The 57,671-nt window shown below is 46.3% G+C and carries 57 protein-coding genes, 1 tRNA gene and 2 pseudogenes (1 of these 60 only partly in view); 29 read left to right on the top strand and 31 right to left on the bottom strand.

Annotated elements, in window-relative coordinates; all coding sequences use genetic code 11:
* Positions 1–539: 539 nt before the first annotated feature.
* Positions 540–1,670 carry a response regulator aspartate phosphatase gene (locus tag AUL54_RS15610; RefSeq protein WP_060964461.1) on the bottom strand — a complete coding sequence of 377 codons (1,131 nt, stop codon included), beginning with the start codon at positions 1,668–1,670 and terminating at the stop codon, positions 540–542.
* A gap of 378 nt (positions 1,671–2,048) precedes the next feature.
* On the opposite strand from AUL54_RS15610, the gene AUL54_RS21750 reads away from it, so the two are divergent.
* A complete protein-coding gene (locus AUL54_RS21750; RefSeq protein ID WP_060964460.1) occupies positions 2,049–2,252 on the top strand; it encodes a hypothetical protein in 204 nt (67 codons plus the stop codon).
* A gap of 125 nt (positions 2,253–2,377) precedes the next feature.
* Positions 2,378–2,893 (top strand): hypothetical protein, encoded by a 516-nt coding sequence (locus tag AUL54_RS15600; protein WP_060964459.1) that lies wholly within the window; start codon positions 2,378–2,380, stop codon positions 2,891–2,893.
* A 176-nt stretch (positions 2,894–3,069) separates the two neighbouring features.
* Here AUL54_RS15600 and AUL54_RS15595 read toward each other — a convergent pair.
* The 3 genes from AUL54_RS15595 to AUL54_RS15585 all read right to left on the bottom strand — a co-directional run bounded on the left by AUL54_RS15595 (position 3,070) and on the right by AUL54_RS15585 (position 5,350).
* Positions 3,070–3,142, bottom strand: a tRNA-Ala gene (locus AUL54_RS15595).
* A gap of 125 nt (positions 3,143–3,267) precedes the next feature.
* Positions 3,268–4,098: an undecaprenyl-diphosphate phosphatase gene (locus AUL54_RS15590; RefSeq protein ID WP_045925819.1), complete on the bottom strand. Its 831-nt coding sequence runs from the start codon at positions 4,096–4,098 to the stop codon at positions 3,268–3,270.
* Between the two features lie 91 nt (positions 4,099–4,189).
* Complete coding sequence (locus AUL54_RS15585; protein ID WP_060964458.1) at positions 4,190–5,350, bottom strand: AI-2E family transporter; 1,161 nt, start codon at positions 5,348–5,350, stop codon at positions 4,190–4,192.
* 179 nt (positions 5,351–5,529) lie between these two features.
* On the opposite strand from AUL54_RS15585, the gene AUL54_RS15580 reads away from it, so the two are divergent.
* Positions 5,530–6,516: a Gfo/Idh/MocA family protein gene (locus AUL54_RS15580; protein WP_060964457.1), complete on the top strand. Its 987-nt coding sequence runs from the start codon at positions 5,530–5,532 to the stop codon at positions 6,514–6,516.
* Between the two features lie 32 nt (positions 6,517–6,548).
* On the opposite strand, the gene AUL54_RS15575 is transcribed toward AUL54_RS15580, so the two are convergent.
* From AUL54_RS15575 to tlpB (AUL54_RS15555), 5 genes are all read right to left on the bottom strand, one after another.
* Positions 6,549–7,073: a type 1 glutamine amidotransferase domain-containing protein gene (locus AUL54_RS15575; protein ID WP_060964456.1), complete on the bottom strand. Its 525-nt coding sequence runs from the start codon at positions 7,071–7,073 to the stop codon at positions 6,549–6,551.
* A gap of 65 nt (positions 7,074–7,138) precedes the next feature.
* Positions 7,139–9,145, bottom strand: coding sequence for a methyl-accepting chemotaxis protein (gene tlpB / locus AUL54_RS15570; protein ID WP_060964455.1), 2,007 nt, complete (start codon positions 9,143–9,145; stop codon positions 7,139–7,141).
* A 115-nt stretch (positions 9,146–9,260) separates the two neighbouring features.
* Positions 9,261–11,234 (bottom strand): methyl-accepting chemotaxis protein, encoded by a 1,974-nt coding sequence (tlpB, locus tag AUL54_RS15565; RefSeq protein ID WP_442854505.1) that lies wholly within the window; start codon positions 11,232–11,234, stop codon positions 9,261–9,263.
* A gap of 139 nt (positions 11,235–11,373) precedes the next feature.
* Positions 11,374–13,362 carry a methyl-accepting chemotaxis protein gene (gene tlpB, locus AUL54_RS15560; protein ID WP_060964453.1) on the bottom strand — a complete coding sequence of 663 codons (1,989 nt, stop codon included), beginning with the start codon at positions 13,360–13,362 and terminating at the stop codon, positions 11,374–11,376.
* A gap of 184 nt (positions 13,363–13,546) precedes the next feature.
* Positions 13,547–15,532: a methyl-accepting chemotaxis protein gene (tlpB, locus tag AUL54_RS15555; RefSeq protein ID WP_060965115.1), complete on the bottom strand. Its 1,986-nt coding sequence runs from the start codon at positions 15,530–15,532 to the stop codon at positions 13,547–13,549.
* 142 nt (positions 15,533–15,674) lie between these two features.
* Between tlpB (AUL54_RS15555) and AUL54_RS15550 the strand changes: the two genes are divergently transcribed.
* Positions 15,675–16,412 carry a protein-glutamine gamma-glutamyltransferase gene (locus AUL54_RS15550; RefSeq protein WP_060964452.1) on the top strand — a complete coding sequence of 246 codons (738 nt, stop codon included), beginning with the start codon at positions 15,675–15,677 and terminating at the stop codon, positions 16,410–16,412.
* 17 nt (positions 16,413–16,429) lie between these two features.
* Here AUL54_RS15550 and AUL54_RS15545 read toward each other — a convergent pair whose 3' ends face one another.
* The 7 genes from AUL54_RS15545 to AUL54_RS15515 all read right to left on the bottom strand — a co-directional run bounded on the left by AUL54_RS15545 (position 16,430) and on the right by AUL54_RS15515 (position 22,343).
* A complete protein-coding gene (locus AUL54_RS15545; RefSeq protein WP_060964451.1) occupies positions 16,430–16,681 on the bottom strand; it encodes a hypothetical protein in 252 nt (83 codons plus the stop codon).
* A 25-nt stretch (positions 16,682–16,706) separates the two neighbouring features.
* Complete coding sequence (locus tag AUL54_RS15540; protein WP_060964450.1) at positions 16,707–17,738, bottom strand: NAD(P)H-dependent flavin oxidoreductase; 1,032 nt, start codon at positions 17,736–17,738, stop codon at positions 16,707–16,709.
* On the bottom strand, positions 17,731–18,153 hold the full coding sequence (locus tag AUL54_RS15535) for a secondary thiamine-phosphate synthase enzyme YjbQ (protein WP_060964449.1): 423 nt from the start codon (positions 18,151–18,153) through the stop codon (positions 17,731–17,733). The genes AUL54_RS15540 and AUL54_RS15535 overlap by 8 nt, the downstream gene beginning before the upstream one ends.
* A 121-nt stretch (positions 18,154–18,274) precedes the next feature.
* A complete protein-coding gene (locus tag AUL54_RS15530; protein ID WP_060964448.1) occupies positions 18,275–19,933 on the bottom strand; it encodes a glycoside hydrolase family 13 protein in 1,659 nt (552 codons plus the stop codon).
* 90 nt (positions 19,934–20,023) lie between these two features.
* The gene (locus AUL54_RS15525; RefSeq protein ID WP_060964447.1) at positions 20,024–21,313 is read right to left on the bottom strand and encodes a hemolysin family protein; all 1,290 of its coding nucleotides are present in this window, start codon (positions 21,311–21,313) and stop codon (positions 20,024–20,026) included.
* Positions 21,314–21,355: 42 nt separating this feature from the next.
* Complete coding sequence (locus AUL54_RS15520; RefSeq protein WP_007408641.1) at positions 21,356–22,033, bottom strand: zinc metallopeptidase; 678 nt, start codon at positions 22,031–22,033, stop codon at positions 21,356–21,358.
* Between the two features lie 46 nt (positions 22,034–22,079).
* Positions 22,080–22,343 (bottom strand): YuzI family membrane protein, encoded by a 264-nt coding sequence (locus AUL54_RS15515; RefSeq protein ID WP_060964446.1) that lies wholly within the window; start codon positions 22,341–22,343, stop codon positions 22,080–22,082.
* Between the two features lie 132 nt (positions 22,344–22,475).
* Here AUL54_RS15515 and AUL54_RS15510 point away from each other — a divergent pair, with 132 nt between their 5' ends.
* Together AUL54_RS15510 and AUL54_RS15505 are read left to right on the top strand one after the other, a co-directional pair.
* Positions 22,476–22,730, top strand: a complete 255-nt coding sequence (locus AUL54_RS15510; protein ID WP_060964445.1) for a protein mistic — start codon at positions 22,476–22,478, stop codon at positions 22,728–22,730.
* Positions 22,727–23,713 (top strand): potassium channel family protein, encoded by a 987-nt coding sequence (locus tag AUL54_RS15505; RefSeq protein ID WP_060964444.1) that lies wholly within the window; start codon positions 22,727–22,729, stop codon positions 23,711–23,713. The genes AUL54_RS15510 and AUL54_RS15505 overlap by 4 nt, the downstream gene beginning before the upstream one ends.
* Here the strand turns inward: AUL54_RS15505 and AUL54_RS15500 are convergent.
* The 3 genes and pseudogenes from AUL54_RS15500 to AUL54_RS15490 all read right to left on the bottom strand — a co-directional run bounded on the left by AUL54_RS15500 (position 23,710) and on the right by AUL54_RS15490 (position 25,907).
* On the bottom strand, positions 23,710–24,114 hold the full coding sequence (locus AUL54_RS15500) for a YugN-like family protein (protein ID WP_016938149.1): 405 nt from the start codon (positions 24,112–24,114) through the stop codon (positions 23,710–23,712). The two genes, AUL54_RS15505 and AUL54_RS15500, sit on opposite strands and share 4 nt — an antisense overlap.
* 22 nt (positions 24,115–24,136) lie before the next feature.
* Positions 24,137–24,536: pseudogene (locus AUL54_RS15495) on the bottom strand (transporter).
* An 18-nt stretch (positions 24,537–24,554) separates the two neighbouring features.
* Positions 24,555–25,907, bottom strand: coding sequence for a glucose-6-phosphate isomerase (locus AUL54_RS15490; protein ID WP_060964443.1), 1,353 nt, complete (start codon positions 25,905–25,907; stop codon positions 24,555–24,557).
* A gap of 329 nt (positions 25,908–26,236) precedes the next feature.
* On the opposite strand from AUL54_RS15490, the pseudogene AUL54_RS15485 reads away from it, so the two are divergent.
* Together AUL54_RS15485 and ycaC are read left to right on the top strand one after the other, a co-directional pair.
* Positions 26,237–26,807: pseudogene (locus AUL54_RS15485) on the top strand (NADPH-dependent FMN reductase).
* Positions 26,808–26,944: 137 nt separating this feature from the next.
* A complete protein-coding gene (gene ycaC / locus AUL54_RS15480) occupies positions 26,945–27,589 on the top strand; it encodes an isochorismate family cysteine hydrolase YcaC (protein ID WP_016938145.1) in 645 nt (214 codons plus the stop codon).
* A gap of 206 nt (positions 27,590–27,795) precedes the next feature.
* On the opposite strand, the gene AUL54_RS15475 is transcribed toward ycaC, so the two are convergent.
* Positions 27,796–28,968: an iron-containing alcohol dehydrogenase gene (locus AUL54_RS15475; protein ID WP_060964442.1), complete on the bottom strand. Its 1,173-nt coding sequence runs from the start codon at positions 28,966–28,968 to the stop codon at positions 27,796–27,798.
* 87 nt (positions 28,969–29,055) lie between these two features.
* On the bottom strand, positions 29,056–30,219 hold the full coding sequence (locus tag AUL54_RS15470; RefSeq protein WP_060964441.1) for an iron-containing alcohol dehydrogenase: 1,164 nt from the start codon (positions 30,217–30,219) through the stop codon (positions 29,056–29,058).
* A 230-nt stretch (positions 30,220–30,449) separates the two neighbouring features.
* Between AUL54_RS15470 and AUL54_RS15465 the strand changes: the two genes are divergently transcribed.
* Entirely contained in the window at positions 30,450–30,686 is a 237-nt protein-coding gene (locus AUL54_RS15465; protein ID WP_003152104.1) for a DUF378 domain-containing protein, read from the top strand.
* A gap of 47 nt (positions 30,687–30,733) precedes the next feature.
* Here AUL54_RS15465 and yugI read toward each other — a convergent pair whose 3' ends face one another.
* From yugI to AUL54_RS15450, 3 genes are all read right to left on the bottom strand, one after another.
* Entirely contained in the window at positions 30,734–31,126 is a 393-nt protein-coding gene (gene yugI / locus AUL54_RS15460; protein ID WP_013353366.1) for a S1 domain-containing post-transcriptional regulator GSP13, read from the bottom strand.
* Positions 31,127–31,323: 197 nt separating this feature from the next.
* Positions 31,324–32,493 (bottom strand): aminotransferase, encoded by a 1,170-nt coding sequence (locus AUL54_RS15455; protein ID WP_060964440.1) that lies wholly within the window; start codon positions 32,491–32,493, stop codon positions 31,324–31,326.
* The gene (locus AUL54_RS15450) at positions 32,494–32,994 is read right to left on the bottom strand and encodes an Lrp/AsnC family transcriptional regulator (protein WP_016938141.1); all 501 of its coding nucleotides are present in this window, start codon (positions 32,992–32,994) and stop codon (positions 32,494–32,496) included.
* A 152-nt stretch (positions 32,995–33,146) separates the two neighbouring features.
* Between AUL54_RS15450 and AUL54_RS15445 the strand changes: the two genes are divergently transcribed.
* Positions 33,147–33,968: an alpha/beta fold hydrolase gene (locus AUL54_RS15445; protein ID WP_060964439.1), complete on the top strand. Its 822-nt coding sequence runs from the start codon at positions 33,147–33,149 to the stop codon at positions 33,966–33,968.
* 23 nt (positions 33,969–33,991) lie between these two features.
* Here the strand turns inward: AUL54_RS15445 and AUL54_RS15440 are convergent, their stop codons facing one another.
* Positions 33,992–34,252: a DUF1871 family protein gene (locus AUL54_RS15440; RefSeq protein ID WP_045925833.1), complete on the bottom strand. Its 261-nt coding sequence runs from the start codon at positions 34,250–34,252 to the stop codon at positions 33,992–33,994.
* Positions 34,253–34,338: 86 nt separating this feature from the next.
* On the opposite strand from AUL54_RS15440, the gene AUL54_RS15435 reads away from it, so the two are divergent.
* The 3 genes from AUL54_RS15435 to AUL54_RS15425 all read left to right on the top strand — a co-directional run bounded on the left by AUL54_RS15435 (position 34,339) and on the right by AUL54_RS15425 (position 37,340).
* The gene (locus tag AUL54_RS15435) at positions 34,339–35,505 is read left to right on the top strand and encodes a MalY/PatB family protein (RefSeq protein WP_060964438.1); all 1,167 of its coding nucleotides are present in this window, start codon (positions 34,339–34,341) and stop codon (positions 35,503–35,505) included.
* A gap of 119 nt (positions 35,506–35,624) precedes the next feature.
* On the top strand, positions 35,625–36,908 hold the full coding sequence (locus tag AUL54_RS15430; RefSeq protein ID WP_060964437.1) for a sensor histidine kinase: 1,284 nt from the start codon (positions 35,625–35,627) through the stop codon (positions 36,906–36,908).
* A gap of 45 nt (positions 36,909–36,953) precedes the next feature.
* Positions 36,954–37,340, top strand: coding sequence for a kinase-associated lipoprotein KapB (locus AUL54_RS15425; RefSeq protein WP_060964436.1), 387 nt, complete (start codon positions 36,954–36,956; stop codon positions 37,338–37,340).
* A gap of 24 nt (positions 37,341–37,364) precedes the next feature.
* On the opposite strand, the gene kapD is transcribed toward AUL54_RS15425, so the two are convergent.
* Positions 37,365–37,982, bottom strand: coding sequence for a 3'-5' exonuclease KapD (gene kapD / locus AUL54_RS15420; RefSeq protein WP_029575323.1), 618 nt, complete (start codon positions 37,980–37,982; stop codon positions 37,365–37,367).
* A 151-nt stretch (positions 37,983–38,133) separates the two neighbouring features.
* Between kapD and AUL54_RS15415 the strand changes: the two genes are divergently transcribed.
* The 3 genes from AUL54_RS15415 to AUL54_RS15405 all read left to right on the top strand — a co-directional run bounded on the left by AUL54_RS15415 (position 38,134) and on the right by AUL54_RS15405 (position 41,778).
* Positions 38,134–39,378, top strand: coding sequence for a multidrug efflux MFS transporter (locus AUL54_RS15415; RefSeq protein WP_082761646.1), 1,245 nt, complete (start codon positions 38,134–38,136; stop codon positions 39,376–39,378).
* A 90-nt stretch (positions 39,379–39,468) separates the two neighbouring features.
* Complete coding sequence (locus tag AUL54_RS15410) at positions 39,469–41,343, top strand: transglycosylase domain-containing protein (protein ID WP_101605400.1); 1,875 nt, start codon at positions 39,469–39,471, stop codon at positions 41,341–41,343.
* 21 nt (positions 41,344–41,364) lie between these two features.
* Entirely contained in the window at positions 41,365–41,778 is a 414-nt protein-coding gene (locus tag AUL54_RS15405) for a thiol-disulfide oxidoreductase DCC family protein (RefSeq protein WP_060964435.1), read from the top strand.
* A 14-nt stretch (positions 41,779–41,792) separates the two neighbouring features.
* Here AUL54_RS15405 and AUL54_RS15400 read toward each other — a convergent pair whose 3' ends face one another.
* Positions 41,793–42,350, bottom strand: coding sequence for a YufK family protein (locus AUL54_RS15400; RefSeq protein ID WP_045925838.1), 558 nt, complete (start codon positions 42,348–42,350; stop codon positions 41,793–41,795).
* A 174-nt stretch (positions 42,351–42,524) separates the two neighbouring features.
* On the opposite strand from AUL54_RS15400, the gene malK reads away from it, so the two are divergent.
* From malK to nupQ, 6 genes are all read left to right on the top strand, one after another.
* On the top strand, positions 42,525–44,126 hold the full coding sequence (gene malK / locus AUL54_RS15395; RefSeq protein ID WP_060964434.1) for a malate sensor histidine kinase MalK: 1,602 nt from the start codon (positions 42,525–42,527) through the stop codon (positions 44,124–44,126).
* Positions 44,119–44,826 carry a response regulator gene (locus tag AUL54_RS15390; RefSeq protein ID WP_060964433.1) on the top strand — a complete coding sequence of 236 codons (708 nt, stop codon included), beginning with the start codon at positions 44,119–44,121 and terminating at the stop codon, positions 44,824–44,826. Before malK ends, AUL54_RS15390 begins: the two co-directional genes overlap by 8 nt.
* Positions 44,827–45,225: 399 nt before the next feature.
* The gene (locus AUL54_RS15385) at positions 45,226–46,299 is read left to right on the top strand and encodes a BMP family lipoprotein (protein ID WP_060964432.1); all 1,074 of its coding nucleotides are present in this window, start codon (positions 45,226–45,228) and stop codon (positions 46,297–46,299) included.
* Positions 46,300–46,438: 139 nt separating this feature from the next.
* Complete coding sequence (locus AUL54_RS15380; protein ID WP_060964431.1) at positions 46,439–47,971, top strand: ABC transporter ATP-binding protein; 1,533 nt, start codon at positions 46,439–46,441, stop codon at positions 47,969–47,971.
* Entirely contained in the window at positions 47,964–49,010 is a 1,047-nt protein-coding gene (locus AUL54_RS15375; RefSeq protein WP_060964430.1) for an ABC transporter permease, read from the top strand. Before AUL54_RS15380 ends, AUL54_RS15375 begins: the two co-directional genes overlap by 8 nt.
* Positions 49,011–49,970 (top strand): guanosine ABC transporter permease NupQ, encoded by a 960-nt coding sequence (gene nupQ / locus AUL54_RS15370; RefSeq protein WP_060964429.1) that lies wholly within the window; start codon positions 49,011–49,013, stop codon positions 49,968–49,970.
* A gap of 44 nt (positions 49,971–50,014) precedes the next feature.
* Here nupQ and AUL54_RS15365 read toward each other — a convergent pair whose 3' ends face one another.
* Positions 50,015–50,233, bottom strand: coding sequence for a hypothetical protein (locus tag AUL54_RS15365; RefSeq protein WP_060964428.1), 219 nt, complete (start codon positions 50,231–50,233; stop codon positions 50,015–50,017).
* 240 nt (positions 50,234–50,473) lie between these two features.
* Here AUL54_RS15365 and AUL54_RS15360 point away from each other — a divergent pair, with 240 nt between their 5' ends.
* The 7 genes from AUL54_RS15360 to mnhG are packed head-to-tail and all read left to right on the top strand — an operon-like array spanning position 50,474 to position 56,243.
* Positions 50,474–52,876: a Na+/H+ antiporter subunit A gene (locus AUL54_RS15360; RefSeq protein ID WP_060964427.1), complete on the top strand. Its 2,403-nt coding sequence runs from the start codon at positions 50,474–50,476 to the stop codon at positions 52,874–52,876.
* Positions 52,873–53,304 carry a Na(+)/H(+) antiporter subunit B gene (locus AUL54_RS15355; RefSeq protein WP_007613424.1) on the top strand — a complete coding sequence of 144 codons (432 nt, stop codon included), beginning with the start codon at positions 52,873–52,875 and terminating at the stop codon, positions 53,302–53,304. The genes AUL54_RS15360 and AUL54_RS15355 overlap by 4 nt, the downstream gene beginning before the upstream one ends.
* A complete protein-coding gene (locus AUL54_RS15350) occupies positions 53,304–53,645 on the top strand; it encodes a Na(+)/H(+) antiporter subunit C (protein ID WP_003152063.1) in 342 nt (113 codons plus the stop codon). The genes AUL54_RS15355 and AUL54_RS15350 overlap by 1 nt, the downstream gene beginning before the upstream one ends.
* Positions 53,638–55,119 (top strand): Na+/H+ antiporter subunit D, encoded by a 1,482-nt coding sequence (locus AUL54_RS15345; RefSeq protein WP_060964426.1) that lies wholly within the window; start codon positions 53,638–53,640, stop codon positions 55,117–55,119. Before AUL54_RS15350 ends, AUL54_RS15345 begins: the two co-directional genes overlap by 8 nt.
* Positions 55,120–55,124: 5 nt before the next feature.
* On the top strand, positions 55,125–55,601 hold the full coding sequence (locus AUL54_RS15340) for a Na+/H+ antiporter subunit E (RefSeq protein WP_060964425.1): 477 nt from the start codon (positions 55,125–55,127) through the stop codon (positions 55,599–55,601).
* Positions 55,601–55,885 (top strand): Na(+)/H(+) antiporter subunit F1, encoded by a 285-nt coding sequence (locus AUL54_RS15335; protein ID WP_016938120.1) that lies wholly within the window; start codon positions 55,601–55,603, stop codon positions 55,883–55,885. The genes AUL54_RS15340 and AUL54_RS15335 overlap by 1 nt, the downstream gene beginning before the upstream one ends.
* The gene (gene mnhG, locus AUL54_RS15330) at positions 55,869–56,243 is read left to right on the top strand and encodes a monovalent cation/H(+) antiporter subunit G (protein WP_060964424.1); all 375 of its coding nucleotides are present in this window, start codon (positions 55,869–55,871) and stop codon (positions 56,241–56,243) included. Before AUL54_RS15335 ends, mnhG begins: the two co-directional genes overlap by 17 nt.
* Positions 56,244–56,282: 39 nt before the next feature.
* Here mnhG and AUL54_RS15325 read toward each other — a convergent pair whose 3' ends face one another.
* The 3 genes from AUL54_RS15325 to AUL54_RS15315 all read right to left on the bottom strand — a co-directional run.
* Entirely contained in the window at positions 56,283–56,666 is a 384-nt protein-coding gene (locus AUL54_RS15325; protein WP_060964423.1) for a hotdog fold thioesterase, read from the bottom strand.
* Between the two features lie 21 nt (positions 56,667–56,687).
* Complete coding sequence (locus AUL54_RS15320; protein WP_016938117.1) at positions 56,688–57,332, bottom strand: two-component system response regulator ComA; 645 nt, start codon at positions 57,330–57,332, stop codon at positions 56,688–56,690.
* A gap of 80 nt (positions 57,333–57,412) precedes the next feature.
* Positions 57,413–57,671, bottom strand: the 3' portion of a protein-coding gene (locus tag AUL54_RS15315) for a sensor histidine kinase (protein ID WP_060964422.1). The gene runs 2,048 nt beyond the window's last position; 259 of the gene's 2,307 nt are visible here — the last part of the coding sequence; the start codon falls outside the window, past its right edge — the gene reads right to left on this strand; the stop codon is at positions 57,413–57,415.

Here is a 57,671-nt window from a genome sequence, read left to right as displayed (position 1 = left end):
CTGCGCAGTTCATTATGGAAACACCTACGGAAGGAATTTCGTGTGAAGGACTTAAAGGGGGATAGATGGCTTATTGTATTTGATTCTCTTTTTCCCTTGAGACTTATGAAGTTGGGAGATGATCAAATGACTGATTTTGAACGAAAAGTTATTATATGTCCCGCTTTGAGAAAAACCCCTCCATTGAACAATTGAAAGGAAAAAACAGGTGGATGTTTTGAAACTAATGAAGAAAACTAAAAAAGCCTTTTCCGAAGAAAAGGCTTTATACGTTCAAGTTTGAAGGCGGTCAGAAGCTACTTTGATTGTATCCTGTGCTTGTTTTTCTACCGAGTTCATACCCAACCCACATACTAAAGTCAATGTCAGACCCAGGACGATGAAGATGCTCTTTTTAAAATTCATACAGGCACTCTCCTTCTTAGGTTTGATTACGATCAGATGAAACTTGATATGATCCATCAAATGAAACAGCTGATGCCGTTAGACCGACCCCTGACATTAAAACGACAGCCGATACAATGATAAATACGCCTTTTCTAAAATTCATACAGGCATTCTCCCCTCTGAATTTGTTTTTGTGTTTGAATCATTTTTCGATGATAAAAATAAGATTTGTCATATTGTTTTGACTCTGCATAAACAGCAGCCGTATCAAGAGCAATATCTTCTACATACGAATAGTTTTTATTTTTCTCAAGGTAATCAATTGTTTTTTTGATTCCCATTTGGTCTATTGCATTAATATATAAAGCATCCAAATATTTTTGCAGAGATTCAAACAGCTTATCCCCGTGATATATCGCTGATGAAAGTCCCTTTTTGCTGATTTGAATCGCCTCGCTTGTTTTCCCTTGTTTAAATAGAAGTTTTGCGTATGTAAACAAGGAATGCGGGAGGTTACCCAATTTATACTTTTCAGATATCTCCGCTGCTTTTTTTAAGTAGATTTCAGCTTTACTATACTCTTCTAGGTCTCCGTAATTCTTTCCTATGTTGTAATAAGCAGAACTGAGCAGCCTTTCATTATTGTTTACTTGTTTCGACAACTCTAAAGCTTTTTCTAAATGCGGCAAACTTTTTTCAAAGCGTTTAAAGTCAACATAATTCCCCGATATGACGAATAGACATTGAATTTTCCGGACTTTATACAACTCATACTGATCGTAAATATCGAGCGCTTGCTTTACGTGATGCATGGAGACGTGGCTTTGTTTCATACCGTAATATGCTTCAGCCAATTTAAAATGAAACTCCGCTCTCTCAATTTCATCATGCACATGAACAAGTTGTTTTTCAGCCTCTCTATAAAAGCCGATCGCCTTTACATACTGCTTTTGATCAAATTCATACATGCCGCGGAAAAATAAAGAGTAATAGCACAGCAGGCCGGAAATTCCTTTATTTGATGCTTCGATTTTTTCCAGCAGCTCGTCAATTGTCGGTCTCACGCGGGTCGTCACCGGTTCTAAATAATCCAGCATGAGCTGATGGCGGAATTTCATGAGGGTGTAGTAAATCAGTAAATACTCGTCTTCTTCCATCTCATTTATTTCCTGCTCCACCTCCGCCTTCAAAATTTCCGCATCCGGAACACTGAACTGACGTATCATTTTGTACCATTCATTAATTTTAACGCCTACCTCCGATGATGGTAAAACAGAACTCACAAGGCCACTCCTCCTTTTATATAATATTCTAACATTTCCATAATATGTTTAGTAAAATAAATGCAGTTTTTTGCGGTCTGCCGGAAAATGATCATAGTTTTATTGAATAAAGGAAACATTATTTCTATACCATTAGACTTATTACAGATTACTTATTTTCACTTAAATGTTGGAAATGGCCATTCAATTTGCGATAATAAAACTAATGTATAGGGAATATAAATGGGAGGGATTAAGGATGTGTCATTTAAAATGAGCATTACTTTATCACTCAAATGTTTTAAGCTCTATGAAAGTGTGTACTTTGGAATAGGTTTATAAGTAGACTCTCTTCAAGTCTACTTTATTTTTTCTCATAAATAAACGAGGTGAAAATCAATGGATGGTATAAAATTTTTGGAAAATGTGTCTCGACTCGGAGTAATCATTTTGGTGTTCTCCGGATATGCTATTTATTGGAAATTAGGTAAAGCAAAAAGAGAGCGAGGGCTTACAAAATTTGAAGCTTGTCTTAGGTTCTCTGTCATGTTTGGCATAATAGCATGGGGTCTTTCGTTTCTTGCTTTGAATTTGTGGTCCTAATCTTTTTTGTCGATATTTGACTTATCCTGTCTAAACAGATTAAAACCAGATAAATATACCCTCCTTTGGTAAAAAATGTGTTACTATGTAGTTGCTTGTACAATTTTCCAAAAGGGGGAGTTATAATGTTGAAAAGATTTCTTTTTCTGGCGTCGGTTTTCTTTCTTGCTATTGCGACAATAGCACCAGCAGCTTCAGCAGCACAGTTGAATCCTAAGGACGGTTTAGATGGCTTAACTGAAGAACAAATTGAAAAATCTGTTGCAGAAGTTGAGCACATCTTTACTAAAATTCTAGTTTTTGATAAAGAGACCGGCTATACAGTCAAAGAAGATGAGCTTGAAAAGTCTCCTTATCCTCCAGCTCAAAAAGAGGGCATGATCGCTTTCGCTAATTATATGAATAAGGAATATAATTATACGGATGCCCAAATCAGTAGTGTTCAAGGATGTTTAGAGGATGCACTTAACTTAAGTAAAGGTGCTTTGAATCAAGTTCAAAGAGCAATTGAAAAGGGCGAGTGGCTGACTGTTGTAGGATTTCTAGGAACTATAGGTTTAGCAATTTCCCCACCAGCAGTATTTGCATTCTTCCTGCTATGTGGTGCTCCAGTAGCAAAGATTGCTCCGCAAGAAAATTGATAAACAACAAAGCCGCCTTTAAAGGCGGCTTCTTCAATCCTAATTGAAGGCGAAAAGCAACTAAACTTCCTCAAAATAAATTTTTCGTCCCCAAATTGTCCCCAATTGCTTTTTGGGGCTATTGGCTCTGTTCCAGACAAATAAAAAAACCCTTATAGAATAAGGGTTTAAAGGTATGGAGCCAAGGGGGCTCGAACCCCTGACCTCTACGCTGCCAGCGTAGCGCTCTCCCAGCTGAGCTATGGCCCCGTGCGGTAACGTCATGTTTTATTATAGACGAGTTTCCTTCGAATTTCAAGCCGAAAATTCAGTTTGCTTACATTTTTCTGAGACGTTTTTCAAACATAGAAAAGACCCTCCGGGGGCCTCTTCGTTTATCGCACGAGCATGATTAAAATGATGCCGAGGATGACACGGTAAATGGCGAACGGGACAAGCTTAATCCGATTAATAAGCCGAAGAAAAAATTTGACGACTAAGAGAGCGACGACAAAGGCGCAGATAAAACCGACAAGAAAAAATGGAATCATGTCAGGAGAAAGACTGCTCCAGTATTTCACCAGCTTCAGAAGGCTTGCACCCGCCATAATCGGAATGGCCATGATAAATGTAAAGTCTGCGGCTGCCCGATGATTCAAGCCGAGAATGACACCTCCGGCAATCGTTGAGCCTGATCGGGAAAAGCCGGGCCACAAGGCGAGACATTGGAATAAACCGACACAGAAAGCCTGTTTGTAGGTGATTCTGTCTACCGTATTGATCGTATCTTTTCTTTTATTGACCCAGTCCGCAATCAGCATAAGCACGGCTCCGGCAATTAGTCCGTAAGCGACCGTTCTGACGGAGAATAGATAGCGGTCAATGAAATCCTCAAATAAAAAGCCGAGCACTGCGGCCGGAACAAGACCGACAGCGATTTGCGCGATGGTCAGCCTGTATCCTTTCTGCTGGTCGCGCGTCACGTTTTTTTTGAGGCCGAGTAAATTTAATATCCGATCCTTAAACACAATGGCCACTGCCAGGATCGAACCGAGCTGGATCACCACTTTGAAGGAATTGGCGGCTTCAGGATTCATCAGGCTTCCGGATTTCAGCCAGATGTCATCCGCTATGATCATATGTCCCGTGGAAGAAACCGGCGCGTATTCCGTCAGCCCTTCCACGATCCCCAAAACGGCTGCTGTGAACATCTCCCATAGTGTCATCCTATTCTTCCCTTCATTTATCATTTACAAAAGAGAAGCTCTCCTCTGAAGGAAAGCCTGTCTTATAATAAATATCATGTCGGTTCCGATTTTATGACTTCGATACGGCATCATTTTTTTCTTCTTCATATAAATGCGAGCGCATTTTGAACCAATCAAACAGATGGGTCGTGACCACTTTGATGACCGCGTAGCCCGGGATGGCTAAAATAATGCCGACAACCCCGAACAGCTTTCCGGCGGTTAAAAGAACAAAGATGATGGTAATCGGGTGAATGTGAAGATTTTTCCCCATGATCTGCGGCGAAATTAATTTTCCTTCCACGAGCTGGACAACGGTCCATACAATCGCAAGCTTCAGCAGCATAAGAGGCGAAGTGACCAAAGCGATAATAATCGCCGGCGTGATGGCAATGGTCGGCCCTAAATACGGAACAACGCTCGTACAAGCGGCAATGACCGCAAGCAGTGACGCATAATCAAGTCCGATAATCAGATAGCCGATAAATAATAAAAACCCGATGCAGAAGCTGACGATGACCTGTCCTCTGATATAGGAGCTTAATCTGTGGTTCATTTCACTCAGCATCGTATACGTTTGTTCTTTCAGACGGGTGGGCACAAATTTCAAGATATAGATTGGCAGTTTTTTGCCGTCTTTCAGCAAATAGAACAAAATAAACGGCACGGTCACAATTGAAATAATCACTTCCGTCAGCGCACCGATAAAATTCCCGACTCCGGTAAATGTGCTGTTTGCAATTGTCGCCGCCTGCGCCGATACTTTATTGGCAAGATCGGAAATGTTGATATTCATCGTCTTTTGCGCCTGATTTACAAAATCGCTTCCGATCAGGCTTTTCGTCTGATCTTCAACGATGTCCACATATTTTGGCAGGTTGTCGATCAGGCTCATGATCTGTTCCTTTAAAAACGGAATAATAGAAACGATCGTAATCGTAATCAGCCCTATAATAATGAGGTAAAGGAGCAGGATGGAATAGACTCTTTTCACTCTTATTTTTTCCAATATATCTACGATCGGATTAAGCAGATAATAAACAATTCCTGTCAAAATAACGGGGAGTGCAATCGTTTTGAGCAGGACGATAATGGGTGTGAAAATAAATGATGTCTTCATAAAGACAAGGATATTGAGACCGATGAGCAGCAATACAAGCAAAAACAAGACAAATTTATTGTCTAAGAAAAACTGTTTAAATCTGCCGCCCCATGTTTGCAATGTTTCCACTATTGTTCCTCCATCATATGTATTTTACTTAAATTGTACACTATCGTTCCTATAATGAAAAATAATAACCGGTCTCTATGGGAATTTTTCCTATACTTTTGGCGGACAGCCTTTTTTCCATTTATGTTTCTTTGAAAAACAGCTATAATGTAAGCCAATACATAGAAGGAGCGATAGCAATGATTCGATTTGCAACAGTCGGAACGAATTGGATTACAGAACGATTTCTGGAGGCGGCTTCTGCTATTGATGATTTTCAATTAACGGCGGTTTATTCCAGAACTGAGGAACGCGCTGCGGAATTTGCCGGCAAGCACGGTGCAGCTCATTATTTCACCAGCCTGAGAGAATTGGCGGAAAGCGAAGCCTATGATGCGGTGTATCTCGCCAGCCCGAATGCATGCCATAAGGAGCAGGCAATCCTTTTTATGGAACACGGCAAGCATGTGCTGTGCGAAAAACCGTTTGCGTCTAACGCAAGGGAAACGGAAGACATGATTCACGCAGCCAAAGCAAACGGCGTTCTCTTGATGGAGGCCATGAAAACGACGTTTTTGCCGAACTTCAGCATGCTTCAAAACCACTTACATAAAATCGGGCCGATCAGGAGATTCACAGCAAGCTACTGCCAATATTCATCACGATATGATGCATATAAAAACGGAACGGTGCTTAATGCGTTTAAGCCTGAATTATCGAACGGTTCGTTAATGGACATCGGCGTATACTGCATTTATCCGGCCGTCGTCCTGTTCGGCAAACCGAAAAACGTCATTGCGACCGGTCATAAACTAGCATCCGGCGTTGACGGCGAGGGCACGGTTATTTTGTCATACGACGGGTTTGAAGCGGTACTGATGCATTCAAAAATATCAAATTCGTTTGCCCCGGCGGAAATACAGGGTGAAGACGGCACAATCGTGCTGGACAGCATTCACGGACCGGAGCGGGCGGAAATCCGCTATCGTGACGGACGGATGGAGGACATTTCCGTTCCTGATCTGAAACCGGCGATGTATTATGAAACGGCTGAATTCATCAGCCTTCTTCGGAACGGACAGCAGGAGTCTTCCGAAAATACCTTTGAACGCTCTTTCATTACGGCAAGCATTATGGAAGAAGCGAGAAAACAAATCGGAATTGTCTTTCCCGCCGATCAAAACTAAAAACATCCGCCCGGGTTTCGGGCGGATGTTTTTTATTTGGACGCTAACAGGTCAGCGAACGCTTTTGCATAGTGCGGAAGGTCGGGCGGGCGGCGGCTTGATACAATATGGCCGTCAGTTACGACAGCTTCATCCAGCCACTGTGCCCCGGCATTTGTCATGTCGTCTTTGATGCCGGGCGTGCTCGTTACTTTTTTTCCTGCGAGAATTCCGGCAGATATGAGCACCCAGCCTGCGTGGCAGATCTGGCCGATCGGCTTTTTCTGCTCGTTCATCGTACGGATGATGTCCAAAACTTCCGGATATCTTCTCAGTTTGTCAGGAGCCCAGCCGCCAGGCACGAGCACGGCATCATACTCCTGAATAATCAGGCTCTTAAAATCGTAATCCGCCGTCGCGGGCACGCCGTATTTTCCTTTGTATGAACGGCCGGCTTCTTCTCCTATTAAATGGACGATCGCGCCTTCCTCCCTCATCCGGTAGACGGGATACCAAAGCTCTAAGTCTTCAAAGTCGTCACTGACAAGCGCTATGACTTTCTTGCCTTCTAATCTCATCACTGCCACTCCCTTCTTTTTTTCAAGTGTATCGCTTTTTTCAGCTGAGGAAAAGAAACAGCTCGTTACAGCTGTTCTTCGTCTTCAGACTGAATCGTAAATTTCCGTGTGACCTGCTGCAGTTCTTCGGCCATGTTCGCAAGCGTTTCAGCAGAGGAACTGATTTCTTCCATGGAGGCCAGTTGCTCTTCGGCTGACGCGGCGATGTCTTGAATGCCGGCGGACCCTTCTTTGGCGACTGAGGTAATGTGCTCCACCGCGTTTGTCACGTTTTGCGACCCGGCCGCAAGCTGCTCAAGCGTTCCGTTCATATGCTGCAAAGCGCCTGAAATCTGAGTCGTCATTCCCGAGATTTTTTTGAAGCTTTCGGCCGTTTGGTCCGTAATATCGAGGCCTTCTTTCACGTCTTGATTCACCGCTTGGAATACAGAAAGCGATGTGGCGATTTCTTTGACGATTTCCTGAATCAGCGTTTCGATTTCCTTGGCGGAGTCGGCTGATTGTACGGCAAGCTTTCTCACTTCTTCCGCAACGACGGAGAAACCGCGCCCGTATTCGCCGGCTCTGGCCGCTTCGATAGCCGCGTTTAGAGCAAGCAGGTTTGTTTGATCGGCAATGCCGTTAATGACGTTCAGAATGCTCTTAATGTCATGCGACTTCGTTTCCAGCCCTTTTACGACCGCTTCCGCCTGCTGTACGGAACGATCAATTGTTTTCATCTGGCCGACCGTTTTCGCCACTAATTTTTCTCCGCTTCCGGCCGTATCAGAGGTTTGAATGGCCGATTCGGTAATTTCCGCCGATACATTCGCCGTCTCAGCAATGCCCGTATTCATTTGGGACAGGTGATCAGCACTTTCTTCCAATTTCTCGCTTTGTAATTCGTTTCCGTTTGAGAATTGCTCAATCGCCAGTGTGATATGCTCGGTCGCCTTGCTTGTCTGACCGGCAGATGCCGTCAGCTCTTCGGATGAAGAAGCGACATGTTCGACGGATGATTGAATGACACCGATGACAGACCTGAGTGATGCCGACATCTCATTGAAACTTTGACTGAGCTGACCGAATTCATTTTTCGACCTGATGTTAATAACTTCGGTTAAATCGCCGTCACTGATTTTAGCTGATGTCGAGACAAGTTTTTTGAGCGGTTTTGAAATCGAGCGAACGATAAAGAAGATTAAAATCCCGCCGACGATAAGAGAAACCGCAAGAATGATCAGCGCCATTTCCATGACAGGCGCGGCTGCGTCATGTATCTCACTGACAAAGAATGTGCCGGCGATTTTCCAGCCCGTCAGTTTATTTGTCGTGAAGGCCATTTTCTTTTGCTGTCCTTCAAACGTGTATTCAAACGATCCGCTTGATTTAGAAAATACTTCTTTCGTCCACTCTCCGGAGCCTTCCGTTCCCGCTTTGATGGTCGGATGGGCAATGTATTTTTTATCTCCCGTTGTAATGAAAGCAAATCCTTTATGACCGATCTGTACGCGTTCGGAAGCGTTCAAAAGGTCGCCCAGTTTAATATCCAGCGCTACAACGCCTGAGCCGTCTTTTGTCTGCTGGGCAATCGTAACGACCGTTTGTCCGGTTGCAGCGTCCTTATAAGGATCGGTAAACACCGGCTGTCCGCTTTTTTCTACCGCTTTTGTATACCACTCGCGCGTGAGCGGATTGAAATCGGACGGCACGTCAGCGGACGGATATTTCACAAACGCTTTGTCGGCGGACGCGGCATACATTGATGTGATATCGTCATTTACGGTGACATACTGCTTCATATTTTCAAGCAGGTCGGATTTATTTTTTTTGTTCATTTTTTCCTTTGTGATTGATTCACTGTAATAGTCAAGTGCTTTCAGCTTGCCTTTGAGCATGTTTTCCAGCACGCTGTTCAGTTCGCTGACATTTCCTTGAGCGCTCCGGGTCAGTTCGTTTTCTAATGTACTCCCTGCCGTTTGGTAGCTGAAGTAGGCAAGTATGCCGACCGGAAGCACCAATACGGCTAAAAATGCCGTGATAAGCGGCTTGCTGATGGATGGCTGTTTGATCCAATGTATCAGTTGTTTCATTTTTTTCGTCTCCTTCTTTGAAAAGCTAAATTTATTATCGACAGCTAGGATAAAAGATTTATTAAAAAAACTAAAAAAAACACCCAAACAGCACATTTGGGTGTTCTATGACCTATTATTCTATTTTAAATTGTTTCGTCATATCACGTAATTCTTCCGCCATCTGGGATAACGTTTCTGAAGACGAACTGATTTCTTCCATGGAAGCCAGCTGTTCTTCGGCGGAGGCCGCGATATCCTGAATGCTGGCTGAACTTTCTTTTGCGATGGACGCGATTTGCTCAGAAGCTCCTGAAATCTGCTGCGAACCGGCTGTCAGCTGTTCTACTGTCGCATTCATGTTTTGAATTTCTCCGGCGATCTGGTTCGTCATTTCCGAAATCCGCCTGAAGCTCGTTTCGGTCTGATTCGTAATATCCAGCCCGCTCTCCACCTCTTTGTTGACGGATTGGAACATGCCAAGAGATGTATTGATTTCGTTGACGATTTCTATAATTAAGCTTTCGATTTCTTTCGCTGAATCGGCAGACTGCACCGCAAGTTTTCTCACTTCTTCTGCGACGACGGAGAAGCCCCGGCCGTATTCACCGGCACGCGCGGCTTCAATTGCGGCGTTCAGCGCAAGAAGATTTGTCTGATCGGCGATTCCGTTAATGACACGGAGAATGTTTGTAATGTCTTTTGATTTTGTTTCAAGCCCGCGCACCACTTGTTCAGCTTCTTTCACTGACCGGTCAATGACGTTCATTTGACCGACCGTCTGGTGGACGAGCTTTCCGCCTGAATTGGCGACTTCCGCTGATGTGACGGAGGATTCGGTAATGACGGCAGATGCTTTCGCCATATCTTTGAGTCCGCTGTTCATTTGGTAAATATGTTCCGCGGCGCTTTCAATTTTTTCACTTTGGCTTTCATTTCCGTTAGAAAATTGTTCGATTGCCAGTGTGATATGTTCGGTTGCCTTGCTTGTCTGCTCCGCTGAAGCCGTCAGCTCCTCTGAGGAAGACGCGACGTTATTCACGGAATCCTGAATGGCATGGATTAAAGACCGAAGTGAAGCTGCCATATTGTTAAAGCTTTTGCCAAGCTCGCCTAATTCGTCTTTTGACTGAATCTCGATCGTTTCGGTTAAATCGCCTTCACTGATCTGTTTCGATGATGTCACAAGCTGCTTGAGCGGTTTTGTGATTGAACGGATAATCAGCACCATGACGACGGTTCCGATGACAATTGCTAACAACAGAACGAGCAGGGACAGATGAAGGACCGGCAGCGCCGCTTCATGAATCTCGTCCACATACATCGTTCCGCTGATTTTCCAGCCTGTCAGCTCGTTCGTATCATAAGCCATTTTCTTTTCCTGGCCGTCGTATTTGTATTGAAAATCACCTTTTTTGCTGCTGTACAGCTGTTCAGCCCAATCTCCGTCTAATGCTGTGCCTGACGTGCGGTTCGGGTGAACGACCACTTTTTTGTCTTTCGTCAGGATGAAAGCGTAGCCGGATTTTCCGATTTTCACTTTCTTTGTCGTTTTCAGAAGTTCTTCGATTTTCATATTGATGGCGACGACCCCTGAGCCGTCTTTCGTCTGCTGAACGATCGTCACGACCATCGTATTGGTGGAAGCCGTGCGGTAAGGATCTGTTACAACAACTTTCCCTTTGTTTTCCATGGCTTTTTTATACCAGTCTCTTTCAAGCGGATTATATCCTTTAGGCATCTGCAGATCGGGATACCGTGTGAAATGGCCTTCCGTGTCACTCGTATAGATGGATTCCACATCTTTATTGATCTTCATATACTCTGTGAATTTATCGATAATTTGCGATTGATTTTTCGGCTTGTACCGATCCTTGGTGAGCCAATCGCTGAAATATGCCGTTCCGTCTTCCTTCTGGCTGATGCTGGTATTGATCATATTATTAATCTGCTGCACATTATCTAATGCGCTTCCCATCACCTGCTTGTCAAGCGTGCTTACCGCCGATTGATATGCGATAAAAGCCAGCGTTGAAATCGGCAGAATAAGAATGGCCAAAAAAGAAATGAGCAGTTTTCTTGTAAGCGATCTCTGCTTGATGATTTGCATGATTTTTTTCATCTGCTATATCTCCTCTTACGTGTTTACCCTTCATATCGGCTATTATGGGTAAATATACATATCTAAAAAGAAGAAATATAACAAAACATACTTTTTACCTATTACAAAAGTAGTCTTTTAGACTTAATTAAAAACTTATTTTAAAGCGTTTTGTCAGCTCGCGTAATTCTTCAGCCATTTTTTCCAGCGTGACGGCGGATGAACTGATCTCTTCCATAGAGGCGAGCTGCTCTTCAGCAGAAGCCGCAATATCCTGAATGCCGGCCGCGCTTTGTCTGGAGACGGCCGCGATATCCTCTGAAGCGTTCGATACTTCCTGAGATCCGGCGGAAAGCTGTTCTACGGTTGCATTCATATTTTGCAGTTCACCGGCAATCTGATTTGTTTTGACAGAAATGTCCCGGAAGCTTTTTTCCGTTTCGTCCGTCAGCTGAAGTCCGCTTTTCACCTCGTGATTGACGGACTCCAGCATTCCGAGCGATGTATGAATTTCTTTAACGATTTCATGGATTAAGGTTTCGATTTCTTTTGCTGAATCGGCTGATTGGACGGCAAGCTTTCTCACTTCTTCGGCAACGACTGAAAAACCGCGTCCGTACTCTCCCGCTCTTGCCGCTTCAATGGCTGCATTTAAAGCGAGAAGATTCGTTTGATCGGCAATGCCGTTAATGACGCGCAAAATGCTGGTGATGTCCTGCGATTTGTGCTCAAGCCCCTTTACGACTTGTTCCGCTTTACTCACAGATTGGTCAATGGTATCCATCTGGCCTGCTGTTTTCTTAACAAGCCGCTCTCCGGCACCGGATATCTCTGCCGATTCAATAGAAGTTTCCGTCACAACGGCTGCCGCTTCCGCCAGATCGCTGAGCCCGTCTTTCATGTCATTCACTTGGGCTGTCGCTTTTTCAATGCTCTCACTTTGGTCTTCCGTTCCATTAGAAAACTGTTCAATCGCAAGGGTGATATGTTCCGTTGCTTTGCTCGTCTGCTCGGCGGAAGCCGTCAGCTCCTCTGAGGAGGAAGCGACATGTTCAACAGAGTCCTGAATTCCCTGAATAAGCGTCCGGAGTGAATCTGTCATATGATTAAAACTTTTACTGAGCACGCCAAGCTCATCTTGAGAGCTGACTTGAATGGTTTCCGTCAGATCTCCGCTTCTGATTTTTTCCGCTGACGCTGCGAGACGTTTTAACGGTTTTGTAATAGAGCGGATGACAAAATAAATGAAAACCATTCCTGCGGCAACCGCTATGGCCAAAATGATAATGGCTGTGATCAAAACCGGTCTTGCCGCATCCTTGATTTCATCAACAGACATGGTTCCGCTGATCTTCCAGCCTGTCGCCTCATTGGTGACATACGCCATTTTTTTCGCTTTTCCGTTCATCGTATATTCAAAATCGCCTTTTTCCCCGCTGTATAATGTATCAACCCATTTTCCAGATACCGCCGCGCCGGATTTTTCATTGCTGTAGGCAACGGCTTTTTTATTTTTGCTGAGGATAAAGGCATATCCTTCTTTTCCGATATTGACTTCTTTTGTCATCGTAATGAGATCGTCGATTTTAATATCAATGGCGACGACCCCTGATCCGTCCTGAGCCGCACGGGCCATGGTGACGACCATCTTTTTGTTTGAAATGGACTGATAAGGGTCCGTGATGATGGTCTGCCCTTTGTTCTCCATGGCTTCTTGATACCAGTTTCTCTCAAGCGGATTGAAATCAGCCGGCATATCGGCATGAGGATAACGTGTAAACGTGCCATCCTTGCTGCTTGAAAATACGGCGGCAGCTTTATCATTGCTTTCTATGAACTGCTTGAATCTTTCTTTCATTTCCGTTTGGTTTTTTTCTTTAAATTTTGCGCTTGTCGCCCATTCGCTGAAATATGCTGAGCTTTTTGTAAACGTCCCGATCCGGTCATCAATCATATTGTTTAAGATTTGCACATTCCCTTCGGCGCTTTCCATCATTTGATTTTCAACGGATGAGGCAGCCGAACGATAGGCGCTGGCAGCCAGCACTGCTACCGGAATGATTAAGATCAGTAAAAATGAAATGATGAGTTTTCTGGCTATTGATTTTTTTGCGATGTTTTTTGCTGTTTTTTTCAATTTTGTAAACCTCTTTCAATCATTTACTGTTTATATCGGCAATCTCCCTTTTTATTACATTGAAAATTTAGTCATAAATGAAAAATAGTTCTATATGCTCTTTTTGTAAGTAAGACTTTTTATTTAATTTTCTCGAAGAAACCATAAAAAAAGACGCCTTCCATCCGGAAAGCGTCCTTTTTTACTAGTTGATTTTAAATTGTTTTGTTAATTCCCGCAGTTCTTCGGCCATTTGCGCCAAAGTGTCGGCGGATGTGCTGATTTCTTCCATAGATGCAAGCTGTTCTTCTGCGGATGCGGCAATATCCTGAATGCTTGCTGCGCTTTCCCGTGAAACGTCCGCAATATCGGTTACCGCGGCTGAGACGTGCTGAGAGCTGTCTGACAGCTGTTCAACCGTGCCGTTCATGGATTGCAGCTTCTCGGCGATGTCGTTTGTCATGCCGAAGATATTCTGGAAGCTTTCTTTCGTTCGATCCGTCACCGCAAGTCCTGATTGCACTTCTTCATTAACGGATGTAAACATGTGAAGCGAAGTATTAATTTCAGCCGTGATTTCCTGAATGAGTTTTTCAATCTCTTTTGCAGAACCGGCGGATTGGACGGCAAGCTTTCTCACTTCTTCGGCTACCACTGAGAAGCCCCGCCCGTATTCACCGGCTCTTGCCGCTTCAATGGCTGCATTTAATGCAAGCAGGTTTGTCTGATCGGCAATGCCGTTGATGACTCTTAAAATATGAGCGATGTCTTTTGATTTGGCCTCAAGACCTTTTACAACAGCTTCCGCCTGCTGGACGGATTGATTGATGAGATTCATCTGCCCGACGGTTTGCTGCACATATTCTTCCCCGGTGCCGGCAGCTTCTTTCGATTGTTTAGATGCTTCCGTAATGGATGATGATGTGCGGGAAACGGCGGCGAGCCCGTCATTTATATGATTCAGCTTGGCTGAGCTTGAATCGACTTTTTCACTCTGCTCTTCGTTTCCGTTTGAAAACTGCTCAATCGCCATCGTAATATGCTCCGTCGCTTTGCTTGTCTGCGAAGCTGAAGCGGTCAGCTCTTCTGATGACGCGGCCACGTTGTCGACTGAGTTTTGGATCGCGCTGATCAGTCCGCGCAGAGATTCTCCCATTTCATTAAAGCTTGCACCCAGTTCGCCCAGTTCATCTTTCGAGCGGATCTCAATGGTTTCAGTCAGGTCTCCGCCGCTGATTTGTTTAGACGAGCGGACAAGGCGTTTCAGCGGTGTTGTAATGGATCTGACAATAAACAGAATTAAAATTCCTCCGATGATAATGGATGCTGCAAGGACGATCATTCCCATCGTCAGCACCGGTTGTGAGGCGTCTTTAATTTCGGTGAGCTCCATGCTCCCCTCTATTTTCCAGCCGGTCAGTTTATTTGTCGTAAACGCCATTTTTTTATTTTCATCACCAAGCTTGTATGAAATCATTCCGCTTTCTTTGCTGTATACCTCATTCAGCCACGGGGTTGAGACTTTATCGCCCGGTTTGTGGTCTTTATGCGCGACATAGGTTTTATTTTTAGATGTAATAAACATGAAGCCTTTTTGGCCGATTTTGATTCCCTGCATTCGCTTCAGCAGCTGGTCAATCGTAATATCCATGGCCACTACTCCTGTTCCGTCCTGCATCTGCTTTGCCACGGTGACGACCATGCTGCCGTCGCTTGCTGCGGTGTAAGGGTCGGTGACAACGAGCGTGCCGCCGGCCTTTACAGCGTCTTTATACCATGGGCGTGTTCTCGGATCGTAATCAGCCGGAGTATTTTCCTTCGGCGCCTGTGTGTAGCTGCCGTCTTCCGTTCCTCCGTAAATGCGGGCTACGTCCTTATGAATAGACGTGTATTGCCCGAACTTTTCTTTAAGAGCGGACATGTTTTTCTTTGAGAATGATGACCCTTTTAAGGTTTCACTGAAAAATTCAATCGCCTTTGCTTTTGCGCCGATATCATTTGTAATCGTTGTGTTAAAAGATTCGATGTTGTTTTTCGCGTTGCCTGAAATCTGATCATCCAGCGAATTGCTCGCCGTATGGTACGAACTGAATTGTAACACGAGAATCGGTATGATTAAGATCAAGATAAATGAAATGATTAATTTACGTGAAATCGAAGCCTTCGTGCACCAATTGATGAATTTTTTCATATTAAGCTGCTCCTTCATGTGTGATACCTTATATATCGGCTCAATTTTCACATTTTGTTAACATTTCCTCCTTTTTCATGACTTGATTTTCATTGCCCAAGCTTCCTGCATATCTTATAAAAAAAGATAGGGGGGGCGGCAGATGATTATCATTTCCGGCCAAGTGCTTCGGCCCCAGGACATTGCTAATTGGCAAACGGAAGAAAGCCTTGTTCCGTATCTAAATGAACTGACCCATTCTCCCGTACAATTTGATTACGGATCGATTGCTGAACTGATGTTTGAAGCACGGGTGCGGCGCCATATTGTGGAAGCCGCAAGAGAACTGCACGGATCAGGCGCAAAATTTGCAACGTTCGCCAAAACATACGGAAATACGGCTTATTGGAGACTGACGCCGGAAGGAGCCCTGGAGCTGAAGTACAGAATTCCCGCTTCAAAAGCGATTCGGGATATTGTTGAAAACGGGGCGTTTTATGCATTTGAATGCGCGACGGCCATTGTTGTGATTTATTATCTGGCCGTTTTAAAGACAATCGGTGAAGAGCGGTTTGACCGCCGTTTCCCGGATATTACTTTGTATGACTGGCACTATGAGCATCTGCCGATCTACACGGAAACCGGCAGCCACTTTTTAAGGGGAGATTGTTTATATTTTAAAAATCCTGATTTTAATCCTGCAAAGGCCCAGTGGCGGGGAGAAAATGTCATTGTGATGGGGAATGACCGATATTTCGCCCACGGTCTCGGGATTCTGACCGCTGAACAGATTATCCAGAAATTGAATTCTTTAAGAAAAAGAGATGCCGTGCAGTCAGCTTATCTGCTTTCTCAGGCGACAAGGCTTGATGCGCCCGCGCTTTATCAGATGATGCATTAAAACAATCCCATCGTCTGTCAATGTGACGATGGGATGTGAAATGCTTTTCTTTTTCGGTAAAAAGCCGTCGTGCCGAGCGCTTGGTTTGCCGCCCATTCAAACTTCTCTAAATCATGGCGGGTGACGGCTCTGTCCCATCTGCTCCATTTAATGGCCCGGACAAAGTAATACCCTTTAATCGGCGCCATGGTGACTTTGGAATGCGGAAAATCTTCAAAAACAAACTCAATATTTCCTCTTTTTTTATAGGACATTTGAAGAATCTTCATCTTCCATCACCTCACAGCATCTTGATTATGATCGGCACAAGCGGTCCAAAACAGCTTTCACATCTGTCGGCCCTTCAAGTTTCGCGGCGGACTGGCCCGCCCATAAAGACATGTACTCCGCATCTCCCGATTGAGCCGCATGCCCGCGCATCGGCTTTGTGAGCGTATTATGCAGCGGATAAGGCAGCGTATTCCCCTCGTCAGCTTCATATGTTTTCATGAACTGATTCACGATTCCGCGCGCCTGTTTTCCCGAAAACAAGGTGGTCAGCCGTGTGTCGGCTCCTTTTGATTCGGCAATGGCTTTTTGATATGCCGGTGAAGCGCTGCTTTCTTCACAAAGGAGAAACGGCGTGCCGACTTGAACGCCGTCCGCACCTAAACATCGGGCCGCCTGCACCCCGCGGCGGTCAAAAATGCCGCCTGCCGCAATGACCGGGATATTCAGCGCGTCTTTTGCCTGCGGAATGAGCGCCATAAGACCGAGAGCCGGTTCTCCTTTAACCGGCAGAAACGATCCGCGATGTCCCCCGGCTTCTATTCCTTGAAGGATAACGGCGTCCATTCCCCGCTCTTCAAAAGCCTTCGCCTCCTCCGGCGTTGTCGCCGTGCCGAACAGGAAGCAGCCGTTTTTCTTCAGCTTTTCCGCCGTTTCTTCCGGCGGCAGGCCGAAGGTGAATGAGCACGCTTTGACCCCGTAACGGATCAGAAGGTCCGCTTTTTCTTCAAAATCGTTCCACTCTTCTTTCAGATCGGAGAACGGCTTGGCGTCTTTTGCCCTTGGGATGCGCGCTTTCCATTGTTCAATCAGTTCCTCCTCAGGCATCTGCCTTTCTTCCGGGACGAACAGATTCACTTGAAAGGAGCGGTCGGTCAGGTCTTTCATCTCGATAAGCTGTTTTTCAAGCGCCGGCGGGCTGACGTATCCTGAAGCGAGGCTTCCGAGCGCCCCTTCATTTGATACCGCCGCAGCCAGGCGCGGCGTGACAAGCCCTCCGGCCATCGGCGCCTGAATGACCGGCTTTGTTAATGATAAGGCGTCCATCCACTCACTCATTTGCGGATGCCTCCGTTTCAGCGTGGATTTTGATATAACATGTTCTGTTTCTCGGACCGTCAAATTCGCAAAAATAAATGCCCTGCCACGTTCCGAGGATCAGGCGCCCGCCTTCTATGATGACATGCTGGGATGCGCCCGTTGTACTCGCCTTCATATGTGCCGCCGTATTTCCCTCCATATGCCGGTCCAGTTCGTGCTCCCACGGATACACTTCGTCAAACCTGCGGAGCATATCCCTTTTTACATCCGGGTCGGCATTTTCATTGATGGTAATGCCGGCGGTAGTATGGGGACAGTATATGAGCGCCAAACCGTTTTTCACGCCGGTTTCGCGGAGAAACGCTTCCGCTTCATGTGTGATGTCGATCATTTCATCCCGTCTGTTTGTTTGAATCTGCAATTGTTTCAGCATATGAATGCCTCCTCTCTTTTTCTCTTCCTTTCCCATATTCGTTTCTGTATTTGTCTTTTCCTGTCGGATCGCGATGATAAACGCAGATCATAAAAAACTTCAGCCCAAAAACTGAAGTTTTTTACCATATATATACGCGGGCCTCATAAGGCTTTAAAAGGAAGGATGTCACATGCCGATGCGGCGGTGTTTCCATGTTTGCGAGCACGAGCGCATCGGCAGCAAGCGGATAACCGGGATGCCTGTATAATGCGGGAGTTTTAGACAGATTGGTGATGATCAGGGCGGTTTCCGTTCCGTTTTTTCTTAGGTAGGCATAAATCTGCCGGTCTTTTGGAAGCAGCAATTCATAAGTTCCGCTGATCAATACGTCATGTTCTTTTCTGAGGGCGATCAGCCGTTTGTAGAAATGGTATACAGATGTTTCATCCTTCATTTGCGATGCAGCATTCAGCCATGTGTGATTCGGATTCACCCCGAGCCACGGAGAAACATCAGAAAACCCGCCGTTCGCCGTCCCGCTCCATTGCATCGGTGTCCGTGAATGATCCCGGCCCTTCTTCCAGATCGTCTTCATCACTTTTTCATGCGGAACGCCGCGGGACGTCTCTTTTTCATACAGCTGTTTGATTGTGACGTCGTCGTAATCTTCAATGGATGGGAACGAAACATTGGTCATGCCGAGCTCCTGTCCCTGGTAAATAAACGGCGTGCCTTTCATCAGCATATACATCGCGGCAAGTGCCTTAGCGCTTTCTGTCAAAAACCGTTCGTCACCCCATACCGAAACGGATCGGGGCTGGTCGTGATTTTCCATAAATAACGCATTCCAGCCCTTTCCTTCAAGGCTGTTCTGCCATTCGGACAAAACGCGCTTAAGCGCCGGGATGCAAATGCTTTGATCATCATCCGTATCCCAAAGACCGAGGTGTTCAAATTGAAAAATCATATGGAAGACGCCGTTTTCTTCACCGGCCCAATCAGCCGCCTCCCAAGCCGTCACCCCGTTCGCCTCGCCGACCGTCATGATCGGATAATGTGAAAATGTTTCCCGCTTCAGCTCTTTTAAGAGATCCACAATGCCTTCTGTATTCATATGATACGGGAAGGACGGGACATACGGGAGACCGTCCGGATTCGGCATGTCAGGGAGCCCTTCTTTTTTCTTGATGTGAGAAATGGCATCCACCCGGAAGCCGTCAATTCCTTTATCAAGCCACCAGCGGATCATCTCATAAACGGACTGCCTCATCGTTTCGTTTTCCCAATTTAAATCAGGCTGTTTTTTATCAAACAGGTGAAGGTAATACTGGTTTGTCTTTTGATCATATTCCCACGCCGATCCGCCGAAAATGCTTTCCCAATTGTTCGGCTCTTTGCCGTTTTTTCCGTCTCTCCAGATGTACCAGTCCCGTTTTTCGGAATCTTTCGCTGAGCGCGATTCGATAAACCAAGGATGTTCATCACTCGTATGGTTGACGACGAGGTCTATAATCAGCTTCATGCCGAGCGCATGGATATCCGCGAGGAGCCGGTCAAAATCCTCCATCGTCCCGAATTCTTCGGCGATTTGTTTGTAGTTTCGAATATCGTAGCCGTTGTCGGCGCCCGGCGAGTCAAAAACGGGGCAAAGCCAGATCACATCAGCCCCCAACTCTTTTATGTAATGAAGCTTTGCTCTGATGCCGTTTATGTCGCCGATTCCGTCCCCGTTCGAATCCATAAAGCTGCGGGGATAAATTTGATAGACGGACGCCGTTTTCCACCAATCCGTTTTCATACCGTTCACTCCTTTCTCTACAGCATATGAAGGAGCGGGATGAAGAAGCATTTTTTTCGCAAAAAAAGCCTCATTGCAAAAGCAGGAGGCTCAGAAATCGGTTTTTTTAATTTCAACAAAGCGGATATGGTGGTCTTCTGCTTCAAGCACCTTGAATTCGCATCCTTCAGCATGAAACACATCACCGTTTTTCAGCTCCATTTTTTGTGTGAGGAGCCAGCCCGCAATCGTGTCTATGTCTTCATTTTCGATCGCGATATCAAGAAGATCATTCACCTCTTCTATCAGCGCTTTTCCGTCCATCACATAATGATGCTCGCCTTTTTTGACGATGTGGGGCATTTCGTCCTGGTCATATTCATCCCGGATTTCGCCGACGATTTCCTCCAATATGTCTTCGACGGTCACAAGTCCCGCCGTACCGCCGTATTCGTCAACAAGAATCGCCATATGAATCCGCTCCTTCTGCATGCGGATTAACAGCTCCTGGACAGGGATGCTTTCAATGACTCTGATGACCGGACGCATCATTTCTTTTAACTCGATGGAGCGGCCGAGAAAATACGCTTTAAATAAATCCTTGTTGTTAATAATGCCGAGAATGTGGTCTTTATCTTCCTTAATGACCGGATATCGCGTATACCGCTCGTTGATGATCAGGTGCATAGCTTCATCAGCTGACTGCTCGAGCGAGATGGCGGCGATTTCGGTGCGCGGCACCATGATTTCTCTGGCGACACGGTTATCGAATTCAAATATTTTGTTGACGTAACGAAATTCGGATTGATTGATTTGACCTTTTTTATAGCTTTCAGACAAAATCAGCCGCAATTCCTCTTCACTGACCACGACTTCATGTTCTTTCACCGAATGAAATCCGAACAGCTTGACCAAAAATCCGGCTGAGCCGTTTAACAGCTTGATAAACGGATACATCACTTTATAAAAGAGAATGAGCGGTTTCGCCGTCCACAGACTGACGGCTTCAGCTTTTTGAATGGATATCGTTTTCGGCGCAAGCTCGCCGATGACGACGTGCAGATACGTAACAGCGATAAACGCCGCAATAAACGTGACGACGTGCGTAATGGATGACGGCATTCCGATCAGACTGAAAACAGGATGAAGAAGCCGCTGAATTGTCGGTTCGCCGAGCCAGCCGAGTCCGAGCGCCGTAATCGTAATGCCGAGCTGGCACGCTGATAAATACTCGTCGAGATTTGTAATCACCCTGTGCGCCGCAAGCGCCCGGCTGTCACCGGTTTCAACCAGCTCTGCAATTTTTGAACCGCGGATTTTGACAATCGCAAATTCCGCAGCGACAAAGATGGCCGTTAATCCGATTAACAGCAAAATGAGAATCAGTTTTAATATAAGCAAAAAAACCCCTACCGCAAACGGTAAGGGGCCACCTCCTTCGTGTTAATTCTCATCACGACCATTTAAGAAAATCATCACAAAACGAAGCAGCTCGAATAATGAAACGAGCGCCGCAGCCACATACGTCAGCGCAGCGGCGTTCAGCACTTTATTCACGCCGTGTTCTTCACTGTTGCGAATGAATCCTTCCGACACGATAATCCGCTTCGCCCTCGCGCTGGCATTAAACTCGACAGGCAGTGTGACAAGCTGGAAAAAAACAGCGGCAGAAAACAAAATAATGCCGAGCCCGATTAAATTCAAGCTGCCAAGGAGCATTCCGCCCAAGAAAAGCAGAGGGGCGACTCCGGAGGCAAAATTGACGACCGGAAAAATTTTGTGCCTCAACACAAGCGCGCCGTAAGATTCCTGGTGCTGCAAAGCATGTCCGACTTCATGGGAAGCGACGGAAATGGCGGAAATGGAGCGGCCGTAATAGACCGGCTCAGATAAACGCACCACCCGCTCCGTCGGGTCGTAATGGTCTGTTAAAGTGCCTCTTACCGGTTCTACCGGCACATCATATAAACCGTTTATATCAAGAATCCGTCTTGCCGTTTCCGCCCCGGTCCGCTGACTGGAAGCTTCCACGTCTGAGTATTTCTGAAAATTACTTTTCACTTTAAATTGTGCCCAAAACGACAATCCCAATGCAGCAATTGTTAAAAAGACAAACAGCATATTATCCTCTTCCTTTTTCTCTTATATCGTACGATCTGCTTATATATTATTTTAATGATTGCCCGCTTTCCTGTACAGAAATCCGCTTCTTTTTTCTGACAGGAATCAATCCTCCGAGCAAAATCAGAACACAGCCGGCCATTGCGGTATAAAACGGAAACGTGCCGACAGTCCCTTTTGCGAAAGCGAGCCATGAAAAGCTGCCGGACATATGATCATATCCATTTAAATCGAAAATAAGCAATACGGCCGCTGAAGCGAGCAGCTGCGCTCCGGCCAGCGCCGCCAGCAGTTTTCGAATGACTGTCATCTGACTCACCCTTTTTCGGTCCGCTTTCTTTATCATATGAAAAAATGAAGGTGAATATGTTTTCGCTGATTTTTGAAAGACATCAAACGAACTGGGACATACTGTATAAAAAAGATACAGGTGTGATCCATCATGAAAGTGACAAATGGCGAAAAAGAACAGCTGAGCAATGCGATAGACAGAATGAATGAGGGGCTTGACGCCTTCATCCAGCTCTATAATGAATCGGAAAACGACGAACCTCTCATTCAGTTTGAGGATGAGACGGCCGATTTAATCAAACAGGCGCGTGACTCATACGGGCAGGAACAGCTGAATGAAAAATTAAACACCATTATTAAGCAGATTTTGTCCATCTCTTTCTCGAAAGAGGAGCCGGCCGAATGAAATCAAACCGTATCTTTATTTCCTGGCTGAGATGGCCGTTATATATCCGGATCGGACTGATCATTATCGCCTTGATCTTATTGTTCGGCCAATTGATTTACATGCTTGAACCGAAGCAATTCACGTCTGTGTTTGAAGGGGTTTGGTGGGCGGTTATTACGGTAGCCACGGTCGGTTACGGCGATTATGTTCCGCAGACGCCGCTCGGGCAGATTGCCGGCATGGTGCTTGTATTAAGCGGAGCGAGTTTTGTGACCGCCTATTTCGCTACGCTTTCTTCAGCCGTGTTCAGCAAACAGCACCGTTATATCGAAGGGAAGGTCGCCTTTAAAGGCAAGGGGCACGTCATTCTTATCGGGTGGAATGAGAAGTCGCATATGCTGCTGAAAGAACTGCAGCACATCGCACCGTCAAAAACTGTCGTCCTGATTGATGATTCATTAAGGGAAGGGCCGCTTATTGAAAATGTCCATTTCATCCGCGGACATGCCGCTGATGACAGCACGCTCAATAAAGCGAATATTACGGAAGCCGATACCGTCATTCTGACAGCAGACCAGCAGAAAAATGAATCCGAAGCTGATATGCTGTCGGTATTAACGCTTCTCGCCATCAAAGGGCTGCATCCGTCCGTTTATTGCATCGTGGAAATTTTAACAGAACGGTATGTCAAAAACGCCGAACGCGCAGGAGCCAATAAGATTCTGTGCACATCACGCCTGTCGAGCCGGGTGATGTTTGAGCATTACCGGGTCAAGATGCAGCTTGCCAAGCCGCAGACGCTGTCCGATTTGACGCTGGAGAAAAAGGTTCGCATCATTCCCGTCCCCGAGGAATTACAGGGCTCCTCTTATCATGATTGTGCGCGCTATTATCTCAAACGGAATACAACGATTATCGGCATACAAAAAGAAGAGGGGCCGATGCTGACCCCTCCCCTGTCATACCAAGTACTCAGTACTGATCTTTTTTTGGCGCTTTAATGCAGCAGGACGTCTTCCAGCTCTTTCACGAGCGAGATGCCGATATCTATATATGAGCGGTCAATTGCCGCATCCCGGCGTTTCGGCTCGGAGAATTGGTTGAATAATGATTCAAAAACCCCGCCGCCTGCTGCATCATCCGTTTCCTGCTGATAGACGTGCCTCAGCAAAAAGGGTGTGCCGATTGTAACGGCCGTTCCCCGTTCATCAAGGCGTCCTTTATTTGCTTCAACAGGGATACGGAGAAACAAATAGCCGTCCTGATCGGAAATTTTGTAATCAAAGAATCCCCGGTCATATTCCCAGCCGCCTCCGATGGTATAACCGATCGGTTTCAGCACCTGTTCCAATTCGCGGAGTAAAAAAGACTGTCCTTCAAGTGAAGATGGTATGCTGATCATGTACATACGCTCCTTTTAGTCTTTAGCGTCCCCGGTCTGCGATATCTTCATACGGCTTCCGCAAAGAATCAGGAGCAGCAGACAGACGCTGAAAAGAGGTAACGGCGGGATTCAATCAGAACATACGTCACAATTGCGGAGAGAGCGGCATCCGGCGAAATGAGGAAAACGGCTGCATACAGACAGCACTTCGTAATGAGCGAATACATCCGGCCCATCTTCAGTTTCAGCCGGACCATATCCGTAAACAAGCCGAGGGGAAGAGCGAAAAAAATGATCGTTTGTAAGAGGGAAGCAGAGGACGGGTTCAGCGCAAAAAAGACAATAGCAGCGGAACAGAAGGAAATGACGGTATGCTTACATAAGAGCCGTGTCAATTCATCATCACACCTTTCATGGTTTAAAAAAGGCTGACCCGTCATGCGGGCCAGCCATTCTTTTTATTTCTCAAGGCGTTTTTCAAGCTCTGCTTTTTTCTCTTCAAAGCCCGGTTTGCCGAGAAGCGCGAACATGTTCACCTTGTAGGCTTCAACACCCGGCTGATCAAACGGGTTGACTCCGAGCAGATAACCGCTCATTGCCACCGCTTTTTCAAAGAAATAGACGAGATATCCAAATGTATATGCGTTAAGCTCCGGAATGTTGACGATTAAGTTTGGCACTTTTCCGTCTGTATGGGCCAGCATCGTACCTTGGAACGCTTTTTTATTGACGAAATCGACCGTTTTGCCGGCTAAGTAGTTTAAGCCGTCGAGATCATTTTCCGCTTCTTCAATTGTCAGCTCATGCTTCGGTTTTTCTACGTTTAATACAGTTTCAAACAGATCCCGTCTGCCTTCCTGCACGTATTGGCCGAGAGAGTGAAGGTCTGTTGAGAAGTTAGCGGAGGAAGGATAAATTCCTTTCTCGTCTTTTCCTTCACTTTCACCGAAGAGCTGCTTCCACCATTCTGCAAAGTACTGCAGGGCTGGCTCGTAGTTAATGAGCATTTCAATGGTTCTGCCTTTATTGTACAGAACGTTGCGGACGACGGCATATTGGTAAGCCGCATTCTCTTCTAATTCCGAGCTGGAAAAGTCTTTGCTTGCATCAAGCGCGCCCTTCATCATTTCGTCGATATCAGCCCCGCTTACCGCAATCGGCAGAAGACCCACAGCAGTCAGAACGGAGAAACGTCCGCCGACATCATCAGGAATAACGAATGATTCGAATCCTTCTTCGTTAGAAAGCGTTTTTAGAGCGCCGCGCTCTTTGTCAGTCGTCGCGTAAATCCGCGCTTTCGCTTCTTCTTTTCCGTATTTTTCTTCAAGAAGTTTGCGGAAAATCCGGAAAGCGATGGCAGGTTCCGTCGTCGTTCCTGACTTAGAAATGACATTGATAGAGAAATCAGCATCTTCCAAAAGATCCATAACGTCTTGCATATAAGTTGAGCTGATATTGTTGCCGATAAAGATGACTTGAGGGTTTTTGCGCTTATCTTTCGGCAGAACATTATAGAAAGAATGGTTGAGCGCTTCAATCGCCGCTCGGGCGCCTAAGTATGAACCGCCGATTCCGACGACGAGAAGCACGTCTGAATCTGATTTGATTTTTTCAGCGCTTTTTTTAATGCGCGCAAATTCTTCTTTATCGTAGTTTTCAGGGAGGTCCACCCAGCCTAAAAAGTCGCTTCCGGCGCCTGTTTTTTCGTGGATATTATGGTGTGCCGTTTTTACGAAATCACGTGCGTATGTAAGTTCATGTTCATTGAAAAAAGGTAACGCTCTTGAGTAATCAAAGCGTACATGCGTCATTTGCTTGTCCCTCCATCACGGTGAATTGTTTTCTCTTCCACTTTATATGAACTCCACCTCTAAATCAAGTCATGAAGAAGGCTTGGCGGATACGGGATTTGCGTTAAAAATGCATTCATTTTTTCTTACAATGTCTCGGTTTTGAGATAGGTATTGTACAGAACGTTATATTTGTATGTATGGTGAGAAAGATCACTAATCAAATGACGAAAAATGCAACAAAGGTGATTGCACGCGCAATAAATCAAATACTTCCATTTTTAAAAATAGTGTCTATATTTGGGGTATCATGTTAAGATGAAAATAATTTCAAACCGGGAGGTGATTTTATGACTAAAACCATTGGTCTTATTTGTGGAAGTTTACGAAAAAACTCGTATAATCGAGCAATTGCTCAATCATTGATTGACTTGGATCATTCAGCGCAATTTCGTTGGATTGAAATAGACGGTCTTCCTTTTTTTAACGAAGATTTAGAAATGGCCGGAGCACCAGAATCCGTAACCTCCTTTAGAGCAGATATACAAGACGTTGACGGCGTCATCATTGTAAGTCCAGAGTACAATTCCGGAATGCCAGGGGTATTAAAAAATGCATTGGACTGGGCATCGAGACCGCGGACCTCTTCTGTGTTCAACAGAAAACCGGTTGGCCTAATCGGAGCAACCCCCCGGAGGGTTCGGTACTGCCTTTGCCCAAATGCAAATGAGAGAAGTACTCGAAGCTATGCAAGTCAATGTGCTGCCCTTTCAAAAAATGCTGATTTCGCAAGTCCATGAGAAAATGGATTCCACTCAAAACATACTTACGGATGAACAAACAAACCGTTATCTTCAACGCTATTTACAACAGTTCATCCATTGGATTGATTATGCTCCGGTTCCCGTTCCAGATGAATAAAAGGATCATAACCCTCACTAAAAGTCACCTCAGAAGCTTTCTATCTATACAACATATTCTTAAATTGTTTACAGAAAATACAAGATCTGGATTTACCTTCGACAAACTTACTTGTTGAATTTAAGGAGGATAATAAAATGTCTGATCTTTATTCCCGTCTTTCAAAAGATGATGCTGCTGTTCTTTTGGTGGATCATCAAACCGGCCTTATTTCCGGTCTGGTACGTGACTATGGTGTTGATGAATTTAAGAACAATGTATTGGCTCTTGGCGATACGGCTAAATTCTTTGATTTACCGGTTATTTTAACAACAAGTTTCGAAAACGGACCTAATGGCCCACTCATGCAGGAATTGACGGATCTCTTTCCTGATGCACCAAAAATAGCCCGTCCCGGACAAATTAATGCATGGGATAACGAAGACTTTGTGAAAGCCATTGAAGCGACTGGGAAAAAACAGCTTATTATCGCAGGTGTAGTTACAGATGTCTGCGTTGCGTTTCCTGCACTTTCCGCAATCAAGGCAGGTTACGAAGTGTTTGTTGTGACAGATGCTTCGGGAACATTCAGTAAGCAAGTAGCAGATGCATCATTAACCCGTATGGCTCATGGGGGCGCACAGCTTATGAACTGGTTTAGTGTAGCATGCGAGTTGCAACGTGATTGGCGCAACGATGTTGAAGGGTTTGGTGCATTAATTTCCAGTCATCTTCCCGGTTACCAAAACTTAATGGGGAGCTATATGGGGGCGCAGCGCGATCTTAGTACACAAAATGCATAAAAAAGAGCGCTGATTTAATCAGCGCTCTTTTTTATTCTTACTTTTCTTCATATTCATGATTCCATGCGCCGACTCGCTCTTTCAACATACAAAAAAGATAAGGGAGTCAAATCCGCATCATATTCAATACGATACGGATGAAACGGTTTTCCATAGTTGTTTCACTTGCTCCTGATTCACTACGGTTAGATCTGCAGGATGTGACCTTACAGAGACGCCTTCAGGATGGCTAGCACGTCATCTTTGTTCAGTTTTTGGAAATTGCCGAATCCGCCGTGTTCCATTTCTTTTGCGGCGATATCTGCGATCAGCTCAAGCTTGTCTTCGCCGATGTCATAATCCGCAAGACGGGACGGCGCGCCGAGGCTTGACCAGAACGCTGATAACTTATCGATTCCTTCTAAAGCAATTTCTTTATCTGTTTTGCCTTCGGTATCAATGTCAAACATGTTGAGCATGAGGTTTTTAAAACGGTCTACATTTGTATCAAGCGTGTATCTCATCCAGTTCGGGAACAGAATCGCAAGTCCTCCCGCGTGAGGGATGTCATAAACCGCTGAGACGGCGTGCTCCATCGTATGGGAAGCCCAATCGCCGAAATAACCCATTTGCAGCGTGCCGTTTAATGCGATCGTACCCGCATATAAAATCGTTTCACGGTGCTTATAGTTCTCAAGGTCTTCCAAAAGTTTCGGCGCTGTCTCAATCACCGTCTGAAGCACCGCAAAACACATTCTGTCCTGAAGCGGCGTGTTTTCAACATTGTGGAAGTATTGTTCAAATACGTGGCTCATCATATCCACCATGCCGTAAACGGTTTGGTTTTCCGGAACGCTGAATGTATTCTCAGGGTCTAAAATAGAGAAACGCGGATGAGTGACATTGCTGCCCCATACGTATTTTTCATTCGTTTCCCAATTTGTAATAACGGAATCAGGGTTCATTTCAGAGCCTGTCGCCGCAAGCGTCAGCACCGTGCCGAACGGAAGCGCGTCCTGTGCCGTTACTTTTTTGCTGTAAATGTCCCATGCGTCTCCGTCATACTTCGCTCCGGCCGCAATCGCTTTTGTACAGTCGATGACACTTCCGCCGCCGACTGCGAGAAGAAAATCAATTTCATGCTGTCTGCACAGCTCAATTCCTTTTTTCACCGTTGCCAGACGCGGGTTCGGTTCAACGCCCGCAAGCTCATGAACGGCTGCGCCTTCTTCTTTTAAGATGCCTGTTACTTGGTCATACAGGCCGTTTCGCTTAATGCTGCCGCCTCCGTATACAAGCAGCACGTTTTTCCCGTATTGCTTCAGCTCTTTTTTCAATTGGTCGATTTGACCTTTTCCGAAAATCAGTTTCGTCGGATTGTAGTACGTAAAGTTCTCCATTTATCATAACCTCCAAAAAAAATCGTAAGGGAATTACTATAACACAGAAAAAAAGGAGCTGCCAATTCAGCCGCCCCCTTTATTCTATTACAATGATGCCTTCAGTATCGCAAGCACATCTTCTTTCTGCAGTGATTTGAACTGTCCGAATGCGCCGTTTGCCATTGCTTTATCTGCAATCGTATCCAGCTTTTCATCTGAAATATCATAATCAGCGAGTCTGTTCGGAGCGCCGAGGCTCGTCCAGAAAGCAGACAGTTTGCTGATCCCTTCAAGCGCGATCTCTTCATCTGATCTGCCTGCCTCGTCAATGTCAAAAACACGGACGGCAAGCTGCTTAAAGCGGGCCGGATTTTCTTTGAGCACATGTCTCATCCAGTTCGGGAACAGAATCGCCAAACCTCCAGCGTGCGGGATATCGTACACCGCTGACACCGCATGCTCGATGTTGTGTGTAGCCCAATCCCCTCTTGCGCCCATTGACAGCATTCCGTTTAATGCGATGGTGCCTGTATATAAAATCGTCTCACGAAGCTCATAGTTCTCCAGATCATTGATCAGCTTCGGCGCTGTTTCAATCACCGTGCGCAGAAGTGATTCACACATCCGGTCCTGATACGGCGTGTTTGACGTGTGGTGGAAATATTGTTCAAACACATGACTCATCATATCGACCATGCCGTAAATGGTGTGGTCTTTCGGAACGGTAAATGTGTTTACCGGATCAAGAATAGAGAATTTAGGATAAACGAGCGGGCTTCCCCATCCGTATTTCTCCTGTGTTTCCCAGTTTGTGATCACTGATCCGGCATTCATTTCTGAACCGGTCGCCGCAAGCGTCAGCACTGTTCCGAACGGCAGCGCTTCTTTCGGCTGGTGTTTTTTCGTGACGATATCCCACGCATCACCATCATATTTAGCGCCCGCCGCGATAGCTTTCGTGCAATCAATGACACTTCCGCCGCCGACGGCCAATAAGAAATCGATGCTGTGTTCTTTACAGAGCGCAACACCTTTGTTCACTGTTGAGACACGCGGATTCGGCTCTACGCCTGCCAATTCATGCACCGTAACTCCGGCTTTTTTCAGCAGCCCGGTTACTTGATCGTAAAGACCGCTGCGCTTAATGCTGCCGCCTCCGTATACGAGCAGCACGTTTTTTCCGTACGGCTTGATTTCTTCTGGAAGCTTTTCAACCTCTCCCTTTCCGAAAATCAATTTTGTCGGATTCCAATATGTAAAGTTTTGCATGACATCTCCTCCTTTGGATTTATATTATGCAGAAAGTTGACGTTCAATGTAAAGCAATCCGCTTTTTTGACGGCACATCACACGGTTTCATAACAGCGCGTTCCCGGGAAAGGCACTGATACAGCATGAGACAGGATGTGATTTTTACGGCGGAGAATGAAACATGCATAGTTTCTTTGCTTTGTCACAATCTATAACTGTTTCACGAATTCATAGAGGAGGTTGTTTACATGAGTGTTATTCAGCGTATCTGTCTCGTTTTAACAATTATCGGCGCGATTAACTGGGGACTGATCGGATTTTTCCAATTTGATTTAGTAGCAGCCATCTTCGGCGGCCAAGGATCAGCTCTGTCGCGGATTATTTACGGCCTTGTCGGCATCGCCGGTCTCATCAATCTCGGCCTGCTGTTTAAGCCGAACGAAGAAACATCCCGCGAGGAAGCGGCAAATCCAGAAGTCAGATAAACATAAAAAAAGCACCGAACATACATATCCGGTGCTTTTTTTGATGCTTATTTTTTGATAAGGTCTTTGCGGTTAGACTGTTCGATCCACTCTTCAAGCTTATCTTTCAGTGTGTTGAAACCTTGCGGAGCAGATGCTTCTTCAGAAACTTGAGCCGCTTTCGGTTTTCTTGGCTTGCTTTCTTTTCTTTCAGGCGCTGCTTGAGTCGCACGGATAGAAAGGCTGATTTTGCCTTTTTCTTCGTCAACTGCAAGAACTTTCACTTGTACTTCGTCACCGATAGAAAGGTGCTCGTTAATGTCTTTTACGAAACCGTGAGTGACTTCAGAAATGTGAACAAGTCCTTGAGTTTCTTCATCTAATGCAACAAACGCACCATACGCTTGTAATCCTGTTACTTTACCAGTGTAAACACTGCCCACTTCAAATTTTGCTGCCATTCATAACAACTCCTAAGTTAAATTAAATACAGTTTATACGCAATTTAAAATTATATCATACAAGTTTGTTTTTCGCAAAGGGAACTTTTTTGTATGATGATGTTTAAGCACAGAAAAAGGAGGGTATACTGTGATTACGAAGGCTTTCTAGTATTCCCCCCCTTTTATTTGGATGCGAACCGGGTTCGTATCTTTTTTTATGCCCTTTTTTCAACAAACCGTTTGATTCTGACGAGCGCTTCCTGAATCTGCTCAATAGATGTTGCATAGGAACATCTGATATACCCTTCGCCGCTCGGGCCGAATACATTCCCCGGAACGACGGCTACTTTTTCTTCAAGAAGCAGCTGTTCCGCGAATTCTTCTGAACTCATGCCTGTCGATTGAATGGAAGGAAAAGCATAAAACGCTCCGCCCGGATGGTGGCAGCCGAGTCCGATTTCGTTCAATGTTTCCACAATCAGATTTCGGCGTCTCCGGTAGCTTTTTTTCATTCGTTCGACGTCTTCCTGACCGTTTTTCAGACCTTCAAGCGCTGCGTACTGCGCCATAGAAGGCGCGCACATCATTGCGTGCTGATGAATTTTGAGCATGGCATCCCTGATTACGGGAGGCGCCGCCGTAAATCCGAGTCTCCATCCCGTCATGGCAAATGCTTTGGAGAACCCTGAAATCAGAATCGTCCGCTCCTTCATGCCGCCGATGGCCCCCATGCTCGTGAAAGGCTCATCATACGTCAGCTCGGCATAAATTTCATCGGCAAGCACGATCAAGTCATGTTTTTCAGCGAAGGCAGCGATCGATTCAAGTTCTTCTTTCGAATAGACGGAACCGGTCGGATTTGACGGCGAGCAAAGAAGCAGCGCTTTCGTTTTGTCCGTCAGGGCCGCTTCAAAATCGGCCGGGGATGCTTTGAAACCTTTTGCAGCGACAGTCTGAATCGGCACCGGCTTCGCCCCCGTCAGCGTCACGAGTGATTCATATGCGACAAAACACGGTTCGGGAATTAACATTTCCTCTCCGGGATTCATAATGGCACGGACAGCGAGATCAAGCGCCTGGCTTGCCCCTACCGTAACAATCAATTCACTGTCAGGCGAATAATTCAGGCCGAACCGCTGATCTAAATAGCGGCTGATCTCTTCCCTCAATTCATAAAGACCCGCATTTGCGGTATAAGCCGTGTAGCCCTGTTCTAAAGAAAGGATACTCGCTTCCCTCACATTCCAAGCCGTCACAAAGTCAGGCTCTCCCACTCCCAGTGAAATGACGCCTTCCATCGTAGCGGCCAGATCAAAGAATTTACGGATGCCTGACGGTTTAATCTGCTGCACATAATCAGATAAATAAGAAGTCTTCGTTTCCATTTACGGAGACACCACGATTCTTTTGTCATCGTCTCCGCTTTCAAAGACTTTGCCGTCATGCTTATATTTTTTCAGGATGAAGTGCGTTGTCGTGGAAACGACAGACTCAAGGGTGGACAGTTTTTCAGAAACGAAGCTCGCCACGTCTGACATCGTATTGCCGCGGATGACGACAGATAAGTCATACACTCCTGACATCAGGTACACTGATTCGACTTCCTGGAATCTGTATATCCGTTCAGCTACTTCATCAAAGCCGACATTTCGTTTCGGAGTGACTTTTACGTCAATCATCGCCGTGACGCCTTCCAGCCCGTCGACTTTGCGCCAGTCGATCATCGCCGCATAATCAATGATGACTTTTTCCTTTTCAAGCTTTTCAATGATGCTTTTGACTTCATCGGCGGGAATGTTCGCCATTTTCGCGATCGTTTCCGCATCAACGCGGCTGTTTTCGTCTAAAATTTCTAATATTTCTGTTTCTTTTTCGGTCAGCTTCATACGTTTCACACCTTTGCATTATCAAAAATCTTCATGACATTATATCACGATTTTCGACAAATGCTAAGAAAAACCCGCAAGAAACCAAAGCTAAAATCTGACAATAAAAAAAGCCATTACACTACAACACAGAAAGGACGGAGAAGACGCTCATGGAAGCTGTTTCACCGATTAAACGGGCCGCGATACACGGAGTTGAGCTGTATTACGAGCATTATGAGAATCCCGGCAGACAGACGCTCGTCTGCGTACACGGTTTTTTATCTTCGGCATTCAGCTTCAGAAAACTGATTCCGCTGCTCAGAAACCATTATGATATTATCGCCGTTGACCTGCCTCCTTTCGGACAATCGGAAAAGTCACGGACGTTCGTATACACTTATGCAAACCTCGCCAAGCTTCTGATCGGACTTCTGGAAAAACTCAATATCAGCCGGGCCGCGCTCGTCGGCCATTCGATGGGCGGCCAGATTTCCTTATCCGCGTCTCTGCTTAAACCCGAGCTATTTACTAAAATCGTCCTGCTGTGCAGCTCGGGGTATTTAAAACGCTCGCATCCGTCGATTATAGTCGGAACGCATATCCCTTGTTTTGACCTGTATCTTAAATATTGGCTTTCAAAAGACGGCGTGCTGAAAAACCTGTTAAATGTCGTGCACGACCGGACGCTTATCGACCAGGAAATGATTGACGGTTATGAAAAACCATTTACAGACCGCCAGATTTTCAAAGCGATGACAAGGTTCATCAGACACAGAGAGGGCGATTTGGACTCCGAGGATTTGAAGAAAATACAAAACCCCGCTCTTTTAATATGGGGGGAGGAAGACCGGGTCGTGCCGGTTTCAGTCGGAAAACGGCTTCATCACGACCTGCCGGAATCTATTTTATATTCGCTTAAAGATACGGGGCACCTCGTCCCCGAAGAGCGTCCTGAGTTTGTTTCAGAGCGGATTTTTGAATTTGTCCAATAAAAAAACCGGCGTTTCCGCCGGTTTTAAGGGGTGCAGGAGCTGCTTTCTTTTATGAGCAGAAGCTGCGCGGCGGCCTTTTGGCAGTCTTCGATCGGAAGCTTTTGTTCAAATGAAACTTCAAAGATGTCCTGTATGGCTTCTGCCAGCTTGCCGGCGCTGTCTTCACGATATACGGCCTGAACGATATCGACGGCTTCTGTCTCATAAAATTCTTCTCCATATTTAAACGGGTCCCACTTGGCAATGATTTTCATCATTTCCATGACCGCTTGGCTTTCTTCCATTTTCATCACCGCTTATAATAAAGTTTGCAAATCTATTTTATCATAGATACGATGTGAAAAATAATGATACAACAGGAGTGACATACATGAACTTTGACCTTCGAGAAAACCGCTTTGGCACTCAATCGGTGAAATGGGACAAGGCGGAAGCGTTATTCGGCGTATCGGACGCACTTCCGATGTGGGTGGCCGATATGGATTTCCGCGCTCCCGAAGCAGTCACAGACGCATTAAAAGCCCGTCTTGACCATGGCATATTCGGTTATACGTCTCCTGATGAAAACACAAAAGAAGCCGTCGCTTCATGGCTTGATACACGGCACGGCTACCGGCCAGATCCCGCAAGCATCACGTTCAGCCCCGGAGTTGTGACGGCGCTCAGCATGGCCGTCCAGGCCTTTACCGAACCGGGAGATCAGGTGTTGATCCAGTCACCGGTATATACGCCTTTTTATCAGATGATCGAAGAAAACAAACGGCAGGTTTTACATAATCCTTTACGGGAAGAAAACGGAATCTACCGCATGGATTTTGAGGACCTTGAGAAAAAGCTGAGCGATTCCGGGGTTAAGCTGATGATTCTCTGTAATCCGCACAATCCGTCCGGCAGAGCGTGGAGCCGGGATGAGCTTTTGAAGCTCGGATCGCTGTGCGCCGCCCATAACGTCACCGTCGTTTCTGACGAGATTCACTCCGACTTGATGCTGTACGGAAAACCGCATACGCCTTTTGCTTCTCTGTCTGAGGATTTTGCGCGGATTTCCGTTACTTGTGTCGCGCCGAGCAAGACGTTTAATATTGCCGGCATTCAGGCATCGGCCATTATCATTCCCGACCGGTATAAGCGGGCGAAATTCTCCGCGGCATTGCATCGGAACGGGATCTCCAATCTCAACACATTTGCGGTTGCAGCAATCGAAGCGGCTTATACAAAGGGAGGCCCTTGGCTTGACGCGCTGATTCCTTACATTGAGGGGAATATGAAATTAGCTGAGGACTTTTTAAAAAAAGAATTGCCGAAAGTCCGCATGATGAAGCCTGATGCTTCCTATTTGATCTGGATGGATTTCAGCGAATACGGATTTTCAGACGCCGAGCTCAAAGAAAGAATGCTCAAAAAAGGGAAAATCATTTTAGAGCCGGGAACGAAATACGGACCTGGCGGCGAAGGATTTATGAGACTCAATGTCGGCTGTTCGGCCGCAGCTGTAAAAGAAGGGCTTGAGAGAATCAAAGCAGCGCTTGCTTCATAACGTAAAGAACGCCTTTATCAGAAGAGATAAGGGCGTTCTCTTTAGAGAAATATATACTTTTTTTGCCGGTAAAGATGTTATAATAGGTTCATATTTACATAAGAAAGGATTTCGCATAAATGGAGATTGTAAAGGATTATCTGCTTCACTTCTCTTTTCTTTTATTTCCTATTTTTCTCTATCAAGTCTTCTGGCTCAGCAAGCCCGATTTGCTTGTACCGAGAGCGAACCGTCTGCTGGTCGCCGTATTTGCAGCGGCATCTTCATTATTATGTACGGCTTTTCCCATCCAGGAGCTTCATTCCGTCCGTTACGGATTGCAGCTGATTCCCATTATCGTCTGCCTGCTTTATTCCGGAACTGCCGCGGGACTTGCCGCAGGAGCAGCGTCTGTTTTGTTCCAGCTCATATGGTTTGAACCTTCCGCTCTTTTTTTCTTATCCTTAATTCCTTTTTTAATCATCATCTCTATCCAGCTCCAAACGAAATGGCCCTTTTTTTCAAAGCGGAAGAAACTGATTTTCGCTCTTCTCATCGGCTGTACTGAAGCCGCCTTATTAACCGCATCTGTCTTCATCTATTCCGTGACCAATTTTTTCAACTTTCAAAATCTATCTTCCGTTTATTATGAGGCGGGAGTATCCGTTTTTTTTCAGGTCAGCGCTCTTTTGCTGTGCATTTATTTGATTGAAATCATTGATGAGAATGCGTCCATGCGGGCAAGGCTGATTCATTCAGAGAAAATGGCTGTCGTCAGCGAGCTTGCGGCAAGCGTCGCACACGAAGTCCGCAATCCGCTCACGGTCGTCAGAGGTTTCGTGCAGCTGCTGTTCAGCGGCGATCAGCTTCAGGATAAATCACACGTCGGGTATCAGAAGCTTGTGCTGTCCGAACTTGACCGGGCTCAGACGATCATAACGAATTATCTCGATATGGCGAAGCAGGATGATTACGAAAAGGAAAGGTTTGATATTTCTCTGCTTGTGAAGGAAACAGGTTCCTTAATGGAGTCATATGCCAATTTTAAATCGGTGACCGTTACTGTTCGAAGCGAGCCGGATTTATATGTGTTCGGGGATGTAAAAAAACTGAAACAAGCCTTCATTAATCTGATTAAAAACAGTATTGAAGCCGTGCCTTCTGAAAACGGCCGAATCGAGGTCTCCGTCCAAAAACAGGAACAGATGATTCTCATTCAGATTACGGATAATGGGATCGGCATGTCCGACGAAGAACTTCAAAAACTCGGCAAGCCGTATTATACGCTGAAGACTAACGGCACTGGGCTCGGGCTTACTGTGACATTCTCCATTATTCAGCATCATGAAGGCTCCGTCTATTTCACCAGCGGAGAGCATTCGGGCACCACGGCCTCTGTCAGGCTTCCGGCAGCTGTTCTCTAGCCAATCGCGTTGATCTTATATAGAATAAACAGAGAGGTGAACGCAATGAATTCATTTGAAATCGGCACAATCGTAAAAGGGTTTTATAAAACAGGAGTATACATAGGGGAAGTGACAGACGTCAGACCCAATCACTATTTAGTAAAAATTAAAGCCGTTCTGACGCATCCCGCTCAAGGAGATCTTCATCATCCGAAGCAGGCGGATGTTCCGTTTTTTCATGAAAGAAGAGCGCTGGCATACGGAGAACAGACAAACATACCGCATCATATGGTCAAACCGTTTGAAGGCGAAGTTCCTGATTATACGGCTTCCTTACAAGCGGCAGCTGCCCGGCTGAAAGATCAGCTCACAGCGGACGGCTCAGAATGGGCGGAACGTTCACTCGCCAACTTGGCCGCGTTAGAGCGCGACTATTTTAAAAGACGATGACCCAGTCGGCATGATTGGGTTTTTTTATGTGGCCCGGCGAAACAGTTCAGTCAGATCGACGCGATCGCCGATCGTCGGAGGTTTCGGTTTTTCAAGGTATTGTTTATCCCGTTCGACAAGCTTGAATAATTTATAAGTCGTCTGCGCATCATCAAGCGCTTTATGATGTGTGCCCGTCCCTTTATCGCCATACTCTTCAGCCGCTTTCCAAAGCCCGGTCAGTGTTCTGTCTCCGAAGAAGTTTTTATATTCAAGGGACAAATCCCGGAGTTCTCCTTTAAATGGAAAGGGGATGTGGTTAAACATGCAATTTTGCTTTAACACTTTCATATCCATATTGCCCCAGGTGACGATCGTGCAGTTTTTATCAGGGTCAAGCTCATTTAATTTGCGGATGAATTCATTAAACGTAATTCCGCCGTCCACGTCTTTTTGGGTGATGTTCAGAAAGGTTTTGCATCGTTTTGTCAGCTTCGGAAATTTTTTCGGTTTGATATAACTCGAAAACGTTTCAGTCACTTCATCATTCACTGTCTTGACAATCCCCGCTTCAATAATTTCGGGAAAGAAATTTTGCGGGCTGTATTTTCCGTCAGGCATCGTAAATTCAAAATCAATAATGAGCAGACTGCGCTGATCCACTTTTTTTACACCTGCCTTTCCTCCGATCAAAAATGATATTTTATGATAGTATATCAGTTTCCCCTCTGAAACTTTCTTAATTTTCTAAAAATAATGAATTTTCCTATATCCGCATCGAAAATACAAATACCGGATTCATTCCTATATACTTATAATTAGACGCACGAAAAGTAAAGAAGGTGATGTTATTTCTGTCCGTAAGAAGAACTTCGTTGTCATTTGGATTACAAATTTCTTTATTTCCGCCAGCATGACCATGATTGTTCCGTTTCTTTCGTTATATATCGAAACGATCAGCCCCCATTCGGGCGGGTATGTGCAGAGATGGAGCGGTTATGTGTTCGGCGTCACGTTTTTAATGGCGTTTGTGATTTCCCCGTTTTGGGGAAGATTCGGCGATAAGCGAGGCTACAAAAAAATTCTCTTGATTACAGGAACCGGCATTGCCGTCAGCATTTTATTGATGGGGTTTGTGACATCGGTTTATCAGCTGTTTGTCCTCCGGCTGCTTATGGGCCTTGTCACGGGCTTTGTTCCGACATCACTTGCGATGATTTCGGCGCAGACACCGAAAGAGACTGCCGGGAAAACACTCGGCACGCTGCAGATGGGTCAGGTGTCAGGCACTTTATTCGGACCGATGCTGGGCGGGCTGCTGGCTGACAGCTTCGGGTTTACGTACACGTTTTTTATTACGTCTTTTGTCATTTTCGCATCTGTGCTTCTCGTTTTATTTCAGGTTAATGAGCAGCCGCTCGGCGAGAAACAAAGCAAGCGGAAAACCTACTCCAGAAAACAGGTGCTCTCTTATATTTTTCACCAGCCCGCGCTTTGGGCGATGATGGTGCTTACTATGATCGTGCAGACCGGCAATTTCAGTATTCAGCCGCTGCTCGCTTTATATGTCAATGAGCTGCACGGGCCTGTTAATTTAGCTTTTTTCTCCGGAATGGCGTTTTCAGCGACCGGACTCGGAAGCTTACTGCTTGCCCGGAAATGGGGAGACCTCGGCGACCGCTTCGGCCACAGCCGGATCTTAATCGTGCTTTTGATTGCCTCAGCGGTGTTTTTTATTCCGCAGGCGCTCGCCTCCTCCCTTTCCATCCTTTTAGTCTTCAGATTTCTGTTCGGAATGGCCATGGGCGGGACGCTGCCTTGTATTACGGCAGCGATCCGCGTCAGGGCGCCGGGCAGCATTCAGGGGGAGGTGCTCGGCTATAACGTCAGCTTTCGTTTTCTCGGAAACGTAATCGGCCCTCTGCTCGGCGGTGCGGTTTCGAGCGGTTTTTCCATTTCGGCCGCTTTCTACGTCACCGCTTTTCTCTTTTTGGCAGGCGCGGGGCTTTTATGGCTGGCCGGACATTTGCAAAAAGATACAGCGTCTGATGCGGGCTGACCGATCAGCAATTACGATTTCTTCTAAATTTAACCTTCTCGTATTCTTAAAAGAATGATACGATATGGCTAGAAATCAGGAGAAAAGAGAGTGACCATGGTACGTAAAATAATCGGATGGATTTTGCTGCTCGGCATTATCCCGTTGTTTGCATTTACAGTTATTGCTTCCGGCAAAGAGGTAAAACAAATCAAGCCTTTTGATCAGGTGCTCGATAAACATATTGATTTAAAAGCGATCAACCTGGTTCAAAACAGTTACATGTATGACAGGGACGGAAGCCTTGTTTCTGAGATTGTCAGCGATCATGAGAATCGCGTGATCGTGCCCTTTAATAAAATACCGAATGAGGTAAAACAGCTGTTTTTAACCTCTGAAGACCGTCATTTTTATGAGCATAAAGGGTTTGACTTTATGGGGATGGTCAGAGCGGCCGCCTCCAATTTCAAAGATCATAAAATTGATCAGGGCGCCAGCACCATTACCCAGCAGCTGGCGAGAAATGTGTATTTAAGCCATGAACGCACCTTCAGCCGAAAACTGACGGAGCTGGCCTATTCCTATCAGCTTGAGAAAAAATACAGCAAAGATGAGATTTTGGAAGGCTACTTAAATACGATTTATTTCAATAACGGTGTATACGGTGTCGGTTCGGCGGCACAATTTTATTTCAGCAAGCCGCTGAAATCTCTCACCTTAGGAGAAATGGCCTTTATCTGCGCCATCCCTAATAACCCTACATTATATGATCCTCTCAAGCATTTTGACTATACGAAAAAACGACAAGTCAGATTGCTTAACGGATTAAAAAAAGCCGGTGTCATATCCGGAAAACAGCTGAAAAAAGCCGAAAAGGAAAAGATCAAGCTTGATATAAACGAAAAAACAAACAAATATCCTGACTATGTTTCCTATGTAAATGATGAATTCACACAGCTTGTTTCATCATCTGAAGGCTATGACAAACGTCTTGAAAAAGCATCCGGAAAGGCGAAACAAAAAATACAGAGTGAGCTTTCCGATAGAGTCGGCACATTGTTAAAAGACGGTGTGAAGATTTATACGGCGCTGAATCCGTATATGCAAAATCAGGTCGTCGCCCAAGTGAATCAAAATCTGCCGTATGCAGGCGTTCAGGGCGGAGCGGCCGTGATTAATCATCAGACGCATCAGATTATCGCGCTTTCAGGCGGGAAAGATTATCATAAATATGATTTCAACCGCGCCTATCAGGCATACAGACAGCCAGGTTCATCAATTAAGCCGCTGCTTGATTACGGGCCTTACATTGAAAAGACCGGCGCAACGCCGCACAGCAAGATTGACGCTAGCAAATTCTGCAGTTCGGATTACTGTCCGCAGAACTATAATAACCGCACGTACGGCACGGTTACGCTGGAAACGGCGTTTAAATACTCGTACAATACACCGGCCATCAGAATCATGGACCGCGTGGGCGTCAATAAGGCGTTCAGCTACCTTGAACCGTTTCATTTCGCGAAGCTGGTCAGCGCGGATTACCGTCTGCCTGCGGCGCTTGGCGGTTTTACAAACGGCATGACGCCGCTTGAAATGACCAATGCGTACACCACGTTCGGCAACAACGGCGTTTATACGCCGAGTCACGCGATTACGAAAGTGACTGATTTAAAAGGAAAAACGATATTAAAATGGAAAGATGAGCCGACGCAGGTATTCAGCGTGCGGACCAATATGCAGATCAAAGAAATGATGAAAGCCGTCGTGAAAAGCGGAACAGGGAAAAAAGCGAACTTTAAAGCTCCGTACGTCGGCGGAAAATCAGGAACGTCAAATGACTATCACGATATGTGGTTTGTCGGTCTGACGGACGCTTATACGATGGGGGTATGGGTCGGCAAGGATACACCGTCAAGCGTCGAATATCTTCATGACGCAAGCCCTCAGCTTTCGATCTGGAAAAACACGCTGCAGGCAGCTTATTAAAGATAATGGAGGGGATCCGACTTGAAACCAGCTCAGCTTCCGGACCGCGTGCTTTTGTTTGACGGCGTCTGCAACTTATGCAACGGCGCCGTTCAATTCATCATTAAACGCGATCCGGCCGGCCTAATCTCATTTGCATCATTGCAATCAGATACCGCCCGGGAGCTTTTGGCATCAGAAGGACTTCCGACAGAACAATTTGACAGCATGATTTTTATCGAAAACGGGCGGATCTACAAAAAATCCGCAGCCGTATTAAAGGCTGCCCGGCATCTCTCCGGGGCCTGGCGGCTGTCAGCGGTTTTTTTCGCAGTGCCCCGCCCTCTCAGGGACAGAGCTTATTCTTTCATCGCCCGGCGCCGTTATAAATGGTTCGGAAAGAAGGAAGCATGCATGCTCCCCTCCCCTGAGATCAAAAACCGATTTCTATCCTAATAAAAATGGCTAGCTTACACAGGTAAGCTAGCCATTATGCTATTATAAAGCTTGATAAAGATGTACAAAATACCGATAACAAAAGTAAACCAAAACAGAATCTCAAGCAATATGAAACCGATCAGCGAAACGACCGAGAGCGTTGAATAGATTCTGTACACCATGAAGATCAAATAAACGAGCGTGACAACGGCAAAAAACGCCGCAATCCAGAAACCATTCTGCACAAGCGCAAAGGAAAGAATTCCGCCGCCTACATAAATTAAAGAGCCTAATCTGATTTTTTTCAGGTTTTCCCCTTCAGGGTCATTTGTGAAAAACAATAGAGACAGCTCTGTCACTGTGTTTGCAATCAGCTTCAAAGCCGAAAAAAGCATAAAATACACAAGGGCGAACGCTGCAAAAAGCGCCAGTCTGATCCCTTTCTCAGAGAAATAATCCAGCATTCCCTGATACATGCCGAGCGTCTGAAGCATCTTCATGACATAAAGCGAGGTAGATATGGATAATGATGAACTGAAAAGCAGAATCGCAACGAGCGGAAAATAACCCGTCCAATAAGTATTTTTCATTTAAAAAGTCCCTTTCTGTAATCTACTTCACTTATTATGGAGGACTTAAAACACATTGACAAGATAAAAAATTCCATTTTTCCTCACTTTTACGAAATAAGAGCCCGATCTTCACAAACCGGCTTTTTCGGAGTAAAGTAGAACGCGGGAATGATAAACGTAAGGAAGGCTGTCATGAAAAAAACATTAAAATTGCAAACCCGATTAACGATATTCGTCTGTATTGTCGTTCTTATCGCACTTTGTATCACCTTTTTTACCATCAGCGTCCAGACCGCAGACCGCGTGAAAGAAGAAGAACGGACAACCGCCCTGCGCACCGCAAAGCTGGTCGCGGAAACACCGAGTGTCGCGCAGGCATTGCAAACAAGAAAAGGGCTGAAAGAGCTCCGGGACTATACACTGGATGTCCAGCATACGACAGGAACCGAATTTGTCGTGGTGATGGATATGAACAGCATCCGTCTCACCCACCCCGACGCAAATAAAATCGGTAAGAAATTCACCGGCGGAGACGAGCAGCCGGCGATGCACGGCCATATCAAAACGAGCACATCAGCGGGAACGCTCGGGAAATCCATGAGAGCCTTCGTTCCGATCTACGGAAAAGATAAAAAACAAGTGGGCGTCGTTTCGGTCGGAATTTCGCTTAACAAAATACAGGATGTCGTCAGCCACAGTTTGAGACCGCTTTATTTCATTATCTGCGTAAGTATTTTTGTCGGTGTCATAGGAGCCGTTATTGTCGCCCGCACCGTTAAAAACATTATGTACGGTCTTGAGCCTTATGAAATTGCCACTTTGCTGGAAGAGCGGAGCGCCATGCTCGAATCCACGAAGGAAGGCATCCTCGCGGTTGACGCGCGGGGAAAAATTAAGCTTGCCAATGCCGAAGCGAAACGCCTCTTTATTAAAATGGGTATTCCGACTAATCCGGTCGATCAAGATGTGAACGATATTCTTCCGAAAAGCCGGCTGAAGCAGGTGATTGAAACGAAAAAACCGCTTCAGGACAGAGATATCCGCATTAACGGACTTGAGCTTGTTTTTAATGAGGTTCCGATTCATCTGAAGGGACAAACCGTCGGAGCGATCGCCACTTTCAGGGACAAAACGGAGGTCAAACATTTAGCAGAACAGCTGTCCGGTGTTAAAATGTATGCAAACGCATTAAGAGCACAGTCCCATGAATTCATGAATAAGCTTCATGTCATTTTAGGACTTGTCCAGTTAAAAGAATATGATGATCTCGGCACTTATATTAAGGATATCGCCATTCAGCAGAAGACGGAAACAAGCGAGATTATCAGCGACGTCAAAAGTCCGGTTCTTGCAGGGTTTCTACTAGGAAAACAAAGCTATATACGCGAACAGGGCGCTGACCTGGACATTCAGCTCGGCAGCATGATTCCGAATGCGGCGGATCCCGCCGTCATCCATGAGCTCATTACGATTATCGGAAATCTGCTGAACAATGCGCTTGACGCGGTGGCGCAGATGCCGAAAAAAAACATTACGTGTTCGATGCGGTTTCAGGACCGACTGCTTGATATAGAAATTACGGACACCGGGGCCGGGATGTCCGCCGAAGACCAAACCCGTATATTTGAACAAGGCTATTCCACGAAAGGGACAAACCGGGGATTCGGTCTCTATTTTACCCAGCAGGCAACAGAAAATTTAAAAGGCCACATGATTGTGACAAGTGAAAAGAATGAAGGAACGACTTTCAGTCTTCGCATTCCGTATGAACCGAAGGAGGAAAATGATGATTAATGTACTCATAGTTGAAGACGACCCCATGGTGGGTGAATTAAATAAACGCTATCTCAGCCAGATTGAAGGCTTTCAGCTGAAAGGGATCGCTTCATCCTTTCAAAGCGCGCTGCACGTGTTAGGCGAGCATCATATCGACCTCATCCTCCTTGACATTTATATGCCGGGAAAAAACGGTCTTGAGCTTTTAACGGAAATCCGCAAACAAAATGAATCGGTCGATGTCATCGTCATTTCAGCCGCAAGCGAGCTGGATGTCATCAAAAAAACACTTCGGTACGGCGCCGTCGATTATTTAATCAAACCATTTGAGTTTGACCGCTTTCAAACCGCCCTTTCCGACTACAGACGCAAGCAGAAGGTTTATCAATCACACAGAAGCATGACACAGAAAGAATTAGATGCGGAGCTTTTTCAAAAGAAAGTAGCGGCGGAAAAGGTCCACCTTCCGAAAGGACTGACAAAAAGCACGCTTAAACTCATCTGGGCGAGCATCGAATCTTTCGGCGACAGCTCTTTTACTACGGAAGACCTCGCCAAGCATACTGAAATCTCGCAAGTCTCCATCCGGAAATACCTTAAATTTCTTGAAGACATTCAAGTGCTGAACGTAGAAATGGCGTACGGCACGATCGGCAGACCCGTCTTTCAATACCATATCAACACCGGCAATGTCAGCACCATAAAACAATATTTATAATGTCAAAAAGCGCCGTTCCGCCGTGAACGGTGCTTTTTACTGTCATATCCCCTGACAAAAGGCTTGAGATTCCGTTTTGATATGCTATATAAGAATAATGACCCGAGGGAGCCGCCGGTGATTTATCCAAATGAGGAAGTAGATTCATAATATTGATATTTTTTTAAAAATAAGCAAATTTCTATTTATTTATGCCGGGTAAAATGATAAATTATGATTGGTTAGCTGATCTTTTCAGATATGACATAAGTCCCGGACTAACATGAGAGAGCCGCTCGAAGCGGGAAAAAGAGAGACGTCTCATCACTATTATCAGAAAGTTTTTTCGATTCTGTATCCTGTCGGCGGCTCAAGTCTGAAAAAACGGCATCATCCATATTTTACAGGGGGGTTATATCTTTGAAAAAACGCAAAATCGGAATGGCGGTTGCGCTCATTGCAGCGGCCGGAACCCTATTAAGCGCATGCGGTTCGAGTGACAAAGCAAACGGCTCCGGCAGCAAAAACTTTACCGTCGGCATGGTCACGGATATCGGCGGGGTCGATGACAAATCATTTAACCAGTCCGCCTGGGAAGGCATTCAGGCATTCGGAAAAGACAAGGGGCTTACAAAAGGCAAAAGCGGGTTTGACTATCTCCAATCAAAATCAGATGCAGATTACACAACGAACTTAAATAAATTAGCACGGGAACACTTTGACCTGATTTACGGCGTCGGGTACCTGATGCAGGATTCCATCAGCGAAATCGCCGATCAGCGCAAAGACACAAATTTTGCGATTATTGACGCCGTTGTCAAAAAAGACAACGTAGCGAGCCTTACATTTAAAGAGCAGGAAGGTTCATTCCTCGCGGGAGTAGCGGCTGCGTTATCGAGCAAAACGGGAAAAGTCGGATTTGTGGGCGGAATGGAGTCTGAATTGATCAAAAAATTCGAAATCGGCTTCCGCGCCGGTGTACAAGCAGCAAATCCGAAAGCGGCCGTCGAAGTGAAATATGCGGGCGGATTTGACAAAGCCGATGTCGGCAAAGCGACGGCTGAAAGCATGTACAAATCAGGCGTTGACGTCATTTATCACGCGGCCGGCGCAACGGGTACGGGCGTCTTCACGGAAGCCAAAAACCTTAAAAAAGAAGATCCGAAACGCAACGTATGGGTCATCGGCGTTGATAAAGACCAGTATGCGGAAGGTCAAGTTGAAGGCACAAAAGACAATGTCACGCTCACATCAATGGTCAAAAAAGTGGATACAGCCGTGAAGGACTTAACGAAAAAAGCAAGTGACGGCAAATTCCCGGGCGGCAAAACATTAACTTACGGATTGGCACAGGATGCAGTCGGCATCTCCGATCACAAGGAAAACCTTTCTGACGATGTCATCAAAGCAACAGACGATTGGAAGAAGAAAATCGCGGACGGACTCGAGGTCCCTTCAACTGAAAAGGAATTGAAATCCTTCAAGGCTGAGTAAGAATCAGGGGATAAGGAGACTTTCGTGCTTATCCCCTCTCTTTTTTGGAAAGAGCGGTGAAGGAAGAGCTGCATCTCTTGCAGCTTTTCTTTTGCCAAGCTTTTTCATCAAAGCATCTCTGAAAAGGAGCGTCAAATCGGTGGATTATATCATTGAAATGCTTAATATACGCAAAGAGTTTCCCGGAATCGTTGCCAATGATGACGTCACGCTTCAAGTGAAAAAAGGTGAAATACACGCCCTGCTCGGGGAAAACGGCGCGGGGAAGTCGACACTCATGAACGTTTTATTCGGCCTGTATCAGCCGGAAAAAGGAGAAATCCGGGTGCGGGGTGAACGTGTTCACATCAACAGCCCGAACAAAGCCAACGATCTCGGCATCGGAATGGTGCACCAGCATTTTATGCTTGTGGATACCTTTACCGTCTCAGAAAATATTATTCTCGGAAAAGAGCCGAAAACATTAGGACGGATTGACAGACAGCGCGCCGCACGGGACGTACGCGATATTTCCGACCGTTACGGCCTGCAGATTGATCCTGAAGCTAAAGTTGTCGATATTTCTGTCGGTATGCAGCAGCGGGCGGAAATATTAAAGACCCTCTACCGGGGCGCGGACATTCTCATTTTTGACGAGCCGACCGCGGTTCTGACCCCGCACGAAATTCAAGAACTGATTCAGATTATGAAAAACCTGGTCAATGAAGGAAAATCCATTATCCTCATCACCCACAAATTAAAAGAAATCATGGAAGTCTGCGACCGTGTCACCATCATCCGGAAAGGAAAAGGCATTACAACACTCGATGTCGCACATACGGATCAGGATGAACTGGCAAGCCTTATGGTCGGACGCGCAGTTTCATTCAAGACGGATAAACAGCCGGCTGAACCGAAACAGGAGGTGCTTTCGCTTTCTGATGTAACGGTGAAAGACGCGCGCGGAGTTGAGGCGGTCAAACAGCTCTCCCTCTCTGTCAGAGCCGGTGAAATCGTCGGCATTGCGGGCGTTGACGGCAACGGCCAATCTGAATTAATCGAAGCCATTACAGGTCTCAGAAAAACACATGCCGGCACGATCACGTTAAATGGCAAACAGCTGCAAAACATGCCGCCGCGGAAAGTCACTGAAGCAGGAATCGGGCATATCCCCCAGGACAGGCATAAACATGGACTCGTTCTGGATTTTCCGATCGGAGAAAATATCGTCCTGCAAAGTTATTATCAAAAGCCCTACTCTTCTTTCGGCATATTAAATAAACACGCGATTTATGACAAAGCGCGAAGCCTGATTGAAGAATACGACGTCAGAACGCCTGATGAATATACGCCCGCGCGCGCACTCTCGGGAGGAAATCAGCAAAAGGCCATTATCGGCCGGGAAGTGGACAGAAATCCTGATCTATTAATTGCCGCCCAGCCGACGCGGGGGCTTGATGTCGGCGCGATTGAATTCGTCCATAAAAAGCTCATTGAGCAGCGTGACGCCGGTAAAGCTGTGCTGCTGTTGTCTTTTGAGCTTGATGAAATCATGAATCTCAGCGATCGCATCGCCGTCATCTTTGAAGGCAGCATCATCGCAAACGTCAATCCGCCGGAAACAGACGAGCAGGAGCTTGGTCTTTTAATGGCGGGAAGTAAGCAAATGGAGGCAGGGAACATACATGATTAATCGACTTTCTCATCTGGCTGTGCCGCTGATTGCCATCATTCTTGGCCTGGCTGCGGGTGCGGTCATCATGCTTGCCAGCGGCTACAATGTCGCAAGCGGGTATTCCGCTCTTTGGAACGGCATTTTCGGTGAAATGTATTACCTCGGGGAAACGATCCGGCAGATTACGCCTTATATTTTATCCGGATTGGCCGTGGCGTTCGCATTTCGGACCGGCCTGTTCAATATCGGTGTTGAAGGACAGCTCCTTGTCGGCTGGACGGCCGCGGTTTGGGTCGGGACTTCCTTTGACGCTCCCGCTTACATCCACCTCCCGCTTTCGTTATTGGCGGCTGCTGCCGCGGGAGGCATTTGGGGGCTGATTCCCGGATTTTTAAAAGCCCGTTTTTTTGTTCACGAAGTGATTGTCACGATCATGATGAATTATATTGCTCTTCATTTAACCAATTACCTCATATCCGATGTCATGACGGACCACAGGGACAAAACAGACAAAATCCATGAAAGCGCGTCGCTCCGCTCTCCGTTTTTAGAGCAGCTGACAGACTACTCCCGCCTTCATTGGGGGATACTGATCGCTCTGTTTGCGGCAGTCTTCATGTGGTTTATCATTCATAAAACAAAAAGCGGATTCGAGTTTCGGGCTGTCGGCTTTAATCAGCACGCGGCACAATACGCCGGGATGAGCATCAGAAAAAATATGATGTATGCCATGATGATTTCCGGCGCCTTCGCGGGGCTTGCCGGCGCGATGGAAGGACTCGGAACCTTTCAATACGCGGCGGTTAAAGGCGCATTTACCGGAGTCGGCTTCGACGGCATCGCGGTTGCGCTTCTAGGGGGCAGCACGGCAATCGGCGTGGTTCTTGCGGCCTGTCTTCTCGGCGGCCTTAAAGTCGGCGCCTTAAATATGCCGATTGAATCCGGTGTGCCTTCTGAAGTCGTTGACATCGTCATCGCCATTATTATTTTGTTTGTGGCATCAAGCTACGCCATCCGGCTCATCCTTGATAAATTGAAGAAAAAGGGGGCGAAGTAAGTGGACTTCCTCCAGATTTTATCCATTATTGTCCCGGCCACACTCGTTTATGCGGCTCCGCTTATTTTAACCGCTCTCGGCGGCGTGTTTTCTGAAAGATCAGGGGTTGTCAACATCGGTCTGGAAGGCCTGATGATTATCGGTGCCTTTACAAGCGTCATGTTCAACTTATTTTTCGGACGTGAGCTCGGCGCCGCTACCCCGTGGCTCGCCCTGGCTGCGGCTATGATTGCCGGCGGGCTGTTCTCGCTGATTCACGCTGCTGCCGCGGTTTCTTTCCGCGCCGATCAGACGGTAACCGGGGTGGCGATCAATATGCTCGCGTTAGGAGCGACGCTGTTTATCGTTAAGCTGATATACGGCAAGGCGCAGACTGATAAAATCCCGGAGCCCTTTTACAAAACGAACATTCCGGGGTTAAGCGATATTCCGGTTTTAGGAAAGATCTTCTTTTCTGACGTATATTATACTTCGATTCTAGCCATCGTACTGGCCTTTGTTTCTTGGTTTATTTTATTCAAAACACCGTTCGGCCTTCGCATCCGTTCTGTCGGGGAACACCCGATGGCGGCAGATACGATGGGAATCAACGTGTTCGCCATGCGCTATATCGGCGTCATGATCAGCGGGCTGTTCGGCGGGCTCGGCGGCGGTGTATATGCTTCCACGATCGCGCTTGATTTCACGCACTCCACCATTTCCGGACAAGGCTTTATCGCTCTTGCCGCGCTTGTTTTCGGCAAATGGCATCCGATCGGCGCGCTCGGGGCTGCGCTGTTCTTCGGATTTGCGCAGAGTTTGAGCATTATCGGCTCGCTTTTGCCCCTGTTCAAAGACATTCCGAATGTATACATGCTGATGGCTCCTTACATTCTGACCATTCTCGCGCTTGCCGGCTTCATCGGCCGCGCGGATGCGCCTAAAGCCAACGGCATCCCTTATATTAAAGGAAAACGCTGATCATTATACAAAAAGAGTTCCGCGCCCTGATGCCGGAACTCTTTTCATCTATTGACGATTCTGATATATTCACGCCGCTGAAACGGCTTTTGCATTGATTCAGCCGCACTCAGCTTGTCGTGCGCGTATTCTGTCCCGAGAAAAAAACACTCCCATTCATCTGCCTCCGTCTCCTGCCTCCCTTTGCAGAAATCGTCCGCTATGAATGTTCCTGCGATAATAGAACAAAATATTCCAATACAGGCTGCCGCCTTTCTTTTCATCTGACCAGCTCCTTTTGTAAAGCTTGATCTGAAAGCTAAATGTATATACAAAGATCCGGATATTTGATAAATTTATTTTAGGTTCAAAAGACCACAAAAACATAGAGAGGAATACATTATGCCATAGCAGGGTAAAAAAAAGTGCGATATAATTTGTACTGGGTCCTATGACCGTGAATTGATTTTTCACTCTTACATAAAGCAGTTGCTTGATGAAAAACAAGCAAAGGAGGTCTTCTGTTGCAGCTGTTACATTTCGCGATTTTGGCGCCTTTTTTATTTGCATTTATCGTTCCCTTTCTTTATAAACGGGTAAAACAAGTCCATACAGGCTGGTTTGTGCTGATATTGCCCGTTGTGCTGTTTGTTTACTTTATCAGCAAGCTCCCGCTGACAATGGCGGGAGAAACCGTCCGGTATGCGGCCGAATGGATTCCTTCCCTCGGCATTAACTATACCGTTTATATTGACGGACTCGGGCTGTTATTCGCTTTATTGATTACGGGCATCGGCTCTCTGGTGACACTTTACAGTATTTTTTACTTATCGAAAGACAAAGAAAAGCTCGGCCCCTTTTACGTGTACCTGCTGATGTTTATGGGCGCGATGCTCGGCGTTGTGCTCGTCGATAACGTCATTGTGCTTTATATGTTCTGGGAGCTGACAAGCCTGTCATCCTTCTTATTAATCGGGTATTGGCATAAGCGGGAGAAATCACGCTACGGTGCGGAAAAATCACTGCTGATTACCGTCGGCGGCGGACTGTGCATGCTCGGCGGCTTTATCCTGCTGTATCTGATGACGGACTCATCCAGTATCAGGGAAATGGTCAACCAGGTGCATATTATCGCCGGCCATCCGTTCTTTATTCCGGCAATGGTTCTCCTGTTATTGGGGGCCTTTACGAAATCAGCGCAGTTTCCGTTTTACATCTGGCTTCCTGATGCCATGGAAGCCCCGACTCCTGTCAGCGCCTATCTGCACTCGGCAACAATGGTGAAAGCGGGCATTTATCTGATTGCCAGATTCAGTCCGGTTTTTGCATTTTCACCTGTCTGGTTTTGGACGGTTGCCTCAGTCGGTCTGATCACGATGGTATGGGCTTCCTTCAACGCGATTAAACAAACCGATTTAAAAGCGATTCTGGCTTTTTCCACAGTCAGCCAGCTCGGTATGATTGTATCAATGCTCGGCGCAGGAGCCGCCGCGCTTCATTATCAGCATTCGGAGTATTTCACGGCGGCTGTGACCGCGGCTGTGTTTCACTTAATTAACCATGCTACTTTTAAAGGAAGTTTATTTATGGCGGTCGGCATTATCGACCATGAAACGGGAACGAGGGATATCCGCAGGCTCGGCGGACTGATGGCGCTCATGCCGATAACGTTTACCGTTTCATTGATCGGAACGTTTTCCATGGCCGGCCTCCCTCCTTTTAACGGCTTCTTAAGTAAAGAAATGTTCTTTACCAGTATGCTGCGGATTGCTCATGCAGATATTTTCAGTCTTGATACGTGGGGCATGCTGTTCCCCGTTCTCGCATGGATCGGCAGCGTCTTCACGTTTATCTACAGCATGAAGCTGTTTTTCAGAACGTTCAGTGGCGCGCGCAAAACGGATCAGCTTGAAAAGACGCCGCATGAAGCTCCGCTCGGCATGCTGATTTCGCCGGTGATTCTTGCCGCTTGCGCCGTCAGTCTGTTTTTCGCACCGAATGTTTTGTCCTACAGCCTGATTGAACCGGCGATGAATTCCATTTATCCGGCTCTGTTAACCGGCGGAGATACATTCCATGTCCACATTTCCCAGTGGCACGGGGTGACGGCTGAGGTCTTGATGACCGTCGGCATTATCATTGTCGGCACGATCGGTTACGTGTCTCTGTCTAAATGGGAGCGGGTATACGGTCTGTTTCCGAAAAAACTGACGCTGAATCGGCTTTACAATGCGGTGACGGGCAGTATGGAAAAAAGATCTTACCAGCTGACGTCATCTTATATGACCGGATTTTTGCGGGATTATCTGCTGTATATTTTTGCGGCGTTTATCATTCTCATCGGAGCGGCGTTCGTGATGAAAGGCGGCTTTTCCATGACAACAAAAGGAATGGCTGAGATCGGTCTGTATGAAATCGTGCTGTCGCTCGTTATGGTGAGCGCAACGATTGCGACTGTGTTCGCCAAATCGCGGCTGACGGCCATTATCGCACTCGGAGTTGTCGGGTATACGCTCGCTCTGTTTTTCGTGATTTTCAGAGCGCCCGATCTGGCGCTTACGCAGCTTGTCATTGAGACGATATCCGTCGCCTTGTTTCTTCTTTGTTTTTATCATCTGCCGAAAATGCGGCGGAAAAAGAAGACCAGAACATTCCGGCTGACGAATTTTATCATTTCTCTCGGTGTCGGCGTCATCGTGACAATGCTCGGAATCGCGTCTTCCAGCGAAAAAACAAAAGACAGTATCGCCTCTTTTTTCACGGCTTACAGCCATAAGCTTGGCGGAGGCAATAATATCGTCAACGTCATCCTCGTTGATTTCAGGGGATTTGACACGATGTTTGAAATCACGGTGCTGTCGATTGCCGCACTCGGCATTTACGGCATGATCAGAACGAAAGTAAAAGAGGAGGGAGAAGAGCGTTGAGACAGCAAAAAACAAACGACATCATCCTTCAGACGGCAACGAAACTTGTATCTTTTATCATTCTGCTTTTCTCTTTCTATTTATTTTTATCGGGGCATAACGCTCCCGGCGGAGGATTTGTCGGCGGGCTGATTACATCTTCGGCCATTGTGCTTTTGCTTTTGGCCTTTGATTTAAAAACCGTCAAGTCGATTTTGCCCGTCAATTTTATTTATGTAGCGGGCGCGGGTCTGCTTATCGCGATTGCAACGGGTGCAGGTTCGTTCTTATTCGGAGCGCCCTTTCTCACCCATACATTCGGCCATTTTCATCTCCCGGTGCTCGGAAATACGGAGCTTGCGACGGCCACTTTGTTTGATTTAGGTGTGTATCTCGTTGTTGTCGGCGTGACGATGACCATTATTCAAACGATTGGAGAGGAAGAATAGTGGAAATCTTAATGTCTGTCATTGCCGGTATTTTGTTTATGGCGGCAACCTACCTGCTGCTTTCTAAAAGTCTTTTGCGCGTGATTATCGGCACCGCGCTTTTAAGCCACGGCGTCCATTTGCTGCTTCTGACCATGGGCGGACTGAAAAAAGGCGCCCCTCCCATACTGGGCGGAAAAAGCACATCGTTTGTCGATCCGCTGCCGCAGGCACTCATACTGACGGCGATCGTTATTTCGTTCGGCGTCACGTCCTTCTTGCTTGTGATGGCGTTTCGCGCCTATCAGGAACTGAAAACGGACGATATGGATCGAATGAGGGGAAATGATCAACATGAATAACTTTGTGATATTGCCTATTCTGGTGCCGCTGCTTTGCGCAGTGCTGCTGATTTTTATGAACAGGCACGTGATGCTGATGCGGATATTCAGCACTGCCGCTTCCTGTGTCTCCATCGCCATCAGCGCCGTTCTCGTTCAGACGGTTTTTACACACGGTATTCAGACGCTGACACTCGGCGGCTGGAAAGCGCCGTACGGCATTGTGCTTGCCGCTGACCAGCTCGCCGCACTGCTTGTTTTGACAACCGCCATAATCGGGCTGCTCGTCATTTTGTACTCCTTCCGCTCTATCGGAGAAAAACGGGAGCGCGCTTTCTATTATTCAGGGGTGCAGTTTCTTCTGGCGGGTGTAAGCGGAGCGTTTTTGACGGGTGACCTGTTCAACATGTACGTCTTTTTTGAGCTTCTGCTTATCGCATCCTACATGCTGATCGTGCTTGGCGGAACGAAAATTCAATTAAGAGAATCATTGAAGTATATCGTGTTTAACATTGTGTCATCCGCGTTTTTTGTCATCGGTGTCGGTTACTTATATGCGGTGACGGGGACGCTGAATATGGCTGATTTAAGCGTGAAAATCAGCGAATCGGGCCAGACCGGGCTGATAAGTGTCATCGGCGTCCTGTTTCTCGTCGTTTTCGGTTTAAAGGGCGGGATATTCCCGCTGTATTTCTGGATGCCGGGCTCTTATTACGCCCCGCCGGCTGCGATTTCGGCCTTATTCGGATCTCTTTTGACGAAAGTCGGCCTGTACGCCATTTTGAGAGTATTCACCCTGATTTTCATTCACGATGCAGGCTTTACCCACCAATTGATGATGTGGCTTGCGATGCTGACGGTGTTATTCGGCGTAATCGGGTCTATCGCCTTTTCGGATGTCATGAAAATCGTCATCTATAATATTATTACAGCCGTCGGCGTGATTTTATTCGGCATCGCCATGAACACCCCGGCCTCCATTCAAGGAGCGGTTTATTACTTGATTCACGATATGCTGATTAAAGGAGCGCTGTTTATGCTGGCGGGAACGCTTATCACGCTGACCGGCACGGCCAGTCTGCATAAAATGAGCGGCCTGATCACCCGTTATCCCGTTTTGGGCTGGATGTTCTTTATCTCCGCCATATCTTTGGCCGGCATCCCGCCATTCAGCGGATTTGTGGGCAAGCTGAAGATTGCTGAAGGCGGTTTTGATCAGGGGGAAACATTGTTTTCCGTATTGATTCTCTTGTCGAGCCTGCTTGTGCTGTATTCCGTGCTGAAGGTTTTTACGACGGCTTTTTGGGGAGAAGAAAAAGAAATCCCTGGCGCGGGCGGACGGTCCGCAAAAGGGCTTCTTTATCCGGCAGCCGCTTTTCTCCTTTTGTCGCTTCTGTTCGGGCTCGGAACCGAATGGGTTTCACCGTATGTCAATCAGACGGCTGAGAATCTGCTGAATCCGGAAAAATACATTGAAGCTGTTTTGAAGGAGTAGATGGCATGGCTTTGCAACTATTATTAAATGTTCTTCTCGCTGTTTGCTGGATGTTTCTCACAAACAGCCTCAGCGCGGCGGGATTTGTTACCGGATTTATCGCGGGCTTGGCGGCGCTGTTTTTTTTCCGGCGCTTCTTCTCGCGCCCGTTTTACATTTGGAAAATATGGTCGGTCATCAGACTGATGCTGATCTTTATAAAAGAATTATATCTGGCCAATGTCAGCGTGCTGAAAACCGTTATTTCGCCGAAGATGAACATCCGCCCGGGCATTTTCGCGTTTAAGACGGAACTGACGGAGGATTGGGAGATCACACTGCTCTCACTGTTAATCACTCTGACACCGGGTACGCTTGTGATGGATATCTCCGATGACCGGTCGATTCTCTATATACACGCCATGGACATTGAGGATGCGGAGAAAGCGATTCATGACATCCGCGTCTCTTTTGAGAAAGCCATTCAGGAGGTGAGCCGCTGATGTTTACGTTTATTCTGCAATTATCACTCGGCATTATGGCGGTTTCGACTCTTCTGTACGTCATTCGAGTCATTAAAGGGCCTACGATACCGGACCGGGTCGTCGCGCTTGATGGGATCGGCATCAATCTGATTGCCATGACCGCGCTCGTATCCATCCTCTTAAGAACAACGGCCTTTTTGGACATCATTCTGCTGCTCGGCATTTTATCATTTATCGGCACGATTGCCTTCGCTAAGTTTTTGGAGAAAGGAGAGATTATCGAAAATGATCGAAATCGTTAAATGGGCCGTCGCCGTTTGTATTCTGATGGGATCGCTGATCTGCCTGGTCGCATCTTTCGGCACACTCAGACTTCCTGACATGTATACACGCGCCCACGCCTCTTCAAAAGGCTCGACACTCGGCGTTAATTTGGTATTGCTCGGGGTGTTAGGTTACTTGTGGATGCTGACCGGAGAAATTTCCGTAAAAATACTGCTCGGCATCATTTTTATCCTGCTGACGGCGCCGGTCGGGGCGCACCTCATATGCAGAGCCGCGTATAACTCGGGAACGGCGCTTGATAAACGCAGCGTTCAAGATGATTATAAAGGGATCAGAAACTTTGTGATCAAACGAAAAGAAGATTCATATTTGTAAAAACAAACAGCCGGACGATTCAGGGTTCCGGCTGTTTGTTTATTTTGTTATAACAGCCAGCGTGCAGCGGGACACACAGATCAGTCTTTCTCTTTCATCGAAAATGTTAATCCCGTACACAATGGTTGTCCTGCCCGTGTGAACGGGTTCCGCAATCGCCGTGACCGTACCGCCCTCTTTCACGGATTTTAAATGATTGGCATTAATCTCAAGCCCGACACACGCCTGTTTCGACTGGTCGATAAAATGCTGGGCGCCGATGCTTGCAACAGTCTCCGCCAGCGCTGCGGAGGCGCCTCCGTGCAGATATCCGAAAGGCTGCACCGTCCTCTTATCCACCGGCATAACCGCGACGCATCTCCCCGCCGTGTTTTCAGTGATTTCAATGCCGAGTGCGCCGAGCAATGTATGATTCAGATTCATAGATCATTCTCCTTTCAAAGTTTATAGTACATTATCTGACTTGGCGATCAGCACCGCTTCAGTGCGGGAGCCGACATTCAGCTTATTAAAAATGGATGTCAGGCTGTATTCAATCGACCGCTTGCTTAAGTGAAGCGCATCGGCGATTTCCTGATTGGTCAAACCTTTTTCGACCTCTTGGAGAATATGGCGCTCTCTCGGAGTTAACCGATCCTGCTCACTTTGAGGGGAAGAAGACGTTTTTGTTTTTTGCTGGGTCATCAGCTGTTTGAAATAGGAGAAATCAACTAAAATCTGTCCGTTGAGCACGTGATATATGTATTGCATGATTTTCTCTTTAGATTCGGTTTTGCTGATGGCGCCATGCAGGCCCGCGCGAATGGATTCTTCAAAATAATCTTCAACTTCATAGCCTGTGTAGACAATGATTTTACAGAGAGGATTCTCTTTTAAGATTTTCTTGGAAAGCTCTATGCCGCTGAGGTCATCACCCAGATTTAAATCCATTAATATGAGATCGTAAGCTGAAAAATCATGCCGGAGAACGAACTGTTCACTGGCATCGGGACTGAGGCAATCGACAGAAAGATTCGTGTCCGTTTCCAGAATCGTCTTGGTGCCCTCCATGACAGCCGGATGATCATCAATCACTAGTATCTTTTTCATGGTTTCCTCCCTTTTACTCATTCATTTCCATTTTATTAAAAAGACTTGGCTTCTGCCAAGTCGATTTGGTGATAAATTGGTTACAATTCCATTTCAATATCCGCTTTAAAACCATTTCCTTCACTTGTGTCGATTTTCATCCGGCCGTCAAGCGCCCGGACGCGCTCCTTAATGCCCGAAAGCCCCATGCTCATCGACTGTCCGCCGCCTTCTTCCTGATTGCACCCGACCCCGTCATCTTCATAATGCAGAATCACTTTATTTTGAATGCTGATCAGCATAATCAGCACCTCATTGGCCTGTGAATGCTTCATGGCATTCGAAAGAAATTCCTGAATG

Origin of the sequence: Bacillus sp. SDLI1 (assembly GCF_001553895.1) — a bacterium.
GTDB lineage: Bacteria > Bacillota > Bacilli > Bacillales > Bacillaceae > Bacillus > Bacillus siamensis.
Note: the sequence above shows the minus strand (reverse complement) of the source record. Positions and strands in the feature narration are given on the sequence as shown.

Coding starts and splice junctions, on each gene's coding strand:
- AUL54_RS15335 (WP_016938120.1), top strand. CDS start 55,601: ATGTTTACGTTTATTCTGCAATTATCACTCGGCATTATGGCGGTTTCG.
- AUL54_RS15430 (WP_060964437.1), top strand. CDS start 35,625: ATGGAGATTGTAAAGGATTATCTGCTTCACTTCTCTTTTCTTTTATTT.
- AUL54_RS15535 (WP_060964449.1), bottom strand. CDS start 18,153: ATGCTGAAACAATTGCAGATTCAAACAAACAGACGGGATGAAATGATC.
- AUL54_RS15345 (WP_060964426.1), top strand. CDS start 53,638: ATGAATAACTTTGTGATATTGCCTATTCTGGTGCCGCTGCTTTGCGCA.
- AUL54_RS15580 (WP_060964457.1), top strand. CDS start 5,530: ATGATTCGATTTGCAACAGTCGGAACGAATTGGATTACAGAACGATTT.
- AUL54_RS15600 (WP_060964459.1), top strand. CDS start 2,378: ATGTTGAAAAGATTTCTTTTTCTGGCGTCGGTTTTCTTTCTTGCTATT.
- AUL54_RS15445 (WP_060964439.1), top strand. CDS start 33,147: ATGGAAGCTGTTTCACCGATTAAACGGGCCGCGATACACGGAGTTGAG.
- malK (WP_060964434.1), top strand. CDS start 42,525: ATGAAAAAAACATTAAAATTGCAAACCCGATTAACGATATTCGTCTGT.
- AUL54_RS21750 (WP_060964460.1), top strand. CDS start 2,049: ATGGATGGTATAAAATTTTTGGAAAATGTGTCTCGACTCGGAGTAATC.
- AUL54_RS15435 (WP_060964438.1), top strand. CDS start 34,339: ATGAACTTTGACCTTCGAGAAAACCGCTTTGGCACTCAATCGGTGAAA.
- AUL54_RS15375 (WP_060964430.1), top strand. CDS start 47,964: ATGATTAATCGACTTTCTCATCTGGCTGTGCCGCTGATTGCCATCATT.
- AUL54_RS15475 (WP_060964442.1), bottom strand. CDS start 28,968: ATGGAGAACTTTACGTACTACAATCCGACGAAACTGATTTTCGGAAAA.
- AUL54_RS15470 (WP_060964441.1), bottom strand. CDS start 30,219: ATGCAAAACTTTACATATTGGAATCCGACAAAATTGATTTTCGGAAAG.
- AUL54_RS15515 (WP_060964446.1), bottom strand. CDS start 22,343: ATGACAGTCATTCGAAAACTGCTGGCGGCGCTGGCCGGAGCGCAGCTG.
- mnhG (WP_060964424.1), top strand. CDS start 55,869: ATGATCGAAATCGTTAAATGGGCCGTCGCCGTTTGTATTCTGATGGGA.
- tlpB (WP_442854505.1), bottom strand. CDS start 11,234: ATGCAAATCATCAAGCAGAGATCGCTTACAAGAAAACTGCTCATTTCT.
- AUL54_RS15545 (WP_060964451.1), bottom strand. CDS start 16,681: ATGAAGATTCTTCAAATGTCCTATAAAAAAAGAGGAAATATTGAGTTT.
- AUL54_RS15440 (WP_045925833.1), bottom strand. CDS start 34,252: ATGGAAGAAAGCCAAGCGGTCATGGAAATGATGAAAATCATTGCCAAG.
- AUL54_RS15455 (WP_060964440.1), bottom strand. CDS start 32,493: ATGGAAACGAAGACTTCTTATTTATCTGATTATGTGCAGCAGATTAAA.
- AUL54_RS15490 (WP_060964443.1), bottom strand. CDS start 25,907: ATGACGCATGTACGCTTTGATTACTCAAGAGCGTTACCTTTTTTCAAT.
- AUL54_RS15550 (WP_060964452.1), top strand. CDS start 15,675: ATGATTATCATTTCCGGCCAAGTGCTTCGGCCCCAGGACATTGCTAAT.
- AUL54_RS15510 (WP_060964445.1), top strand. CDS start 22,476: ATGAAAGTGACAAATGGCGAAAAAGAACAGCTGAGCAATGCGATAGAC.
- AUL54_RS15505 (WP_060964444.1), top strand. CDS start 22,727: ATGAAATCAAACCGTATCTTTATTTCCTGGCTGAGATGGCCGTTATAT.
- AUL54_RS15590 (WP_045925819.1), bottom strand. CDS start 4,098: ATGACACTATGGGAGATGTTCACAGCAGCCGTTTTGGGGATCGTGGAA.
- AUL54_RS15450 (WP_016938141.1), bottom strand. CDS start 32,994: ATGAAGCTGACCGAAAAAGAAACAGAAATATTAGAAATTTTAGACGAA.
- AUL54_RS15425 (WP_060964436.1), top strand. CDS start 36,954: ATGAATTCATTTGAAATCGGCACAATCGTAAAAGGGTTTTATAAAACA.
- AUL54_RS15500 (WP_016938149.1), bottom strand. CDS start 24,114: ATGATCAGCATACCATCTTCACTTGAAGGACAGTCTTTTTTACTCCGC.
- AUL54_RS15320 (WP_016938117.1), bottom strand. CDS start 57,332: ATGAAAAAGATACTAGTGATTGATGATCATCCGGCTGTCATGGAGGGC.
- AUL54_RS15400 (WP_045925838.1), bottom strand. CDS start 42,350: ATGAAAAATACTTATTGGACGGGTTATTTTCCGCTCGTTGCGATTCTG.
- yugI (WP_013353366.1), bottom strand. CDS start 31,126: ATGGCAGCAAAATTTGAAGTGGGCAGTGTTTACACTGGTAAAGTAACA.
- AUL54_RS15520 (WP_007408641.1), bottom strand. CDS start 22,033: ATGCTGTTTGTCTTTTTAACAATTGCTGCATTGGGATTGTCGTTTTGG.
- AUL54_RS15340 (WP_060964425.1), top strand. CDS start 55,125: ATGGCTTTGCAACTATTATTAAATGTTCTTCTCGCTGTTTGCTGGATG.
- AUL54_RS15465 (WP_003152104.1), top strand. CDS start 30,450: ATGAGTGTTATTCAGCGTATCTGTCTCGTTTTAACAATTATCGGCGCG.
- AUL54_RS15575 (WP_060964456.1), bottom strand. CDS start 7,073: ATGAGATTAGAAGGCAAGAAAGTCATAGCGCTTGTCAGTGACGACTTT.
- AUL54_RS15365 (WP_060964428.1), bottom strand. CDS start 50,233: ATGAAAAGAAAGGCGGCAGCCTGTATTGGAATATTTTGTTCTATTATC.
- AUL54_RS15325 (WP_060964423.1), bottom strand. CDS start 56,666: ATGAATCTGAATCATACATTGCTCGGCGCACTCGGCATTGAAATCACT.
- AUL54_RS15530 (WP_060964448.1), bottom strand. CDS start 19,933: ATGAAAACGGATTGGTGGAAAACGGCGTCCGTCTATCAAATTTATCCC.
- AUL54_RS15540 (WP_060964450.1), bottom strand. CDS start 17,738: ATGAGTGAGTGGATGGACGCCTTATCATTAACAAAGCCGGTCATTCAG.
- tlpB (WP_060965115.1), bottom strand. CDS start 15,532: ATGAAAAAATTCATCAATTGGTGCACGAAGGCTTCGATTTCACGTAAA.
- ycaC (WP_016938145.1), top strand. CDS start 26,945: ATGTCTGATCTTTATTCCCGTCTTTCAAAAGATGATGCTGCTGTTCTT.
- AUL54_RS15390 (WP_060964433.1), top strand. CDS start 44,119: ATGATTAATGTACTCATAGTTGAAGACGACCCCATGGTGGGTGAATTA.
- tlpB (WP_060964455.1), bottom strand. CDS start 9,145: ATGAAACAACTGATACATTGGATCAAACAGCCATCCATCAGCAAGCCG.